The 54,330-nt window shown below is 61.7% G+C and carries 62 protein-coding genes and 1 pseudogene (1 of these 63 only partly in view); 47 read left to right on the plus strand and 16 right to left on the minus strand.

Features of this window, described 5'->3' with window-relative positions; translation table 11 throughout:
• From M2281_RS28220 to M2281_RS28390, 35 genes and pseudogenes are all read left to right on the plus strand, one after another.
• A pseudogene (locus tag M2281_RS28220) lies at nt 1–147 on the plus strand (EF-Tu/IF-2/RF-3 family GTPase); the annotation flags it as partial.
• A 66-nt stretch (nt 148–213) separates the two neighbouring features.
• Nucleotides 214–522 (plus strand): 30S ribosomal protein S10, encoded by a 309-nt coding sequence (gene rpsJ, locus M2281_RS28225; protein ID WP_006205468.1) that lies wholly within the window; start codon nt 214–216, stop codon nt 520–522.
• A 67-nt stretch (nt 523–589) separates the two neighbouring features.
• Nucleotides 590–1,303 carry a 50S ribosomal protein L3 gene (rplC, locus tag M2281_RS28230; protein ID WP_280824538.1) on the plus strand — a complete coding sequence of 238 codons (714 nt, stop codon included), beginning with the start codon at nt 590–592 and terminating at the stop codon, nt 1,301–1,303.
• On the plus strand, nt 1,303–1,923 hold the full coding sequence (gene rplD, locus M2281_RS28235) for a 50S ribosomal protein L4 (protein WP_280824539.1): 621 nt from the start codon (nt 1,303–1,305) through the stop codon (nt 1,921–1,923). The genes rplC and rplD overlap by 1 nt, the downstream gene beginning before the upstream one ends.
• Nucleotides 1,920–2,213: a 50S ribosomal protein L23 gene (locus M2281_RS28240; protein ID WP_280824540.1), complete on the plus strand. Its 294-nt coding sequence runs from the start codon at nt 1,920–1,922 to the stop codon at nt 2,211–2,213. Before rplD ends, M2281_RS28240 begins: the two co-directional genes overlap by 4 nt.
• A 22-nt stretch (nt 2,214–2,235) precedes the next feature.
• A complete protein-coding gene (gene rplB, locus M2281_RS28245; protein ID WP_280824541.1) occupies nt 2,236–3,069 on the plus strand; it encodes a 50S ribosomal protein L2 in 834 nt (277 codons plus the stop codon).
• Nucleotides 3,070–3,085: 16 nt separating this feature from the next.
• Entirely contained in the window at nt 3,086–3,364 is a 279-nt protein-coding gene (gene rpsS, locus M2281_RS28250) for a 30S ribosomal protein S19 (protein ID WP_106722478.1), read from the plus strand.
• A 2-nt stretch (nt 3,365–3,366) separates the two neighbouring features.
• On the plus strand, nt 3,367–3,756 hold the full coding sequence (rplV, locus tag M2281_RS28255; RefSeq protein ID WP_280824542.1) for a 50S ribosomal protein L22: 390 nt from the start codon (nt 3,367–3,369) through the stop codon (nt 3,754–3,756).
• Nucleotides 3,756–4,472: a 30S ribosomal protein S3 gene (gene rpsC / locus M2281_RS28260; RefSeq protein WP_280824543.1), complete on the plus strand. Its 717-nt coding sequence runs from the start codon at nt 3,756–3,758 to the stop codon at nt 4,470–4,472. The genes rplV and rpsC overlap by 1 nt, the downstream gene beginning before the upstream one ends.
• Before the next feature lie 27 nt (nt 4,473–4,499).
• Entirely contained in the window at nt 4,500–4,913 is a 414-nt protein-coding gene (gene rplP, locus M2281_RS28265; RefSeq protein WP_106722481.1) for a 50S ribosomal protein L16, read from the plus strand.
• A gap of 15 nt (nt 4,914–4,928) precedes the next feature.
• A complete protein-coding gene (gene rpmC / locus M2281_RS28270; protein WP_280824544.1) occupies nt 4,929–5,129 on the plus strand; it encodes a 50S ribosomal protein L29 in 201 nt (66 codons plus the stop codon).
• A gap of 11 nt (nt 5,130–5,140) precedes the next feature.
• A complete protein-coding gene (rpsQ, locus tag M2281_RS28275) occupies nt 5,141–5,386 on the plus strand; it encodes a 30S ribosomal protein S17 (protein WP_280824545.1) in 246 nt (81 codons plus the stop codon).
• 65 nt (nt 5,387–5,451) lie between these two features.
• Nucleotides 5,452–5,820, plus strand: coding sequence for a 50S ribosomal protein L14 (rplN, locus tag M2281_RS28280; protein ID WP_006205457.1), 369 nt, complete (start codon nt 5,452–5,454; stop codon nt 5,818–5,820).
• A gap of 12 nt (nt 5,821–5,832) precedes the next feature.
• A complete protein-coding gene (gene rplX, locus M2281_RS28285) occupies nt 5,833–6,147 on the plus strand; it encodes a 50S ribosomal protein L24 (protein WP_280824546.1) in 315 nt (104 codons plus the stop codon).
• Nucleotides 6,140–6,697, plus strand: coding sequence for a 50S ribosomal protein L5 (gene rplE, locus M2281_RS28290; RefSeq protein WP_280824547.1), 558 nt, complete (start codon nt 6,140–6,142; stop codon nt 6,695–6,697). Before rplX ends, rplE begins: the two co-directional genes overlap by 8 nt.
• A 27-nt stretch (nt 6,698–6,724) precedes the next feature.
• Complete coding sequence (gene rpsN, locus M2281_RS28295; protein WP_280824548.1) at nt 6,725–7,030, plus strand: 30S ribosomal protein S14; 306 nt, start codon at nt 6,725–6,727, stop codon at nt 7,028–7,030.
• Between the two features lie 12 nt (nt 7,031–7,042).
• Complete coding sequence (gene rpsH, locus M2281_RS28300) at nt 7,043–7,441, plus strand: 30S ribosomal protein S8 (protein WP_280824549.1); 399 nt, start codon at nt 7,043–7,045, stop codon at nt 7,439–7,441.
• Nucleotides 7,442–7,479: 38 nt separating this feature from the next.
• On the plus strand, nt 7,480–8,013 hold the full coding sequence (rplF, locus tag M2281_RS28305; protein ID WP_280824550.1) for a 50S ribosomal protein L6: 534 nt from the start codon (nt 7,480–7,482) through the stop codon (nt 8,011–8,013).
• Nucleotides 8,014–8,103: 90 nt separating this feature from the next.
• Complete coding sequence (rplR, locus tag M2281_RS28310) at nt 8,104–8,463, plus strand: 50S ribosomal protein L18 (protein WP_280824551.1); 360 nt, start codon at nt 8,104–8,106, stop codon at nt 8,461–8,463.
• A 130-nt stretch (nt 8,464–8,593) separates the two neighbouring features.
• Complete coding sequence (gene rpsE, locus M2281_RS28315) at nt 8,594–9,163, plus strand: 30S ribosomal protein S5 (RefSeq protein ID WP_106722490.1); 570 nt, start codon at nt 8,594–8,596, stop codon at nt 9,161–9,163.
• A 24-nt stretch (nt 9,164–9,187) separates the two neighbouring features.
• Complete coding sequence (gene rpmD, locus M2281_RS28320) at nt 9,188–9,385, plus strand: 50S ribosomal protein L30 (protein WP_280824552.1); 198 nt, start codon at nt 9,188–9,190, stop codon at nt 9,383–9,385.
• Nucleotides 9,386–9,406: 21 nt separating this feature from the next.
• Nucleotides 9,407–9,880, plus strand: a complete 474-nt coding sequence (gene rplO / locus M2281_RS28325; RefSeq protein ID WP_280824553.1) for a 50S ribosomal protein L15 — start codon at nt 9,407–9,409, stop codon at nt 9,878–9,880.
• A 131-nt stretch (nt 9,881–10,011) separates the two neighbouring features.
• Nucleotides 10,012–11,352, plus strand: a complete 1,341-nt coding sequence (gene secY / locus M2281_RS28330) for a preprotein translocase subunit SecY (RefSeq protein ID WP_280824554.1) — start codon at nt 10,012–10,014, stop codon at nt 11,350–11,352.
• Nucleotides 11,349–11,948 carry an adenylate kinase gene (locus tag M2281_RS28335; RefSeq protein ID WP_280824555.1) on the plus strand — a complete coding sequence of 200 codons (600 nt, stop codon included), beginning with the start codon at nt 11,349–11,351 and terminating at the stop codon, nt 11,946–11,948. The genes secY and M2281_RS28335 overlap by 4 nt, the downstream gene beginning before the upstream one ends.
• Nucleotides 11,949–12,132: 184 nt before the next feature.
• Nucleotides 12,133–12,501 carry a 30S ribosomal protein S13 gene (gene rpsM / locus M2281_RS28340; protein ID WP_280824556.1) on the plus strand — a complete coding sequence of 123 codons (369 nt, stop codon included), beginning with the start codon at nt 12,133–12,135 and terminating at the stop codon, nt 12,499–12,501.
• A 124-nt stretch (nt 12,502–12,625) separates the two neighbouring features.
• Nucleotides 12,626–13,015 (plus strand): 30S ribosomal protein S11, encoded by a 390-nt coding sequence (gene rpsK, locus M2281_RS28345; RefSeq protein ID WP_209712219.1) that lies wholly within the window; start codon nt 12,626–12,628, stop codon nt 13,013–13,015.
• A gap of 102 nt (nt 13,016–13,117) precedes the next feature.
• Nucleotides 13,118–14,128 carry a DNA-directed RNA polymerase subunit alpha gene (locus M2281_RS28350; protein ID WP_106722496.1) on the plus strand — a complete coding sequence of 337 codons (1,011 nt, stop codon included), beginning with the start codon at nt 13,118–13,120 and terminating at the stop codon, nt 14,126–14,128.
• 39 nt (nt 14,129–14,167) lie between these two features.
• Complete coding sequence (gene rplQ, locus M2281_RS28355) at nt 14,168–14,593, plus strand: 50S ribosomal protein L17 (protein WP_280824557.1); 426 nt, start codon at nt 14,168–14,170, stop codon at nt 14,591–14,593.
• 183 nt (nt 14,594–14,776) lie between these two features.
• Nucleotides 14,777–16,327 carry a Do family serine endopeptidase gene (locus M2281_RS28360; protein ID WP_280824558.1) on the plus strand — a complete coding sequence of 517 codons (1,551 nt, stop codon included), beginning with the start codon at nt 14,777–14,779 and terminating at the stop codon, nt 16,325–16,327.
• 13 nt (nt 16,328–16,340) lie between these two features.
• Nucleotides 16,341–17,654: a replication-associated recombination protein A gene (locus M2281_RS28365; RefSeq protein WP_280824559.1), complete on the plus strand. Its 1,314-nt coding sequence runs from the start codon at nt 16,341–16,343 to the stop codon at nt 17,652–17,654.
• Nucleotides 17,655–17,749: 95 nt separating this feature from the next.
• Complete coding sequence (locus tag M2281_RS28370) at nt 17,750–18,583, plus strand: aspartyl/asparaginyl beta-hydroxylase domain-containing protein (protein WP_280824560.1); 834 nt, start codon at nt 17,750–17,752, stop codon at nt 18,581–18,583.
• A gap of 301 nt (nt 18,584–18,884) precedes the next feature.
• The gene (locus tag M2281_RS28375; protein WP_280824561.1) at nt 18,885–19,871 is read left to right on the plus strand and encodes an RluA family pseudouridine synthase; all 987 of its coding nucleotides are present in this window, start codon (nt 18,885–18,887) and stop codon (nt 19,869–19,871) included.
• Nucleotides 19,868–20,782 (plus strand): DMT family transporter, encoded by a 915-nt coding sequence (locus M2281_RS28380; RefSeq protein ID WP_280824562.1) that lies wholly within the window; start codon nt 19,868–19,870, stop codon nt 20,780–20,782. Before M2281_RS28375 ends, M2281_RS28380 begins: the two co-directional genes overlap by 4 nt.
• A gap of 7 nt (nt 20,783–20,789) precedes the next feature.
• Nucleotides 20,790–21,584: an ATP12 family chaperone protein gene (locus tag M2281_RS28385; RefSeq protein ID WP_280824563.1), complete on the plus strand. Its 795-nt coding sequence runs from the start codon at nt 20,790–20,792 to the stop codon at nt 21,582–21,584.
• A 195-nt stretch (nt 21,585–21,779) separates the two neighbouring features.
• Complete coding sequence (locus M2281_RS28390) at nt 21,780–22,820, plus strand: glutamine synthetase beta-grasp domain-containing protein (RefSeq protein ID WP_280824564.1); 1,041 nt, start codon at nt 21,780–21,782, stop codon at nt 22,818–22,820.
• Between the two features lie 156 nt (nt 22,821–22,976).
• Here M2281_RS28390 and glnA read toward each other — a convergent pair whose 3' ends face one another.
• Nucleotides 22,977–24,386: a type I glutamate--ammonia ligase gene (gene glnA / locus M2281_RS28395; protein ID WP_280824565.1), complete on the minus strand. Its 1,410-nt coding sequence runs from the start codon at nt 24,384–24,386 to the stop codon at nt 22,977–22,979.
• Between the two features lie 67 nt (nt 24,387–24,453).
• Nucleotides 24,454–24,792: a P-II family nitrogen regulator gene (locus M2281_RS28400; protein ID WP_106722506.1), complete on the minus strand. Its 339-nt coding sequence runs from the start codon at nt 24,790–24,792 to the stop codon at nt 24,454–24,456.
• Between the two features lie 335 nt (nt 24,793–25,127).
• Between M2281_RS28400 and M2281_RS28405 the strand changes: the two genes are divergently transcribed.
• Nucleotides 25,128–26,645 (plus strand): NAD(P)H-hydrate dehydratase, encoded by a 1,518-nt coding sequence (locus M2281_RS28405; protein WP_280824566.1) that lies wholly within the window; start codon nt 25,128–25,130, stop codon nt 26,643–26,645.
• 789 nt (nt 26,646–27,434) lie between these two features.
• On the opposite strand, the gene M2281_RS28410 is transcribed toward M2281_RS28405, so the two are convergent.
• Entirely contained in the window at nt 27,435–28,115 is a 681-nt protein-coding gene (locus tag M2281_RS28410; RefSeq protein ID WP_280824567.1) for a DsbA family oxidoreductase, read from the minus strand.
• Between the two features lie 21 nt (nt 28,116–28,136).
• The gene (locus M2281_RS28415; protein ID WP_280824617.1) at nt 28,137–29,918 is read right to left on the minus strand and encodes an extracellular solute-binding protein; all 1,782 of its coding nucleotides are present in this window, start codon (nt 29,916–29,918) and stop codon (nt 28,137–28,139) included.
• A gap of 277 nt (nt 29,919–30,195) precedes the next feature.
• On the opposite strand from M2281_RS28415, the gene M2281_RS28420 reads away from it, so the two are divergent.
• Complete coding sequence (locus tag M2281_RS28420; RefSeq protein WP_280824568.1) at nt 30,196–30,822, plus strand: invasion associated locus B family protein; 627 nt, start codon at nt 30,196–30,198, stop codon at nt 30,820–30,822.
• A 73-nt stretch (nt 30,823–30,895) separates the two neighbouring features.
• On the opposite strand, the gene hspQ is transcribed toward M2281_RS28420, so the two are convergent.
• Entirely contained in the window at nt 30,896–31,228 is a 333-nt protein-coding gene (gene hspQ / locus M2281_RS28425) for a heat shock protein HspQ (RefSeq protein WP_280824569.1), read from the minus strand.
• A gap of 190 nt (nt 31,229–31,418) precedes the next feature.
• Nucleotides 31,419–32,645, minus strand: coding sequence for a UbiH/UbiF family hydroxylase (locus M2281_RS28430; RefSeq protein WP_280824570.1), 1,227 nt, complete (start codon nt 32,643–32,645; stop codon nt 31,419–31,421).
• Nucleotides 32,646–32,757: 112 nt separating this feature from the next.
• On the opposite strand from M2281_RS28430, the gene M2281_RS28435 reads away from it, so the two are divergent.
• The 8 genes from M2281_RS28435 to M2281_RS28470 all read left to right on the plus strand — a co-directional run bounded on the left by M2281_RS28435 (nt 32,758) and on the right by M2281_RS28470 (nt 40,781).
• Nucleotides 32,758–33,651 (plus strand): DUF2182 domain-containing protein, encoded by an 894-nt coding sequence (locus M2281_RS28435; RefSeq protein ID WP_280824618.1) that lies wholly within the window; start codon nt 32,758–32,760, stop codon nt 33,649–33,651.
• Between the two features lie 19 nt (nt 33,652–33,670).
• Complete coding sequence (locus M2281_RS28440; protein WP_280824571.1) at nt 33,671–34,285, plus strand: DUF1326 domain-containing protein; 615 nt, start codon at nt 33,671–33,673, stop codon at nt 34,283–34,285.
• Nucleotides 34,228–35,004: a phosphatidylcholine synthase gene (gene pcsA / locus M2281_RS28445; protein WP_425537824.1), complete on the plus strand. Its 777-nt coding sequence runs from the start codon at nt 34,228–34,230 to the stop codon at nt 35,002–35,004. The genes M2281_RS28440 and pcsA overlap by 58 nt, the downstream gene beginning before the upstream one ends.
• Nucleotides 35,005–35,006: 2 nt before the next feature.
• Nucleotides 35,007–35,984, plus strand: coding sequence for a quinone oxidoreductase family protein (locus M2281_RS28450; protein ID WP_280824573.1), 978 nt, complete (start codon nt 35,007–35,009; stop codon nt 35,982–35,984).
• Between the two features lie 99 nt (nt 35,985–36,083).
• Nucleotides 36,084–37,655 (plus strand): ABC transporter ATP-binding protein, encoded by a 1,572-nt coding sequence (locus M2281_RS28455; protein ID WP_280824574.1) that lies wholly within the window; start codon nt 36,084–36,086, stop codon nt 37,653–37,655.
• Nucleotides 37,655–38,755 (plus strand): ABC transporter permease, encoded by a 1,101-nt coding sequence (locus tag M2281_RS28460; protein WP_280824575.1) that lies wholly within the window; start codon nt 37,655–37,657, stop codon nt 38,753–38,755. Before M2281_RS28455 ends, M2281_RS28460 begins: the two co-directional genes overlap by 1 nt.
• Entirely contained in the window at nt 38,742–39,662 is a 921-nt protein-coding gene (locus M2281_RS28465) for an ABC transporter permease (RefSeq protein WP_280824576.1), read from the plus strand. The genes M2281_RS28460 and M2281_RS28465 overlap by 14 nt, the downstream gene beginning before the upstream one ends.
• Nucleotides 39,663–39,710: 48 nt before the next feature.
• On the plus strand, nt 39,711–40,781 hold the full coding sequence (locus M2281_RS28470) for a BMP family ABC transporter substrate-binding protein (RefSeq protein ID WP_280824577.1): 1,071 nt from the start codon (nt 39,711–39,713) through the stop codon (nt 40,779–40,781).
• Between the two features lie 98 nt (nt 40,782–40,879).
• Here the strand turns inward: M2281_RS28470 and rimO are convergent, their stop codons facing one another.
• Both rimO and M2281_RS28480 read right to left on the minus strand, forming a co-directional pair.
• Nucleotides 40,880–42,193, minus strand: coding sequence for a 30S ribosomal protein S12 methylthiotransferase RimO (gene rimO, locus M2281_RS28475; protein ID WP_280824578.1), 1,314 nt, complete (start codon nt 42,191–42,193; stop codon nt 40,880–40,882).
• 191 nt (nt 42,194–42,384) lie between these two features.
• Nucleotides 42,385–43,032 carry a TerC family protein gene (locus tag M2281_RS28480; RefSeq protein WP_280824579.1) on the minus strand — a complete coding sequence of 216 codons (648 nt, stop codon included), beginning with the start codon at nt 43,030–43,032 and terminating at the stop codon, nt 42,385–42,387.
• A 282-nt stretch (nt 43,033–43,314) separates the two neighbouring features.
• Here M2281_RS28480 and M2281_RS28485 point away from each other — a divergent pair, with 282 nt between their 5' ends.
• Nucleotides 43,315–43,761 (plus strand): hypothetical protein, encoded by a 447-nt coding sequence (locus M2281_RS28485; RefSeq protein ID WP_280824580.1) that lies wholly within the window; start codon nt 43,315–43,317, stop codon nt 43,759–43,761.
• Between the two features lie 83 nt (nt 43,762–43,844).
• Here M2281_RS28485 and M2281_RS28490 read toward each other — a convergent pair whose 3' ends face one another.
• Nucleotides 43,845–45,926, minus strand: coding sequence for a TonB-dependent receptor (locus M2281_RS28490; RefSeq protein ID WP_280824581.1), 2,082 nt, complete (start codon nt 45,924–45,926; stop codon nt 43,845–43,847).
• Between the two features lie 404 nt (nt 45,927–46,330).
• On the opposite strand from M2281_RS28490, the gene M2281_RS28495 reads away from it, so the two are divergent.
• On the plus strand, nt 46,331–46,837 hold the full coding sequence (locus tag M2281_RS28495) for an SAM-dependent methyltransferase (protein WP_280824582.1): 507 nt from the start codon (nt 46,331–46,333) through the stop codon (nt 46,835–46,837).
• Here M2281_RS28495 and M2281_RS28500 read toward each other — a convergent pair.
• The 7 genes from M2281_RS28500 to M2281_RS28530 all read right to left on the minus strand — a co-directional run.
• A complete protein-coding gene (locus M2281_RS28500) occupies nt 46,828–47,700 on the minus strand; it encodes an XdhC family protein (protein ID WP_425537825.1) in 873 nt (290 codons plus the stop codon). The two genes, M2281_RS28495 and M2281_RS28500, sit on opposite strands and share 10 nt — an antisense overlap.
• Complete coding sequence (locus tag M2281_RS28505) at nt 47,697–48,899, minus strand: vWA domain-containing protein (protein ID WP_280824584.1); 1,203 nt, start codon at nt 48,897–48,899, stop codon at nt 47,697–47,699. Before M2281_RS28505 ends, M2281_RS28500 begins: the two co-directional genes overlap by 4 nt.
• On the minus strand, nt 48,896–49,771 hold the full coding sequence (locus M2281_RS28510) for an AAA family ATPase (protein ID WP_280824585.1): 876 nt from the start codon (nt 49,769–49,771) through the stop codon (nt 48,896–48,898). Before M2281_RS28510 ends, M2281_RS28505 begins: the two co-directional genes overlap by 4 nt.
• A gap of 9 nt (nt 49,772–49,780) precedes the next feature.
• Nucleotides 49,781–52,201, minus strand: coding sequence for an aerobic carbon-monoxide dehydrogenase large subunit (locus M2281_RS28515; protein WP_280824586.1), 2,421 nt, complete (start codon nt 52,199–52,201; stop codon nt 49,781–49,783).
• Complete coding sequence (locus tag M2281_RS28520) at nt 52,198–52,698, minus strand: (2Fe-2S)-binding protein (protein ID WP_280824587.1); 501 nt, start codon at nt 52,696–52,698, stop codon at nt 52,198–52,200. The genes M2281_RS28515 and M2281_RS28520 overlap by 4 nt, the downstream gene beginning before the upstream one ends.
• Nucleotides 52,699–52,711: 13 nt before the next feature.
• Nucleotides 52,712–53,575 carry an FAD binding domain-containing protein gene (locus tag M2281_RS28525; protein WP_280824588.1) on the minus strand — a complete coding sequence of 288 codons (864 nt, stop codon included), beginning with the start codon at nt 53,573–53,575 and terminating at the stop codon, nt 52,712–52,714.
• A gap of 165 nt (nt 53,576–53,740) precedes the next feature.
• Nucleotides 53,741–54,330: the 3' end of an MHYT domain-containing protein gene (locus M2281_RS28530; RefSeq protein WP_280824589.1), read on the minus strand. The gene runs 628 nt beyond the window's last position; the window shows 590 of its 1,218 coding nt (coding positions 629–1,218); its start codon lies beyond the right edge, outside the window — the gene reads right to left on this strand; the stop codon is at nt 53,741–53,743.

A 54,330-nucleotide genomic window follows, 5' to 3' on the forward strand; every position in this document is an offset into this window, starting at 1 on the left:
GGCACCGAGATGGTGATGCCGGGCGACAACATCACCGTCGACGTGACGCTGATCGTGCCGATCGCCATGGAAGAGAAGCTGCGCTTCGCTATCCGCGAAGGCGGCCGCACCGTCGGCGCCGGCGTCGTCGTGAGCATCACCGAGTAATAAGAACAACCGATCTGTCGCGGGCGCGGATAGACGCCCGCGCCGCGCCAGAACAAGGAAATGACGATGAACGGACAGAATATCCGCATCCGCCTCAAAGCGTTCGACCACCGGGTTCTCGATGCCTCGACGCGCGAGATCGTTTCGACGGCCAAGCGCACCGGTGCCAACGTTCGCGGCCCCATTCCGCTGCCGACGCGGATTGAGAAATTCACTGTCAACCGCTCGCCGCACGTCGACAAGAAGAGCCGCGAGCAGTTCGAAATGCGCACGCACAAGCGACTGCTTGATATCGTGGATCCGACCCCGCAGACCGTTGATGCTCTGATGAAGCTCGACCTGGCTGCCGGCGTCGACGTCGAGATCAAGCTCTAAGGCGAGTGAAAAGAGGCGTGGAGGGGCGAAAGCCCCGACAGGGAACTCTGAAAAGGAAATTGAACCGATGCGTTCAGGTGTTATCGCACAGAAGTTGGGCATGACCCGCGTCTATAACGACGCTGGCGAGCATGTGCCCGTTACGGTTCTCCGCATGGAGAACTGCCAGGTCGTGGCGCAGCGCACGAAAGAAAAGAACGGCTACTCCGCCGTTCAGCTCGGCGTCGGCCTGTCCAAGGTCAAGAATACGTCGAAGGCCATGCGCGGTCACTTCGCCGCTGCCTCCGTCGAGCCGAAGGCCAAGCTTGCCGAGTTCCGCGTGTCGGACGAGAACATGCTTGACGTCGGTGCAGAGATCACGGTTGACCATTTCGTCGCCGGCCAGAAGGTCGACGTCACCGGTACCAGCACCGGTAAGGGTTTCCAGGGTGTCATGAAGCGCCACAACTTCGGTGGTGGTCGCGCCTCCCACGGTAACTCGGTGTCGCACCGTTCGCACGGTTCTACCGGTCAGCGCCAGGACCCCGGCAAGGTGTTCAAGGGCAAGAAGATGGCCGGCCACATGGGCGCCACCCGCGTCACCACTCAGAACGTCGAGGTCGTTTCCACCGACACCGATCGTGGCCTGATCCTGATCCGCGGCGCCGTTCCGGGCACCAAGGGCGCCTGGATCCTGGTCCGCGACGCGGTCAAGGAAGCGCTTCCCGAGAACGCTCCGAAGCCGGCCGGCATTCGTGCCGCGCAGAAGAATGAAGCTTCGGCCAAGGAAGGAGCCGAATAATGGATCTCAAGATTTCTACGCTTGGCGGCGAAGATGCCGGCAAGGTGAAACTCTCCGAGGAGATTTTCGGCCTTGACCCCCGCGAGGACATTCTGCAGCGCGTCGTGCGTTGGCAGCTGGCCAAGAAGCAGCAGGGCACCCACAAGATCAAGGGCCGCGCGGAAATCGCCCGCACCGGCGCCAAGATGTACAAGCAGAAGGGTACGGGCCGCGCCCGTCACTCGTCGGCTCGCGCTCCGCAGTTCCGCGGCGGTGGCAAGGCGCACGGCCCGGTCGTTCGCAGCCATGAGCACGACCTGCCCAAGAAGGTCCGTGCCCTCGGCCTGAAGCTCGCTCTCTCGGCCAAGGCCAAGGCGTCGAACCTGATCATCATCGATGATCTGGCGATCACCGAAGCCAAGACCAAGGCGCTGGTCGCCAGCTTCGCGAAGCTCGGCCTGACCAACGCTCTGGTGATCGGCGGTGCCGAGCTTGACGTGAACTTCAAGCGCGCTGCGTCGAACATCCCGAACATCGATGTCCTGCCGATCCAGGGCATCAACGTCTACGATATTCTGCGCCGCGGCACGCTGGTCCTTTCGAAGGCCGCCGTCGAGGCCCTCGAGGAGCGCTTCAAATGACGGATCTTCGCCACTATGACGTGATCGTCAGCCCGGTGATCACCGAAAAGTCGACCATGGCTTCGGAAGCCAACCAGGTCGTTTTCAATGTCGCTCGCAAGGCGACGAAGCCGGAAATCAAGGCCGCGATCGAAGCGCTGTTCAGCGTCAAGGTCACGGCGGTCAACACCCTGGTCCGCAAGGGCAAGGTGAAGCGCTTCCGTGGCACGATTGGCCAGCAGAGCGATGTCAAGAAGGCGGTTGTGACGCTGGCCGAAGGCCAGTCGATCGACGTCGCGACGGGTCTCTGAGCTAGGTCGCGAGGACAGAACAATGGCACTTAAGAAATTTAAGCCGGTAACGCCTGGCACCCGTCAGCTGGTCATCGTCGACCGCTCGGGCCTTTACAAGGGCAAGCCCGTCAAGGGCTTGACCGAAGGTCTGACCAAGTCGGGCGGCCGCAACAACTACGGTCGTATTACGGCCCGCTTCATCGGCGGCGGCCACAAGCGTTCGTACCGCATCATCGACTTCAAGCGTCGCAAGCTTGACGTCGCCGGCACGGTCGAGCGTCTTGAATACGATCCGAACCGCACCGCCTTCATCGCGCTGATCAAGTACGAGGACGGCGAGCTGAGCTACATCCTTGCTCCGCAGCGTCTCCATGCAGGTGACAAGGTCATCGCCAGCGAGAGCGCCGACGTCAAGCCGGGCAACGCGATGCCGCTGTCGGCGATGCCGGTTGGCACGATCGTGCACAACATCGAGCTGAAGCCGGGCAAGGGCGGTCAGATCGCCCGTTCGGCTGGCGCCTACGCCCAGCTGGTCGGTCGTGACCAGGGCATGGCCATCCTGCGCCTCAACTCGGGTGAGCAGCGCATCGTCCATGGTTCGTGCTTCGCCACCGTTGGCGCCGTGTCCAACCCGGACCACGCCAACATCAACGACGGCAAGGCCGGCCGCACGGTCTGGCGCGGCAAGCGCCCGCACAACCGCGGCGTGACCATGAACCCGGTCGACCACCCGCACGGCGGTGGTGAAGGCCGCACCTCGGGCGGTCGCCACCCGGTCACCCCGTGGGGCAAGCCGACCAAGGGCAAGAAGACGCGGTCCAACAAGGCGACCGACAAGTTCATCGTGCGCTCGCGCCATCAGCGCAAGAGCTAAAGAAAGGTAGTCTGACGTGACCCGTTCAGTTTGGAAAGGCCCGTTCGTCGACGGCTTTCTGCTCAAGAAGGCAGAGAAAGTGCGCGAGGGTGGCCGCAACGAAGTGATCAAGATGTGGAGCCGTCGCTCCACCGTCCTGCCGCAGTTTGTCGGCCTGACCTTCGGCGTCTACAACGGCCAGAAGCATATCCCGGTCTCCGTGTCCGAAGACATGGTCGGCCACAAGTTCGGTGAATTCGCTCCGACGCGGACCTACTACGGCCACGGCGCGGACAAGAAGGCGAAGAGGAAGTAACAATGGGCAAGGCCAAAGCTCCGCGCAGGCTTGCTGACAACGAGGCACGTGCCGTTCTGCGCACGATCCGCGTCAGCCCCCAGAAGCTGAACCTGGTTGCGGCACTGATCCGCGGCAAGAAGGTCGGCACCGCGCTGTCGGATCTGGAATTTTCTCGTAAGCGCATCGCCGACACTGTCAAGAAGACGCTCGAATCGGCTATTGCGAACGCCGAGAACAATCATGACCTCGATGTCGACTCCCTCGTCGTAGCCGAGGCTTATGTCGGCAAGTCGATCGTGATGAAGCGTTTCCATGCCCGTGGCCGCGGCCGCGCCAGCCGCATCGAAAAGCCGTTTTCGCATCTCACGATCGTGGTTCGTGAAGTTGAAGAGAAAGGGGAGGCCGCCTGATGGGTCAGAAAATCAATCCGATCGGTCTGCGCCTCGGCATCAACCGCACCTGGGATTCGCGTTGGTACGCGAACACCAACGAGTACGGCAAGCTGCTGCACGAAGACCTCAAGATCCGCAAGTATCTCGAGGAAGAGCTGAAGCAGGCTGCGATCTCCAAGGTTGTCATCGAGCGTCCGCACAAGAAGTGCCGCGTCACGATCCACGCCGCCCGTCCTGGCCTGATCATCGGCAAGAAGGGCGCGGACATCGAGAAGCTGCGCAAGAAGCTGACCGAGATGACGAAGGCGGAAACGCACCTCAACATCGTCGAGGTTCGCAAGCCGGAGACCGATGCCACGCTGGTCGCTCAGTCGATCGCTCAGCAGCTCGAGCGCCGCATCGCCTTCCGTCGCGCCATGAAGCGCGCCGTGCAGTCGGCCATGCGTCTCGGCGCCGAAGGCATCCGTATCAACTGCTCGGGGCGTCTGGGTGGTGCTGAAATCGCTCGTATGGAGTGGTACCGCGAAGGTCGCGTTCCGCTGCACACGCTGCGCGCGGATGTTGACTATGGCACCGCAGAAGCTAAGACCGCCTACGGTATTTGTGGCGTGAAGGTTTGGGTGTTCAAGGGCGAGATCCTGGAGCACGACCCGATGGCTTCGGAACGCCGCGCGACCGAGGGCGATCACCAGCCGGCCCCCGAACGTGCGCCGCGCCGTCGTGAGAACGCCTGAGAAGCATAGAATTTTGGAGTAAGAACGATGCTGCAGCCAAAGCGCACAAAGTTCCGGAAGCAGTTCAAGGGCCGCATCCACGGCACCGCCAAGGGCGGCACCAACCTCGATTTTGGTGGCTTTGGTCTGAAGGCGTTGGAGCCGAACCGGGTCACCGCCCGCGAGATCGAAGCGGCCCGCCGCGCGATCACGCGTGAAATGAAGCGTCAGGGTCGCGTGTGGATTCGCGTGTTCCCCGACGTTCCGGTCACCTCGAAGCCGACCGAAGTTCGTATGGGTAAGGGCAAGGGCGCTGTCGATTACTGGGCCTGCCGAATCAAGCCCGGCCGCGTGATGTTCGAGATCGACGGCGTGTCCGAGGAAGTTGCGCGTGAAGCGCTCCGCCTCGGCGCTGCCAAGCTCTCGGTCAAGACGCGCTTCGTACAGCGCATTGCCGAATAAGGAAGGTCACGAGTCATGAAAGCCGCAGAAATCCGGTCCAAGACCGCCGACCAGCTGAACGACGAACTTGGCAGCCTGAAGAAGGAGCAGTTCAACCTGCGCTTCCAGAAGGCCACCGGTCAGCTTGAGAAGACCGCCCGCGTGAAGCAGGTCCGCAAGGACATCGCGCGCATCAAGACCATCGCCGCCGAGAAATCGGCCGGCAAGAAGGCTTAAGGACGAAGAACATGCCAAAGCGCATTTTGCAGGGCACTGTCGTCAGCGACAAGAACGACAAGACCGTTGTCGTGAAGGTCGAGCGCCGTTTCACGCATCCGGTCATGAAGAAGACCGTGCGTATGTCGAAGAAGTACAAGGCGCACGACGAGAACAACGCCCACAAGGTCGGCGACCAGGTGTTCATCCAGGAATCGGCTCCGATCTCCAAGGACAAGCGCTGGGTCGTCATCACCGACGCCCAGGCGTCGCAGTAACGAAATATTTGGACAAGCCAGGTAGGGCCCTGCGCACTACCCATGAATAAAGAAGGCGGCCAGTCATGATTCAGATGCAAACAAACCTCGACGTCGCGGACAATTCCGGCGCCCGTCGTGTCATGTGCATCAAGGTGCTGGGCGGTTCGAAGCGGAAGTACGCCTCCGTCGGCGACATCATCGTGGTGTCGATCAAGGAAGCCATTCCGCGCGGCCGCGTTAAGAAGGGTGACGTGATGAAGGCGGTCGTGGTTCGCACGGCCAAGGACATCCGTCGTCCGGACGGCAGCGTGATCCGTTTCGACAAGAACGCAGCTGTTCTCGTCGATAATAAGAAAGAGCCGATCGGCACGCGTATCTTCGGACCGGTTCCGCGCGAACTCCGCGCCAAGAACCACATGAAGATCATCTCGCTCGCGCCGGAAGTGCTGTAAGGAGCCGGAAAAATGCAGAAGATTCGCAAAGGCGACAAGGTCGTCGTCCTCGCCGGCAAGGACAAGGGCCGCTCGGGCGAAGTGCTCCGCGTGATGCCTAAGGACGACAAGGCCGTCGTGCGCGGCGTCAACATGGTGAGCCGCCACCAGAAACAGACCCAGTCCCAAGAGGGCGGGATCATCAGCAAGGAAGCGCCGATCCATTTGTCGAACCTCGCGCTGGCCGACCCCAAGGATGGCAAGCCGACCCGCGTCGGTTTCCGTACCCAGGAAGACGGCACCAAGGTGCGCGTCGCAAAGCGCTCGGGAGAAGTGATCAATGGCTAAGGCAGAGAACCAGCCCCGCCTGCGCAAGGTTTACGAAGAGACCATCCGCAAGGCGCTGTTCGAACAGTTCAAGTACGACAACGAGATGCAGATCCCGCGTCTCGAGAAGATCGTCCTGAACATGGGCGTTGGCGAAGCTACCGCTGATTCGAAGAAGCCCTCGGTTGCCGCTGCTGACCTGGCGCTCATCGCCGGTCAGAAGCCGGTCATCACCCGCGCCCGCAAGTCGATCGCCGGCTTCAAGGTGCGTGAGCAGATGCCGCTCGGCGCCAAGGTTACGCTTCGCAACGAGCGTATGTACGAGTTTCTGGACCGTCTGGTCACGATTGCGCTGCCGCGCGTTCGCGACTTCCGCGGTCTGAACCCGAAAAGCTTTGACGGCCGTGGCAATTACGCTATGGGCATCAAGGAACACATCGTGTTCCCCGAGATCAACTACGACAAGGTAGACCAGATCTGGGGTATGGACATCATCGTTTGTACGACTGCTAAGACGGACGACGAGGCCCGGGCGCTGCTCAAGGCCTTCAACTTCCCCTTCCGGCAGTAACGGCAGCGAGAAAAGGAAAAATCTGAAATGGCAAAGACCAGCTCAGTCGAGAAGAATAACCGGCGCCGGAAGCTTGTGGACCTCAACGCTGCGAAGCGTAAGGCCCTCAAGGTCATCATCATGGACAAGAGTCTTCCGATCGAAGAGCGCTTCCGCGCTCAGCTGAAGCTCGCCGCGATGCCGCGCAATTCTTCCAAGACCCGCATCCGCAATCGTTGCGAGGTCACCGGCCGTCCGCGCGCCTATTATCGCAAACTGAAGATGTCGCGCATTGCATTGCGCGAACTCGGCTCGCTGGGCGCAGTGCCCGGTCTGGTCAAGTCGAGCTGGTAAGGAGCACACGCTATGTCTCTAAGTGATCCTCTCGGCGATATGCTGACCCGCATCCGCAACGCCTACGGCCGCAAGAAGACCAAGGTTTCGACCCCGGCTTCCCGTCTGCGCGCCCGCGTTCTGGAAGTCCTCAAGGCGGAAGGCTATATCCGCGACTACAGCCAGGTCGACTTCGGCAATGGCAAGTCGGAAATCGAGATCGAACTGAAGTACTACGATGGCGCACCGGTCATCCGCGAGATCGCTCGCGTTTCCAAGCCGGGCCGTCGCGTCTACGTTTCGGTCAAGTCGATCCCGCACGTGGCCAATGGCCTCGGCATCTCGATCCTGTCGACGCCGAAGGGCGTGATGGCGGACCATGAAGCGCGCGAACAGAACGTTGGCGGGGAAATCCTCTGCCAGGTGTTCTGATCCGGCGAGCATAAGACAGAAAGAACGAGGACAAAAACATGTCTCGTATTGGCAAGAAACCCGTTCAGGTGCCCGCCGGCGTGACTGCAACCGTCAGCGGTCAGACCGTCACCGCCAAGGGCCCGAAGGGCGAGCTGCAGTTCGTCGTCAACGATGAAGTGCTCGTCAAGTTCGAGGACGGCGAAATCGCCGTCCAGCCGCGTGACGACTCGAAGGAAGCACGCTCCAAGTGGGGCATGTCGCGTACCCAGATCGTCAACATCCTGACCGGTGTGAAGGACGGCTTCGAAAAGAAGCTCGAGATCAGCGGCGTCGGTTACCGTGCCGCGCTGCAGGGCAAGAACCTGCAGCTCGCGCTCGGCTTCTCCCACGACGTTGTCTACCAGACGCCGGAAGGCATCACCATCACCGTGCCGAAGCCGACCGAAATCATCGTGTCCGGCATCGACAAGCAGGCGGTTGGCCAGGTCGCGGCTGAAATCCGCGAGTACCGTGGCCCCGAACCCTACAAGGGCAAGGGCGTCAAGTACGCTGGCGAGACGATCGTCCGCAAAGAAGGCAAGAAGAAGTAATAGTAAGCCGCGGTGCTCGGTCGCGGGAGGCGATTTTATTCGCCTACCGCACATGGCCGTGCCCGTTTCAGAAGGCAAGGAACAACTACAATGGCTTCCAAGGAATCCACCCAGCGCCGCGCCGCGCGCATTCGTCGTCAGCTCAAGAAGGTCTCCGGCGATCGTCTGCGTCTGTCGGTTCATCGTTCGTCGAAGCACATCTACGCTCAGCTCATCGATGATTCGAAGGGCCACACCGTTGCCGCTGCATCGACCCTCGAGGCAGAACTCAAGGGCTCGCTGAAGACCGGCGCCGACACCGCTGCCGCTGCCGCCGTAGGCAAGCTGGTTGCCGAGCGCGCGCTCAAGGCCGGCGCCAAGGAAGTGGTCTTCGACCGCGGACCGTACATCTATCACGGCCGCGTCAAGGCTCTTGCCGACGCCGCTCGTGAGGCTGGCCTCAGCTTCTAAGGACTGGGATCTTGACGAGGCGCGCGGCGCCTCGTCGCACGATCAGCAGTTGCAATAAATCCGGCGACGTTATAGACGCCGGATTTCAATTTTTAACCCGTGCTTCCGGAAAAGAACAAGGATCAGGAAAATGGCACAAGAACGTAGGGACGGCGGTCGCGATCGCGGCCGTGATCGCGAAGAGCGCGAAAGCGAATTCGTCGATAAGCTCGTTCACATCAACCGCGTCGCCAAGGTGGTCAAGGGTGGCCGTCGTTTTGGCTTCGCTGCTCTCGTCGTCGTCGGCGACCAGAAGGGCCGCGTCGGCTTCGGCCACGGCAAGGCTCGCGAAGTGCCGGAGGCTATCCGCAAGGCCACCGAAGCTGCCAAGCGCGACATGATCTTCGTGCCGCTGCGCTCGGGCCGCACGCTGCATCACGACGTTGAAGGCCGCCACGGCGCTGGCCGCGTCCTGCTGCGCACTGCCAAGCCCGGTACCGGTATCATCGCCGGTGGTCCGATGCGCGCTGTCTTCGAGACGCTCGGCATGCACGACGTCGTTGCGAAGTCCATGGGTTCGTCGAACCCGTACAACATGGTTCGCGCAACCTTCGACGCCCTCAAGAGCCAGATGCATCCGAAGGATGTCGCTGCTCAGCGTGGCATCAAGTACTCGGCCCTCCAGGCCCGTCGCGGCGCAGCCGTTGCGGCCGACGAATAAGCCTGACGGGGAAGGATTACGACAATGGCAAAGAACGCTAACAAGACCATCACGGTCGAGCAGATCGGCAGCCCGATCCGCCGTCCGCAGGAACAGCGCGCAACGCTGATCGGCCTCGGCCTCAACAAGATGCATCGTCGCCGCACGCTCGAGGACACTCCGTCTGTGCGCGGCATGATCGCCACCGTGGCTCATCTCGTCCGCGTCGTCGACGAGAAGTAAGCCGGACGCAGGAGAAGAACGATGAAACTCAACGAACTGCGTGACAACGAAGGCGCCACTCACTCGAAGAAGCGCCTTGGTCGTGGTATCGGCTCGGGCTCGGGCAAGACCGGTGGCCGCGGCGTCAAGGGTCAGAAGTCCCGTTCGGGCGTCGCGATCAATGGCTTCGAGGGTGGCCAGATGCCGCTCTATCGTCGCCTGCCGAAGCGCGGCTTCACCAACATCTTCGCGAAGGAATTCGTGACGGTGTCGCTGGGCCGCATCCAGGCTGCGATCGACGCCAACAAGCTCGACGCCAAGGAGACCGTGACGGCTGAAGTCCTGGTCAACGCCGGCGTGATTCGCCGCGCCAAGGACGGCGTCCGCCTCCTGAGCGACGGCGAGCTGAAGGCAAAGGTCTCCTTCGATCTGGCCGGCGCCTCCAAGGCTGCCGTCGAGAAGGTCGAGAAGGCCGGCGGCTCGGTGAAGCTGCCTGAGGCGGCTTCCGCCGAATAACAATCCGTGATCAAGCGGCTGCCCAGTAGGGTGGCCGCTTGCATCTTTACCGCCCGAAGCCTATTTCGAGGCTTCGTCGACACGTGCCCGCCTCGTGCGGGCTTTCGAACGTGAGCTAGCGGAGAATTTGCATGGCATCGGCTGCTGAGCAACTTGCATCAAATCTGAATTTCGCAGCCTTCGCCAAGGCCGAAGACCTGAAGAAGCGCATCTGGTTTACCCTCGGCGCGCTGCTCGTTTATCGACTCGGCACCTATATTCCGCTTCCCGGCATCAATCCGGAAGCCTTTGCCCATGCCTTCACCCAGCAGTCGGGTGGCGTGCTGGGCATGTTCAACATGTTCGCCGGTGGCGCCGTTGGCCGTATGGCCATCTTTGCGCTCGGCATCATGCCCTACATCTCCGCCTCCATCATCATGCAGCTGATGACGTCGGTCATTCCGTCGCTCGAAGCGCTGAAGAAGGAAGGCGAGCAGGGCCGCAAGATCATCAATCAGTACACCCGCTACGGCACGGTGCTCCTCGCGCTCGTCCAGGCCTACGGTATTTCGGTCGGACTTGAGAGCGGCAACGGCATCGTCACCGATCCGGGCATGTTCTTCCGCGCCTCGACGGTCATCACGCTCGTCGGCGGCACCATGTTCCTGATGTGGCTCGGCGAGCAGATCACGGCGCGCGGCATCGGTAACGGCATTTCGCTGATCATCTTCTCCGGCATCGTGGCCGGCCTGCCGCACGCCATCGGCGGCACGCTGGAACTGGGCCGCACCGGCGCCCTGTCGACCGGCCTGATCATCGGCATCATCATCCTGGCCGTCGTCGTCATCGCCGCGATCGTGTTCTTCGAGCGCGCCCAGCGTCGCCTTCTGATCCAGTATCCGAAGCGCCAGGTCGGCAACCGCATGTTCCAGGGCGACACCTCGCACCTGCCGCTGAAGCTGAACACCTCGGGCGTCATCCCGCCGATCTTCGCGTCGTCGCTGCTGCTGCTGCCGGCCACCATTGCTGGCTTCTCCAACTCGCAGTCGATGCCGGGTTGGGCGAGCAGCATCCTGTCCGCGCTCGGCCACGGCCAGCCGCTCTACATGCTCTTCTACGCCTCGATGATCGTGTTCTTCGCGTTCTTCTACACGGCGATCGTCTTCAATCCGAAGGAGACCGCCGACCAGCTGAAGAAGCATTCCGGCTTTATCCCCGGTTATCGTCCCGGCGAGCGTACGGCCGAGTACATCGACTATGTGCTTACGCGCATCACCGTCATTGGCGCCATTTACCTCGTTCTCGTGTGTCTTCTGCCTGAATTTCTGATTTCGGCGACCGGCGTGCCGTTCTATCTCGGCGGTACTTCTCTGCTGATCGTCGTAAGTGTCACACTTGACACAGTTGCACAGATTCAGGGACATCTGATTGCCCATCAGTATGAAGGGTTGATCAAGAAGTCGAAGCTCCGCGGGGGCAAGAGGGGAAGATGAGGCTGATACTGCTCGGACCGCCCGGGGCGGGTAAGGGAACGCAAGCGCAGCGCTTGGTTGAGAAGCACGGCATACCGCAACTGTCGACCGGCGACATGCTGCGTGCGGCTGTGAAGGCGGGCACCGAAGTCGGCAAGCGCGCCAAGGCCGTGATGGATGCAGGACAGCTCGTCTCCGACGAGATCGTCAACCAGATCGTCTCCGAGCGCGTCGACGAGCCGGATTGCCGCAAAGGCTTCATCCTCGACGGCTATCCGCGCACCGTTCCGCAGGCCGAGGCTTTGACCGGGATCCTGGCAGGGAAGGGGCAGGGCCTCGACGCCGTGATCGAGCTCAAGGTCAACGAATCTGCGCTGCTGAAGCGCATTGAGAATCGCGTCGCCGAGACCATCGCCGCAGGCGGTCAGGTCCGGGCGGACGACAATCCCGAGTCGTTCAAGAAGCGCCTCGACGAGTATCGTGAGAAGACCGCTCCGCTGTCGGCCTATTATGCCGGCACGGGCGAGTTGAAGACGATCGACGGCATGGCGGACATGGATACCGTGACCGCCGAGATCGAGAATATCCTCGGAGAAGCCGCTGCACGCGCCCGATAAGGGTGTCGCAGTTGACTAATTCGGTCTTGTGGACTATAGCGGCGCGTCTCCCAATCTGGCGCGATCCGCCTGGTCCCTTGAGGACATGCCGATCGTATTGAAGAAGGAACACCCGCAAGGGCCGGCCTCCACCGGACGCGGGGCAACGCAATCGCCGGTATTACCGGCTTAGATGGAGAAGAAGATGGCCCGTATAGCTGGCGTCAATATCCCGACCAACAAGCGCGTGATCATTGCGCTTCAGTACATCCACGGCATCGGCGCGAAGTTCGCTTCCGAGATCGTTGAGAAGGTAGGCATCCCGGCCGATCGCCGCGTCAACCAGCTCACGGACGCTGAAGTTCTGGCAATCCGCGAAACCATCGACCGCGACTACCAGGTTGAAGGCGACCTGCGCCGCGAAGTTTCGATGAACATCAAGCGTCTGATGGACCTCGGCTGCTACCGCGGCCTGCGTCATCGCCGCTCGCTGCCGGTCCGCGGCCAGCGCACGCACACCAACGCGCGCACCCGCAAGGGCCCTGCAAAGGCCATCGCCGGCAAGAAGAAGTAAGATCTTTTGGTGCAATGCGGCCAGCGAATGGGATTTCCCGCTCGCTGGTCGTTGTTTCATCAATGGGATCTTAGGTGTAGCCGCTGGAGTTACGGCGGCGTAGAGATCACTTGAAAGGACAAAAATGGCCAAGGAAGCCGCACGTATTCGCCGTCGCGAACGTAAGAACATTTCGTCGGGTGTCGCCCACGTCAACTCGACCTTCAACAACACGATGATCACCATCACCGACGCGCAGGGCAATACCATTGCCTGGTCGTCGGCCGGCGCTCAGGGTTTCAAGGGTTCGCGTAAGTCGACCCCGTTCGCTGCCCAGATGGCTGCCGAAGATGTCGCCAAGAAGGCGCAGGAACATGGCATGCGCACGCTCGAGGTCGAGGTTTGCGGTCCGGGTTCGGGTCGTGAATCGGCTCTGCGCGCTCTGCAGGCTGGCGGTTTCACCATCACGTCGATCCGCGACGTGACGCCGATCCCGCACAATGGCTGCCGTCCGCGCAAGAAGCGCCGCGTCTAAGTTCATTGTTTTAATGCCGCATGGGCGCAATTCCGCGCTCATGCGGTTTTTCCAGATCGCCTGTCACGATTGGATAGTGCAGGGAACCGGAAGGATGACAAGATGATCCAGAAAAACTGGCAGGAACTGATCAAGCCCAACAAGATCGAGTTCTCGTCCAAGGGCAAGACACTGACGACGCTGGTCGCAGAGCCGCTCGAGCGTGGTTTCGGCCTCACTCTCGGCAACGCGCTTCGTCGCGTGCTGCTTTCGTCGCTGCGCGGCGCCGCTGTTACGGCCGTGCAGATCGATGGCGTGCTGCATGAGTTCTCCTCGATCGGCGGCGTGCGTGAAGACGTCACCGACATCGTGCTGAACATCAAGGAAATCGCTATCCGCATGGAAGGCGATGGCCCCAAGCGCATGGTCGTTCGCAAGCAGGGCCCTGGCCCGGTGCTGGCAGGCGACATCCAGACCGTGGGTGATGTCGAGATTCTCAATCCCGACCACATCATCTGCACCCTGGACGAGGGCGCTGAGATCCGCATGGAGTTCACCGTCGATACGGGCAAGGGCTACGTGCCGGCTGACCGCAATCGCGCCGAAGACGCTCCGATCGGGCTCATCCCGGTCGACAGCCTCTACTCGCCGGTCAAGAAGGTGTCCTACAAGGTCGAAAACACTCGCCACGGCGAGGAGCTCGACAAGGACAAGCTGACGATGACCATCGAGACCAACGGTTCGGTTTCGGGCGAGGACGCCGTCGCTTTCGCGGCTCGCATCCTGCAGGACCAGCTCGGCCTCTTCGTCAATTTCGAAGAGCCGCAGAAGGAAGCTGCCGCCGAGCAGGTAACCGAACTGGCGTTCAACCCGGCGCTGCTCAAGAAGGTCGACGAACTCGAGCTTTCGGTGCGTTCGGCCAACTGCCTGAAGAACGACAACATCGTCTATATCGGCGACCTGATCCAGAAGACCGAGGCGGAGATGCTGCGCACCCCGAACTTCGGTCGCAAGTCGCTGAACGAGATCAAGGAAGTTCTGGCCTCGATGGGTCTCCATCTGGGCATGGAAGTGGCCGACTGGCCGCCGGAGAACATCGAAGATCTCGCCAAGCGTTACGAAGACCAATACTGAGGCGTAGGCCTCTCGAACCAAGATTTGAAGGAGTAAGCCATGCGCCATGGATTCGCCGGCCGCCGGCTGGGCCGCAGTTCCAGCCACCGCAAGGCAATGTTTGCCAATCTGGCCGTCTCGTTGATCGAGCACGAACAGATCACCACCACCCTGCCGAAGGCGAAGGACCTGCGTCCGATCGTCGAGAAGCTCGTCACGCTCGGTAAGCGCGGCGACCTGCACGCCCGTCGTCAGGTCATCGCCCAGATCGGCAACGAGTCGGTCGTCAAGCGCCTGTTCGACACGATTGCCCCGCGCTACGCCACCCGCAACGGCGGCTACCTGCGCATCATGAAGGCGGGCTTCCGTCACGGCGACAACGCCCCGATGGCCGTGATCGAGTTCGTCGAACGCGACACCTCCGCCAAGGGCGCTGCCGACCAGGCCCGTACTGCTGCGGAAGCCTCGGAATCGGAAGCCGCTTAATCGGCCCCGGTTATCGGATTCGCGGAAGGGGCCTTCGTGGCCCCTTTTTGCTTTTCTGGGCGATCTCTACATGATCCGGAAATGCGCTCTTGCTAAGAAGGACGCGTTTGAATTTCCGGCAAGAAGCCTTTCATTTTGCACAATCGTCGTGACAATGGCGTCCGCTCGTTCAGGAGGATTCGCATGGTTGCGAAAAAGCTGTCCCTGGTTCTGACTGCCGCTTGGCTCGCCGCTGCGCCTTTGATGGCCGCGCCGGCTTGGGCTGAAGACGCGCCTCCGCCGCCGGCGCAGGCGCCGGAACAGAAAACAGACGCGCCGCCCGCGCCCAAGGAAGAACCCGGCCTCAAGGAAGTCCTGTCGGAGTTTCTGGGCAAGGCGGAGCAGAGCCTGCCGACGCAGGGCAAGCGCCTGCCGCTCGGCAATGCCGAACTGCAGCTTTCATTCGCGCCTCTGGTCAAGACGACTGGGCCGGCCGTGGTCAATGTCTACGCTTCGCAGCAGGTTCGGGTGCGCTCGCCTTTCGCGGGAGATCCGCTGTTCGAACAGTTCTTCGGCGGTCAGTTTGGCGGCGGCCAGGCGCCGCAGCGCCTGCAGTCGGCACTGGGCTCCGGCGTGCTGGTCGATCCGAGCGGCATCGTGGTCACCAACAACCACGTGATCAAGGACGCGGACGAAGTGAAGGTCGCAACCTCGGACGGGCGCGAATTCCCGTCCAAGGTGCTGCTGAAGGATGATTCACTCGACCTCGCGGTGCTCAAGATCGAAGACAGCAAGCCGTTCCCGGTCATTCCGGTCGGCGATTCCGACGCGCTCGAGGTCGGCGACCTCGTGCTGGCCATCGGCAACCCCTTCGGCGTCGGCCAGACCACGACCAGCGGCATCGTTTCGGCGCTTGCTCGCAGCCATATCGGCGTGTCCGATTTCGGCTTCTTCATCCAGACTGATGCTGCGATCAACCCGGGCAATTCGGGTGGTGCGCTCATCAACATGGGCGGCCAGCTCGTGGGCATCAACACGGCCATCTTCAGCCGCAGCGGCGGCTCGATCGGCATCGGCTTTGCCATCCCGTCCAACATGGTGCGCGCGGTGGTCGAGTCAGCCAAGCAAGGCAGGGACTATTTTGAGCGGCCCTTCATCGGCGCGACCTTCGAGCCTGTGACGGCGGCAATCGCCGAGTCGCTCGGCATGGCGCAGCCGGCCGGCGCGCTCGTTTCGGCCGTATCTGCCGATGGCCCGGCAGCCAAGGCCGGCCTCAAGCCGGGCGACGTGGTGCTTTCGCTCAACGACATCGCCATCGAGCATGTCGACGCGCTCGGATATCGCCTGGCGACGCTGTCGATCGACAATCCCGCAACGCTGAACATCCTGAGCCAGGGCGCGGAGAAAAAGGTCGAGATCACGCCCGTGCGCCCGCCTGAAGGCGCGTCGGCCGCCGAGATCACTATCGACGGCGAAAGCCCGTTCTCGGGCGCCAAGGTCACCGCGCTCTCGCCGCGGCTCGCACAGCGGCTCGGCATGCCGTCGGAAGCAAAGGGCGTGGCGATTATCGACATCCAGCGCGGCTCCAGTGCCGGCGAGTTTGGTTTCATGCCGCGTGACATCGTGCGCGAGGTCAATGGCGCGACCATCGACACGCCTGAAAAGCTGAAGCTGGCTGCTGCGGAGAAGACGCGCTGGTGGCGCTTCACCGTGGAGCGCAACGGCCAGCTGATGCGCCAGGTTCTGCGCTACTGAGGTTGAAACGAGCATGGCCGATCTGTTCCAGGCCGAACCGGAAAAGGCAGCGCCCGGGCGCCCGCTGGCTGATCGCCTGCGGCCGGCGAGCCTTGGCGAGGTTGTCGGACAGGAGCATCTGACCGGTGAGGACGGCGCGCTTACGCGCATGATCAACTCCGGCTCGCTCGGCTCGATGATCTTCTGGGGCCCGCCAGGCACCGGCAAGACCACCGTGGCGCGGCTTCTGGCCGGCGAGACGCATCTGGCATTCGAGCAGATTTCCGCGATCTTCTCAGGCGTCGCGGACCTCAAGAAGGTGTTCGACAGCGCGCGCCTTCGTCGTGCGAACGGTCGCCAGACCCTGTTGTTCGTCGATGAGATCCATCGCTTCAACCGAGCCCAGCAGGATTCCTTCCTCCCAGTCATGGAGGATGGAACCGTCATCCTGGTGGGGGCAACGACGGAAAATCCGTCCTTCGAGCTCAACGCCGCTCTTCTGTCGCGAGCGCGGGTGCTGGTCTTTCGCTCGCTCGACGAGGACAGCATAGCCAAGCTGCTCAAGCGCGCCGAAGAGACCGAAGGCAGGCCGCTGCCGCTCGATGACGAGGCGAGCGCGACGCTGACGCGCATGGCCGATGGTGACGGCCGCGCATCGCTGACGCTCGCCGAGGAAATCTGGCGCGCGGCAAAGCCCGGCGAGATCTTCGATTCGGAAGGTCTTTTGCGCATCGTGCAGCGGCGCGCGCCGATCTACGACAAGGGTCAGGACGGCCACTACAATTTGATCTCAGCCTTGCATAAATCGGTGCGCGGCTCCGACCCAGACGCGGCGCTCTATTACCTTTCGCGCATGTTCGATGCCGGCGAGGACCCGCTTTATATCGGCCGCCGGCTGGTGCGTATGGCGGTGGAGGACATCGGCCTTGCCGATCCGCAGGCACTGGTCATCGCCAATGCCGCCAAGGACGCCTACGACTATCTGGGTTCGCCCGAGGGCGAACTCGCTTTTGCGCAGGCCTGCGTCTATCTGGCTACTGCGCCAAAGTCGAATGCCGTCTACACCGCCTTCAAGGGCGCGATGCGCGCCGCCAAGGAGTATGGCTCGCTGCTACCGCCGCGCCACATCCTCAATGCGCCCACCAAGCTTATGAAGGAAGAGGACTACGGCAAGGGCTACCAGTACGACCACGACACGCCCGAAGCCTTTTCCGGACAGGACTATTTCCCGGAGAAGATGGGCCGTCACACCTTCTACGATCCGCCCGAACGCGGTTTTGAGCGCGAGATCAGAAAGCGCCTCGACTACTGGTCGAAGCTGCGCAGCGAAAAGAGCCGCGGCAAGTAGAGCGATGACACGGACCCGCCTTCGGTATGGTGCTGGTCTTTAGCCCGCGAATTTCGTACACACAGCAAACTGCACCCCCATTTCCCGGTAGAAAAATGAACAAGAAGTCTCTCAAGACCGTTCGAAAGATCGGCATTGCCGTAGTTGTTCTGGCGGTCTCCTTCTATTTCATTCCGATCATCACGGCCCTGTTCATCCTGTGCGGCCTGATCGATGTGATGCGCAATGACCGCCAGGACACCAGGCTCTTCAGCCTCTATTTTGCCGGCAACGGCCTGTTCACCTGGCTGTTGTCGCCCTTCAACCTGTTCGTGGATCTTCTGTCCTACAAGAACTGGGGCGTGTGGAAGCTGGAGCAGTTCCCCGACGACTATCGCCGCGAGGTCGAGGAGGTGCTTGATGTGTTCAAGGCCAGGCAGTCCGAGATCATTTCGGACATCGACGCGAATTTCGAGAGCGGCCGCCGCGGCATGTATGTCTACCAGTGGTACGGCAAGCAGCACATCGACAACGTTCCCGAGTTCACCCGCAAGTTCAAATATATCCGTACGATTGCGGTATCGGTGTTCAGCGGCCGGGAATCGACCTCTTTCCACTATGGCCCGCTGCGGCTGACGCTGCGTGTGCTCTACAATCTGCGCCCGGCGAAGACCGACCAGATCTTCATCGAGTGCGGCAACGTAAAACACTTCTGGTACGAGAATCCGCTGTTCATCTTCGACGACACGTTGATGCATCGCTCGGTCAACGAGCATGACGGCCGTCGCTACTGCGTGTTCATGGACGTCATCCGCCCGTCTCCGGTGCCGGCTTTCCTGTCCATGCTGCTGGCCGGCATTTCCATCAGCGTCGACCGCATGAAGGCCATGTTCTACAAGAACTGGAAGATGATCGGCTCGCGCGACCCCAAGTCGGCGCCGGCCAAATAGAGCATGATCCCGAAAAGTTGCAGACTTTTCGGACAAGGTCATGCTCCAAAAACAAGAGCCTGGAGCGAGATGGCGACAGAAGTCATTCCGCTCTAGGCGGATTGGCCTTCTGGCCCATTGAACATCGTTCCAAAAGGTGCGAACCGGTTCGGAACGATATGAAGACGAAAACAAGCGGCATCGCTGCCCATGGTTGAGGCTAGGCTTTTGGGCCTGCCCGTACCGTGGGCGGTATTCATTTCGGATGAGGCCGCATGAACTTGCCCGATGCTGATATCCCGGGCGATTTGGACTGGATGAAATGGCAGGCGTAGAGCAGATCAAGGTTGAAGCCGGTGAGGCGGGCATGCGGCTCGACCGCTGGTTCAAGACGCATTTTCCGGGGCTGGGCTTCGTGCAGTTGCAAAAGCTGTTGCGCTCGGGGCAGGTCCGCATCGATGGCGGTCGCGCCAAGGCCGATACGCGCATCGAGCCGGGGCAACTGATCCGCGTGCCGCCGCTCGGCGTCGACAAGAAGGGCGAGGGCCCGCTGACCGCGCGCACCATCCGCAACCAGGACGATGGCGACGTGCTGGCGCAGATGCTGCTCTATGAAGACCCGAAGGTATTCGTCTTCAACAAGCCGGCAGGCCTGGCCGTGCAAGGTGGCTCGGGGGTCTCGCGGCATGTCGACGACATGCTGGAAGCCTGGCGCAACCAGAAGGGCGAGAAGCCGCGTCTTGTCCATCGCCTGGACCGCGACACGTCCGGCGTTCTGGTTGTCGCGCGCACGCGCCTTGCCGCGATGAAGCTTGCCGAGGCGTTTCGCGGGCGCGACGCCAAGAAGACGTATTGGGCGCTGGTCAAGGGCGTTCCCAAGAAGCGCGAAGACAAGATTTCCACCTGGCTGATCAAGGAGGCGACGCCGGATGGCGACCGCGTGCGCGTTGCCCAGCATGGCGAGCGCGGCGCCGATCACGCCGTCTCCTATTACCGGGTCATCGAACAGGCGGCGCAAAGCCTGGCCTGGCTTGAGATGGAGCCGCACACCGGCCGCACGCATCAGCTGCGCGTTCACGCCGCCCATATCGGCTGCCCGATCATCGGCGATCCGAAATATTTCGAGGCCGACACCAATTGGGATTTTCCGGGCGGCATGCAGAACCGCCTGCATCTCCATGCACGCCGTATCCGCATTCCGCATCCCGACAAGGGGGTGATCGACGTCACCGCACCGCTGCCGCCGCATATGCGCCAGAGCTGGAACCTGCTCGGTTTCGATGAGGCGAGCGGCGAGAGCGAGGAATGAGCGTTACAGATACGCCGCAGCGGCGTGAGGCGATCGATGCCACCGCTGCGGCGATCATGATCTTCCTCACGGTCTCGTGGGGTCTGAACGGCGTTGCCGCCAAGTTCGCCAATATCGGCTTCAGCCCCGTGTTCCTGTCGATGGCGCGATCCGCCATCGGCGGCCTGATTGTCTATGCATGGTGCTGGTATCGGGGCGTGCGACTGTTCGAGCGCGACGGCACCTTGCCGGCCGGCATATTGGCCGGGCTCTTGTTCAGCGGCGAATTCCTGCTTGTGTTCATAGGGCTCCAGTACACGACGGTTGCGCGCAGCACGCTGCTTCTGAACGCCATGCCGTTCTGGGTGCTGGTCGGCGCGCATTTCCTGCTCGGCGAACGGATGACCCTGCAGAAATGGTTCGGCCTTGCGCTGGCCTTCGCAGGCGTGGTGGTGGTGTTTTCCGACAAGCTCAGCAGCCCCGGGCCGCAGGCGCTGACCGGCGATGTGATGGCCTTGCTTGCCGGCGGGTTCTGGGCGGCGACCACATTGGTGATCAGGTCTACCAAGCTTGCCAATGTGGGTTCGGAAAAGCTGCTGCTCTACCAACTCGTCGTGGCAACCGTGACGGCCATACCGCTCCTGCCGGTGGCCGGTCCCGTCTTCCGTGACATCACCTGGGTGCCGATCACGGCCGTTCTCTTTCAGGCTGTGTATGTGGTCGCCTTCACCTATATTGTATGGTTCTGGCTGTTGCGGCGCTATCCGGCCGCGGGGCTGTCCAGCTTCGCCTTCCTGACCCCCGCCTTCGGCGTTCTGTTCGGTGGCGCGCTGCTGGGAGAGCCGCTGGGACAGCGAATGTATCTGGCACTTGGGCTGATTGTCTGCGGCATCATTGTCGTCAACCGGCGCATCCGCCGCCCGCCAGTGTGAGGAAATTATGCGCGAAATTCTGAACGATCTCGAAACTTCCGATTTCCTGTCCGACCCCGATCCGGTGCGGCGGGCGCAAGGCCAGCTCAAGCGGCAATTGCCCAAGCGCTTCTACAAGGAAGTGACGGTCGCGCCGGTGGCCGAGGGCTTTGCCGTGCATCTGGACGGCAAGTCCGTGCGCACGCCTACCAGGGCGCTGCTCGTACTGCCGACCGCTGCTGCGGCACAGCTGGTGGCCGACGAGTTCGCGGCGCAGGAAGAGCACATCGACCCGATGACCATGCCGGTCACGCGGCTGGTCAACACCGCCATCGACGGTGTTGCTGCCGACCCGCAGGCGGTCCTGGAAGATATCCTGCGCTTCTCCTCGACCGATCTGCTGTGCTACCGGGCCGATAGTCCCGAAGGGCTGGTTGCGCGGCAGGCCGAGGCTTGGGATGGCGTTCTGGACTGGGCACGCGCCTCGCTTGGCGCGCGTTTCCAGCTTGCCGAGGGCGTCATGCATGTCGACCAGCCGCGCGAGGCGATCGGCGCCATCGGCATCCATCTCAGCCACCGGACCGAGCCGAACAGGCTCGCGGCGCTTCACCTGATGACGACGCTGACCGGGTCGGCGCTGCTGGCGATCGCAGTGGAGGCGGGCGAACTCGACGCCGAGACCGCCTGGGCGGCAGCTCACGTCGACGAGGACTGGCAGATCTCGCAGTGGGGCCAGGACTCCGAGGCGATCGCGCGGCGCAACAACCGCAAGCGCGACATGATGGCGGCGGTCAATCTGCTCGACGCGCTCTCGCAGCGCTGATTGGAGGCTCGGGGCGGCACGTCTGTTGTGCAGAATGTCCGCCCAAATGCCTGTATCTGCCTAATTTTTGTGCTTCGTCTTTAAGCCCGCGTCTCCGAAAGCCACGGAGACGCGGGCTTTTTCAATTGGCACGCAGCTTGCTTTTAGATCTGCGGACGGCCGCCAGGGGCCAATGCAGATGATGAGAGGTTCGCCATGACGAAGTACAAGCTCGAGTATATTTGGCTGGATGGATGTACGCCGACGCCCAATCTTCGCGGGAAGACGCAGGTCAAGGAATTTGCCGAGTTCCCGAAGCTGGAACAGCTTCCGCTCTGGGGTTTTGACGGCAGCTCCACCATGCAGGCCGAAGGCCGCAGCTCGGATTGCGTGCTGAAGCCTGTTGCGCTCTATCCCGATCCTGCCCGCACCAATGGCGTGCTGGTCATGTGCGAAGTGATGATGCCCGATGGCGTCACGCCGCATCCGTCCAACTCGCGCGCCACCGTCCTGGAAGACGACAACGCCTGGTTCGGTTTCGAGCAGGAATATTTCTTCTACAAGGACGGCCGTCCGCTCGGCTTCCCGGAGCAGGGCTATCCCGCCCCGCAGGGCCCGTATTACACCGGCGTCGGCTACAAGAATGTCGGCAACATCGCCCGCCAGCTCGTCGAGGAGCATCTCGACCTCTGCCTCGCCGCCGGCATCAACCATGAAGGCATCAACGCCGAAGTTGCCAAGGGCCAGTGGGAATTCCAGATTTTCGGCAAGGGCTCGAAGACGGCCGCCGACCAGATCTGGATCGCCCGCTACCTGCTGCTGCGCCTGACCGAGAAGCACTGCATCGACATCGAGTTCCACTGCAAGCCGCTGGGCGACACCGACTGGAACGGCTCGGGCATGCACTGCAACTTCTCGACCGCCCATATGCGCGAAGTGGGCGGCAAGGCGTATTTCGAGGCGCTGATGGCTGCCTTCGGGCGGAACATTGACGATCACATCGCCGTCTACGGCCCGGACAACCATCTGCGCCTGACCGGCAAGCACGAAACCGCGCCGTGGAACAAGTTCAGCTATGGCGTGGCCGATCGCGGCGCATCCATCCGCGTCCCGCACAGCTTCGTCAACAACGGCTATCGCGGCTACCTTGAGGATCGCCGCCCGAACTCCCAGGGCGACCCCTACCAGATCGCCTCGCAGGTGCTGAAGACGATCTCGGAAGTGCCGACCGTCGAGGAGAAGAAGGCGGCAGCCTAAGAATTAGGCAGGGGAACGCTGGAAAGGCCCGGAGGCAACTCCGGGCCTTTCTTTTTTGGGTCGCGATATCCAACGGAGCGTCGCCGCCGAACTGACCCTCCAATGAAAAAAGGCCCCGGATTGCTCCGGGGCCTTTTCTTTTGGGTTTCTCGGGGCTTAGACCGAGTAGTACATGTCGAACTCAACCGGATGCGGGGTCATTTCGAAGCGCATCACCTCGGCCATCTTCAGTTCGATGAAGCTGTCGATCTGGTCGTCGTCGAACACGCCGCCGGCCTTCAGGAAGCCGCGATCCTTGTCGAGGCTCTGCAGCGCTTCGCGCAAGCTGCCGCAGACGGTCGGGATCTTCTTCAGCTCCTTCGGCGGCAGGTCGTAGAGATCCTTGTCCATCGGCTGGCCGGGGTGGATCTTGTTCTTGATGCCGTCGAGGCCGGCCATCAGCAGGGCAGCGAAGGCCAGGTACGGGTTCGCGCCCGGATCGGGGAAGCGGATCTCGACGCGCTTGGCCTTCGGCGCGGAGCCGAACGGAATGCGGCAGGAGGCCGAGCGGTTGCGAGCCGAATAGGCGAGCAGCACCGGCGCCTCATAGCCCGGAACCAGACGCTTGTAGGAGTTGGTCAGCGGGTTGGTGAAGGCGTTGATGGCCTTGGCGTGCTTGATGACGCCGCCGATGAAGTAGAGGCAGTTTTCCGACAGGCCGGCATATTCATTGCCCGCGAAGGTCGGCTTGCCTTCCTTCCAGATCGACATGTGCACGTGCATGCCCGAGCCGTTGTCGCCGAAAACCGGCTTCGGCATGAAGGTCGCGGTCTTGCCATAGGCATTGGCAACCTGGTGCACGACATACTTGAAGAGCAGCATCTTGTCGGCGTTGCGAACCAGCGTGTCGAACTTGACGCCGAGCTCGTGCTGGGCTGCCGCCACTTCGTGGTGGTGCTTCTCGACGCGCACGCCCATTTCGGTCAGCACGGTGAGCATTTCCGAGCGCATATCCTGCGCGGCATCGATCGGCGGAACCGGGAAGTAGCCGCCCTTGACGCGCGGACGATGGCCGAGGTTGCCGGTCTCGTAGTCGGTGTCGTCGTTGGACGGCAGTTCGCTCGAGTCGAGCTTGAAGCCGGTGTTGTAGGGGTCGGCCTTGTACTTGACGTCGTCGAACACGAAGAACTCGGCTTCGGGGCCGACGAAGATCGTGTCGCCGATGCCCTCGGCCTTCATGTAGGCTTCGGCCTTCTTGGCGATGCCGCGCGGGTCGCGGTTGTAGGCTTCGCCCGAAACCGGATCGAGAATGTCGCACAGGATGACCATGGTCGACTGGGCAAAGAACGGATCCATGTGGACGGTGTCCGGATCCGGCATCAGCAGCATGTCGGACTCGTTGATCGCCTTCCAGCCGGCGATCGACGAGCCGTCGAACATGACGCCGTCGGCGAACATGTCTTCATCGACCTCGGCAATGTCCATGGTGACGTGCTGCAGCTTGCCCTTCGGGTCGGTGAAGCGCAGATCGACGAACTTTACGTCGTTGTCCTTGATCTGCCTGAGGATGTCTTTGGCTGTCGTCATATGTTTGATTTCCTGTGCAATGACGGTGAAACGGGAAAATCTCGTTTGGGGGGCTGACCCGTGGGCCTCAGATGGCGTCCAGGCCGGTTTCGCCGGTACGGATGCGCACCACTTCCTCGATGTTGGAGACAAAAATCTTGCCGTCGCCGATGCGCCCGGTCTGGGCCGCCTTGCGGATCGCCTCGATGGCCGCTTCGACGGCATCGTCGCCCAGCACCACCTCGATCTTCACCTTGGGGAGGAAGTCGACGACATATTCGGCGCCGCGATAGAGTTCGGTGTGGCCCTTTTGGCGGCCGAAACCCTTGGCTTCGGTAACGGTGATGCCCTGCAGACCGACTTCCTGAAGGGCTTCCTTCACTTCGTCGAGCTTGAACGGCTTGATGATCGCTTCGATCTTCTTCATTTGATTTTTCGGCCTCCGCTGGGAATGAACGGGTGCAGACCCCGGCTGTGCTTCTTTAAGCAGGAAGCGTGCCAGTCGCCAGTCTGCGCAAGGATTTTTCCTTCAGGCGGAAAAGAAAGCGAAATATTGCACTCCGGAGGCAATCTGTTCACTTTCGATGCAGGCCCCGCTGAAGGACGGCAGGCAAAATTCAATCGAAAGATGAAACTTTGTGCAAGTGGCCTAAAGATTAGGCAGATGTGCCAGAGCAGGCCGTCGGCCCTCAGTCGCCATTTTGGGCAAGGCCGCGATATGATAGTCATCATGCGTTCCGACCTCTTGGGATGACGTCTGGCATGTCGCATGAAATCCTGACCCCGAGCGAAATGGGCCGAGCCGACAAGCTCGCGATGCGGCGCGGGCCGTTCGACGGCTATGGGCTGATGTCGAATGCCGGCAGGCAGATCACCACGCTGATCCTGGCGCGCTATCCGGCGATGCTTTGCGCGCATGTGCTTTGCGGGCCTGGCAACAATGGCGGCGACGGCTATGTGGTCGCCCGCCTGCTGGTCAAGGCCGGTGTCGACGTGCATTTGTGGGAGGAGGGAGAACCTCGCGCAGGCAGCGATGCCGCGATTGCCGCTGCCGACTATCCGGTCGAGCCGCGCCCGCTTCAGGATTTCATGCCCGAGCCCGGCGATCTTGTCGTCGACGCGCTTTATGGCACCGGCCTTTCCAAGCCGCTGTCAGAAGCGGCCGCGCGCGCAGTGCGTGTTGCCAAGGAAACAGGCGTGCCCGTGGTGGCGGTCGATCTGCCGTCGGGCGTCTCAGGCGAGACCGGCCAGGTGCTCGGCAGCGCATTCGCCGCTGCCGTGACCGTCACATTCGCGCGCAAGAAACCCGGCCATCTCCTGGAACCCGGCCGGACGCTCTGCGGCGACATCGCTGTGGTCGACATCGGCATAAGCGATGCGGTCATCGCCGAGATTGGGCCGCGCTGCTTCGAAAACCTGCCCGACATCTGGCTGGAAAAGTTTCCGGTGCCGGCATCGGACACCTACAAATACCGTCGCGGCCATGTCGGCGTCTTTTCGGGCAGCCCAACGGCGACAGGAGCGGCAAGGCTTTCGGCGATGGCATCGGCGCGTGTCGGGGCAGGGGCGGTCACCGTGCTGTCGCCGACGCGCTCGCTGGCCGTCAACGGCGCGCATCTGACCTCCATCATGCTTCGCAAGGCCGATACGCTGGACGAGGTGCTGGGCTTTCTCGACGCGCGCAAGCCGCAGGCGCTGGTCTATGGGCCGGGGCTGGGGCCGGAGCAGGAGGTCGCCAATTTCCTGCTCGACCTGCTCGCCGAAGTCGATGGCGCGCCCGAAAGCCTTGTTCTGGACGCCGATGGACTGACTTCGGCTGCGTTCGAGCCCGAAGCGCTGTTTGCGGCTCTGCATGCGGAAGGGGCGCCGAAGGCGATCATGACGCCGCATGAAGGTGAATTCCGGCGTCTTTTCCGGGGTTTAGCCGACGATCCGAAACTATCGAAGGTGGAAAAGGCGCGTTCCGCTGCCGTCCGGGCGAGCGCCGTGATCGTCTACAAGGGGCCGGATACGGTGATTGCAGCACCCGACGGACGCGCCGCAATCAACAGCAACGGCACACCCTTGCTGGCGACCGCGGGCTCTGGAGACGTGCTGTCCGGTCTCTGCGCCGGGCTCCTGGCACAGAGCATGCCGCCCTTCGAAGCGGCCTGCGCGGGGGTGTGGATCCATAGTGAGGCCGCGCGACACTTCGGCCCGGGCCTCATCGCCGAAGACCTGCCGCCGGCGCTACGGCCGGTCCTCGGCGATCTTTTCGCGCGCAAGGGTTGGGCGGGATAGAGCCGGCGCGCCCAAAACTTCGTCATCCTCGGGCCGCTCCAACTTCGTCATCCTCGGGCTTGACCCGAGGATCCATGCCGGTCGGCCAAAACCGCTGCGGCGGCGCAACAGCCGCACCGATCGGAACCCGGTCTGTGGATTTGCCGAACCTCTGGCGCGAACCGCTTGATATCATTCGTTTCGAATGAAAATCGCCGCCTCTTTCATCCCCCACATCTCGGCTTCGCACATAATGCTCGCATCGGCCTCACCGGGAACACGAGTCATGAACCGGATGAGCGTGGAGGGCGACGATGTCCGGGCTGGTGGCGCTAACGGTGGCGCTGCTGGGTGATGAACCCCCAAGTCCGGGCCCAGGGTGTGGCTGGCCGCGCGAATGCGGAGGCGAACAAACCCAGGCAAGCGCATCGAACGGGCGGTCCAAGGGCCGCAAGATTTACCTAAACGAGCGCGTCCGACGACCGCCCGTCTTCCCAGGTTCTTTGACAATGGCCAGACGCAAGAGCGGGCGTGGCAACGAATAGGTGCGTCCTTCGAGGCTCGCTACGCTCGCACCTCGGGATGAGGGGTGAGGAATGGTGCGCGGAGCGCACGAAAAGCCAACGATTTGGCTTTTCGAATGACGAACGCCCGGAGCCATAGCGGAGGGCCGGCTCGGCGACCCCATCAACTCAGGAGAGAGGTGGGCGCAGACAGAAGCCCTCATGGTGAGGTGCGAGGTTCGAGCGAAGCGAGAGGCGAGCCTCGAACCACGAGGACGGGGGAGGTGAAGCGCCTCGCGCCGCCAGCCTACCCGGCGGCCAATTCGCCGCGAGCCTTGGCGGCGGCGATCTGGCGGATGGCGTCGGCCAGCGTGTCGCTGTCCTGCGCGCCCATCACCGCATACTTGCCTTCGAACAGAAAGCATGGAACGCCGGTGATGCCCATGCGCGAAGCGGTGGCGACCTCGCTGGCGACGGCCTCGCTGTCGGCATCGGTGGCAAGCATTGCCGCCACCACCGGCGCGTCCATGCCAGCTTCGCTGGCGGCTTCAATCAGCACCGCATGGTCGCCGATATTTTTGCCTTCCTCGAAATAGAGTTGGAAGAGCCGGCGCGCGAGCCTGCCCTGCACCTCGGAGCCATTGGCGCTGGCCCAGCGCAGCACGCGATGGGCGTCGAGCGTGTTGGGCGAGACGGTGATGGCGCCGAAGTCGAAAGCGATGCCTTCGGCCGCCCCCAGCTCCTTGATCCTGCTGTGGATCTCGCGCAGGCGATCGGCGCTGCCGAACTTGGCCAGCATGTATTGCTGCCGGTCCTTGCCTTCGGGCGGAATGGTCGGATCGAGCTGGTACGGCCGCCAATTAATCTCGACATTCACCTCCGGCACAGCCGCCACCGCCTTGTCGAGCCGCCTCTGGCCGATGAAGCACCAGGGGCACACGACATCCGAGACGACGTCGACGGTGAGGGACTGCTGGGACGCGCTCATGGCGAGGAACCTTCCTGCCGGTCAGTCCGGCTTGTGCCACCAGGTGGGAAGTTGATACCCGAATATAGGTGTCCGGTCCGGGTGCGCCATATAGTTCCAATAGGCGACGAATTTCCGGTTGTCGTACTGCATCGGGACCATGTAGGCGCTGGAGATCAGCAGCCGGTCGAGCGCTCGCACAGCCGCAACGTAGGAATCCTTGTCGCGCGCATTGAGCAATGCCTCGATCATGGCGTCGATCGCCGGATCGGACGCGCCGGCCAGGTTGAACGATCCCTCGGCATTGGCGGATTCCGAGCCCCAGCGTCCGAGCAGCTCGATGCCGGGCGACAGCGACCCGACGAAACCGCTCGTGCCGATCAGCATGTCGAAATCGAAGCGCTGCTTGCGCATCTGGATTTGGTCCCCTTCGAGCGCGCGGATGGTGACCGCAATGCCGATCTTGGCCAGCGTGCGCTGGTAAAGAGCGGCCAGCCGCTCATCGCTTTGCGAGGCGGTGAGGATCTCGAAGCTGAATGGCACGCCGTGCGGATCGAGCAGCCGGCCGTCTTCGATGTGGTAGCCGGCACTCTTCAGGAGATCGAGCGCGGCCTTGAGTTCGGTGCGGTCGCGGCCGGAACCGTCGGTCTCGGGGGGCTGGTAAGTGCCGTCCATCACCTCCGGCAACACCTTGCCGGGGAAGGGCGCCAAAAGCTTCCGCTCCTCCTCGCTGGCCGGGCGACCGAGCGCGGAGAGTTCCGAATTCTGCCAGTAGCTTGCCGTGCGCTTGAACTGTCCGTCGAACAGATTCTTGTTCGCCCATTCGAAATCGTAGAGCAGGGCGAGGGCGCGACGGACGCGGGGGTCGGCAAACTTCGGCAGCCGCGTGTTGAACAGGAAACCCTGGACGATGGGCGGAAGACCGTTCTCGAAGGTCTCGGTCACCACCTTGCCTTCGCGCATGGCCGGGAAGTCCAGATCGCGCTCGCGCTTGACCGGGTCCGGCTCCTCGTAGAGCGAACACAGCCCCTTCTTGAAGGCCTCGAAGAGGGAGTTCGCGTTGAGGAAATACTCGATGGTGATGCGGTCGAAATTGTCGTAGCCGCGCTTGGTGGGCAGGTCCTTCGCCCAGTAATCGGGATTGCGCTGGAAAACGATGCGCTGCCCTGGTTCGACCTTTTCGACGCGATAGGGTCCGCTGCCGACCAGCGGCTTGAGCGTCGTCTGGTCGAAGGTTTCTTTGTCGAACGCGTGCTTGGGGATGATCGGCGTCATTGCGATGATGAGCGGAAATTCGCGGTCGGCGTTCTCGTTGAAGGTGAAGCGCACGCTGCGGTCGCCGGTCTTCTCGAGCTTGGCGATTTTCTTCATGCGGTCGCTATAGGGTGGCCGCCCTTTGGCGGTGAAGACGTCGTAGGTGAAGAGCACGTCGTCGGCGGTCACCGGCTCGCCATCCGACCATTTGGCATTCGGATTGAGATGGAACTCCACGACCTTGCGATCGGGCGAGATGTCGAGCGAATCGGCGAGCAGGCCGTAGAGCGAGAAAGCCTCGTCGGCGCTTCGCTGCATCAGGGGCTCGAACACCAGGTTGCCGTAGATGGTGTCGATCATGCCGCGCGCGGTGGTGCGCAGGCTTTTCAGGATGAACGGGTTGAGATTGTCGAAGCTGCCGACAACGCAATAGGTGACGCTGCCGCCCTTGGGCGCATCGGGATTCACATAGGGAAAATTGCGGAAATCGTCCTTGAGCGCTGGTTCACCCTGCATGGCGATCGAATGCAACGGCTCGGACAGGCCAGCGCTAACGGTTCCAAACAGCATGGTCGCCCCGGTGCAGAGCGAAAGGAATGTACGGCTTATCACCAGCCTCCTCGACATAAGCAACTTCGATTTGATTCGTATTTGAATCTATCATGACGGCGGTATTATGAGCTTAGTTGAGGCTTCCCCCAATAATCACAGTGGACGGGGCTGGATTCGCGCCTCGGGGCGGTGTAACACGCCGGCAAAAGTCATGCTGTTGCCTCAATTGCCAAACAGGTAGCGTGGCAACGGCACCGCGAGCCGGTCCCGGAATCATTTGAGAGGATTGAGATAGATGACGAGCCTGAAAACCGACACTGCCCGTCTTTCGGTCATGGCCGCAGGCGTGGTCGGCGTGCTCGCCGCTGGTTTTGCGTCGGCGCCGGCTGCAGCTCAGCAAATTCCGCAGGGCTGGTTCAAGGCCTGCTCGAAGCAGGAAGACGTGGACATCTGCAACGTGCAGAACATCTCCACCGCCGCTTCCGGTCAGCTCGTCACCGGCATCAGCCTGATCGAGCTCAAGGGCAAGATCAACCGCAAGGTCTTCCAGGTCACCGTCCCGACCGGCCGCCTCGTTCCTCCGGGCATCGGTCTGCAGATTGATGGCGGCAAGGCGCAGAAGCTCGACTACGTGATCTGCTTCCCTGACCGTTGCGTTGCCGAAGCTCCGATGACCGACCAGCTCATCGCCACGTTCAAGAAGGGCTCGGAGCTGACGCTGACCTCCGTGAACTTCCAGAACCAGCAGAACCCGGTCAAGGTTTCGCTGCAGGGCTTCACCGGCGTGTTCGACGGCCCGGCCATGCAGCAGTCGGACCTCGAGGAGCGCCAGAAGAAGCTCCAGGAGTTCGTCTCCAAGAACAACGAGGACTTCGCCAAGAAGCTCAAGGAAGAGCAGGACAAGGCCAAGACGGCCAACTGATCTTCAAGCCAGATACATGAAAAAGCGGGGTTTTAGCCCCGCTTTTTTGTTGCCTCAAAGGCTGATGCCGATTTCAGTGGCGCGCCTGGCGCTTGGGTGCATAGCTGCCGTCGGCGGCCTTGTCGAAGAACTCGCGCAGCTGCGGATGCCGGATCGGATCTCCGGACTGGTCGGCGAGCAGGTTCTGCTCCGACACATAGGCGATGTATTCCGTCTCGTCGTTCTCGGCGAGCAGATGGTAGAAGGGCTGGTCCTTGCGTGGGCGAACCTCCGCTGGAATCGCCTCGTACCATTCGTCGGTATTGTTGAACTCGGGATCGACGTCGAAAATGACGCCCCTGAAGGGGAACAAGCGGTGTCGTACCACTTGGCCGATCGCAAACTTTGCCGTCTTTTGTTCAGTCACGTCTGCAAATTCCCGTAGCCCGGCGAGCGCCGGACGTTCCTGACCTCGAACCGTCGAGGCTTGCTGCTCGAAAGTTATTTGGCGCAGCGTTTGCAGCAATTCAATCCCGATCCGCTCGAGGCGTTCGGAAACAAGGGTTTAGCCCGTTGAATCATAGGCGAGGGATATTGTCTCGCGATGCAGGCCTCTTTCAGTGTGTGCCGAGGCGAGGCGGAAAGGCGTCGCGAAGCGTCGACCCGAGTGCCGCGAGGCCGCTGCCGGGTTTGAGCCCCTCGCGCATGAAGAGCGCCCGGAGCGGAGCAAATCCGCCGAGAACGCTGAGCCCCGCGCTACGCAGCAACTGGGCTGGTAGTAGGTTGGACAATAGCGACTGATTGAGCAGGCCGACCGCCCCGGTGCGAGCGAGAATATCCGGGCGGCGTCGACGGTCGTAGGTCGAAAGGGCCGACGAAGAACCCGGATCTGACCGATGATCGGACGCGATATCCACGAGCTGCTGAACGTCGCGGATGCCGAGGTTCAGTCCTTGCGCGCCGATCGGCGGGAAGACGTGCGCGGCTTCGCCGACAAGCGCGATGCGGTTTTGCGCGAAGCGCGCCGGCAGTCGAGCCGACAGCGGATACACCTGCCGACCGGGCTCGACGGTGACCCGACCGAGCATGGATTGCATGCGCTGCTCAACGCGCATCGACAGCGTTTCGTCATCGAGCGCAACGAGTTCATCAGCGGTCTCGGGCCTTACGACCCAAACCAGGCTCGACCTGTTGCCAGGCAACGGCACCTGAGTGAAGGGGCCTGTCTCGGTATGGAATTCCGTCGAAGCAAATCCATGCTCGCGGTTGTGCGCGAAATTGATGACGAGGGCGGCCTGCGGATAGGGATGCGTGGATGTTGAGATGCCGGCCGCCTCGCGTGCTGCCGACAGGCGTCCGTCCGCGGCTACTGCCAGCGCCGCGGTAAGTGCCGTTCCATCGGGCAGAATGGCGCGCACGCGGTCGGCTGACGGCTCCCAGCGTTCGACCATGGTTTCGTGCCACACGATGCCAGGCTGCGCCTTCACAGCCTGTTCGAGCGCATCATTGAGATGCTGGTTCGGGATGTTGAGGCCGAAATAGGGTTCGGCGATCTCAGTAGCATGGAATGTCACCACCGGGCTGCGGATCAGCCGGCGCGTCGCGTCGACAATTCGCATGGTGCGCAACGGCGCGCCATTGGGTTCGATTGCGCTCAAAACGCCGAGCGATTCCATGTATTCTAGGGCTGGAACCATGAGGGCGGTGGTGCGGCGGTCCTTGCCTGTGACGGCCGGGCCGACGAGCTGGACCGAAAAGCCTGCTCGCGCCATCGCCAGCGCGGCAATCAAACCTGCGGGACCTGTGCCCGCAACGATGACATTGGCAGTTTCGGCAGGTTCCATGGCGACGCCCCATCTGCATTCACGCAAGCCGGAAACAGAGTCCGACCAGTATTCTCATATAGGTTGCGGCGATCATGTTGATCAACGTGACGATTCAGCCCATCGATTGGTGATGAACAACAAGATTGACGGTTTCGACAATCTCGATCGTGCTGGGCGTGCAACAGGGACGATCGCGCGCCATCCGCGCGAGGCGGTGTACCTTCTCCTGGGACTGGGTATCGCTCTGTCGTGGACGTTGCTTGCCGTCATGGCGTTACGGGGGGCCGAGCTTCGCGTGCCGGGCAGCGGCGCTCCGGGCGACTTTCTGATGCGCATGCTGCCCGATCTGCCGTTACCGGCTTTTCTCGACCGGTTTTTCATGCTGTGCCTGACACCGGCACCGTTCGGCAGCTTCGCGCTGGAAACATTTTTCGCGTTGACGCTGATGTGGGTGCTGATGTCGGTCGCGATGATGTTGCCATCGGCGGCGCCAATGATCCGGATCTATTGCGAGATCGCCGATACCGCTCGCCTGAAAGGCGAGCCAGTGGTTCATCCCTTGGTGCTCGTCGGAGGGTATCTGTCCGCCTGGCTGGCCGCATCGATACTGTTTTCAGGCCTGTCGCTCGCAGTCCAGGTCGCATCAGCAGGGCAGCCGGGCGCTCCGCTCGCAGGCCTGGCCGGTGGCGTCGCGCTTGGCATTGCTGGGCTCTATCAGTTCAGTTCGCTCAAACAGGCCTGCCTGAAGAAGTGCCGCAACCCGTTCTCGATCCTCTTTGCCCGCTGGAGCGCCAAGCCATCGCGTATTTTCAAGCTCGGCCTGGAGCAAGGCATCTGGTGCCTGGGTTGCTGCTGGGCGCTGATGCTGGTGATGTTTGCCGTCGGCATCATGAATTTGTTTTGGATGGCGCTGATTGCGCTGTTTACGCTGGTCGAAAAACAAGGAACAAAGCGCCTTCCAACGCGGCTCGCGGGTGCGATACTGCTTGTGTGGGCGGTTGTGCTTCTAGTAAGTTCCGCCTGACCGGGAAGGGGGACATTCCATGGCCGACCAAAGCTGGGCGATGAAAGGGGAATTGGTACTCTCCTGTAACTGCACAGTTTTCTGTCCTTGCGTGCTGTCGCTCGGCAATCATCCTCCCACAGAGGGCTATTGCCAGACCTGGGCCGGATTCCGCGTCGATGCCGGCCATTACGGCGATGTCGATCTCTCGGGTCTCAACCTCGGGTTGGTAATGGAAATCCCCGGCTATATGAGCCGCGGTAACTGGACGGCCGGCCTGTTCATTGACAAGCGCGCTTCGATCTATGCCGTAAAGGCATTCACCAAGATCTTCACCGGCAAGGCCGGCGGCACCACGTCGCTGCTTTCGATCCTCGTCGGGAATTTTCTCGGTGTCGAACAGGTTCCGATCAGCTATGAGACGCAGGACAAGACGCGCATCTTCCAGATTCCGAAGATCATCGATGGTGCGGTGACGCCGATCCCCGGTAAGAGCAGGGAAGGCGACACGGTCATCTCCAACTCGGAGTATTGGATCGCGCCCGAGATCATCGTGGCCAAGTCCGACAAGAGCAGGATGCGCGCCTTCGGCCGAAATTGGAATTTTGCCGGCCGTTCGGCCGAAATCTGCAAACTGGACTGGCGAGGCCCGTGAAACCCAAAAAAGTTACCTGGCCGCAAGCAAAGGCCTTTTCCGTTCATCTGCTGACCGCTTCCGGTTCGTTCCTTGCCTTCCTGTCCCTGGTGGCGGCAAGCGAACAGCGCTGGACGGCGATGTTCTGGTGGCTGGGGCTTGCGCTCTTCGTTGACGGCATCGATGGCCCGATCGCACGCAAGCTCGAGGTCAAGGAGGTGTTGCCGACCTGGTCCGGCGAGCTGCTCGACAACATCATCGATTACGTCACCTACGTGCTCATCCCGGCCTTTGCGCTCTATCAGCGCGGCTTCATGGGGGATCGCCTGTCGTTCCTGTCCGCGGCGTTGATCGTGGTTACGAGCGCGATCTACTATGCCGACACTGGCATGAAGACGAAGGAGAACTTCTTCAAAGGGTTCCCCGTCGTCTGGAACATGCTCGTGTTCACGCTATTTGTCATTCAGCCGGGCGAATGGGTGTCCTTCGCCGTCGTCTTGGTTGCGGCTGTCATGACCTTCGTGCCGATGTATTTTCTTCACCCCGTCCGCGTTAAGCGGCTGCGCGAGATAAATCTCGCGGTATTCCTTGCCTGGTGCGCCTTCGGCGCCATCGCTCTGGCGCAGGCCATGGATGCAAGCGAGTTCGTCAAGGTCGGCATCGCGGTGACCGGCATTTATCTGTTCTTCATTGGGGGCGTCATGCAGTTTTTCCCCAAACTCGGTGCCAAGAGGACCTGACAATGTCCAAAGCCGTTCGCATTCATGCCAATGGCGGTCCGGAAGTACTCGTTTATGAAGATGTCGATCCGGGCCGTCCCGGCCCTGGAGAGGTTCTTGTCCGCCACACTGCAATCGGTCTGAACTTCGTCGACACTTATTTTCGCAGCGGCCTTTATCCGCCGCCGGCAGGCCTGCCTTTGATTCCCGGCAGCGAGGCGGCTGGCGTGGTTGAGCGGACCGGCGAGGGCGTCGACTGGCTCCACAAAGGAGACCGGGTTGCCTATTTCACGGCTCTTGGCGCGTATAGCGAAGAACGCGTGATAGCGGCCGACAGGCTGGTGAAAATTCCGGACGGCATTAGCGACGAGCAGGCAGCCGCGATGATGCTGAAGGGCATGACCGCCGAATATCTGCTGCTTCGCACCTTCAAGGTGAAGCCGGGCGACATCGTGCTTTACCATGCGGCCGCGGGCGGGGTTGGGTTGATCTTCGGGCAGTGGGCAAAGCATCTTGGCGCCACCGTCATCGGTACGGCGAGTTCGCCGGAAAAGATCGCGCTCGCCAAATCGCACGGCTTCGACCATGTCATCAACTACCGCGAAAAGGATTTCGTCGCCGAAGTGAAGGAGATCACCGGCGGCAAGCGCTGCGACGTCGTCTATGATTCGGTCGGCAAGGATACATTCCCGGGGTCGCTCGATTGCCTCAGGCCGATGGGCATGTTCGTCAGCTTTGGTCAGTCCTCCGGACCGATCCCGCCTTTCGACATGTCCATCCTGTCGCAGAAGGGCGCGCTCTATGCGACCAGGCCCACGCTCTTCGTCTACAACGCCAAGCGCGAGGATCTCGAGGCCTCCGCCAAGGGCCTGTTCGATGTGGTTTCCAGTGGCGCCGTCAAGATCATCATCAATCAGCGCTATCCGTTGAGCGAGGCTGCCAAGGCGCAGAGCGATCTCGAAGGCCGGAAAACCACGGGGACTACGATCCTTATACCCTGAAATTCTTGAAGGAGTTTCAAGATTCACCGCGCTTTGCGTTGTCCAAAGCGCGCGCATACGCTAAGGCCGGGAACATAAAAACATATCAATGGGGGCCTCGTGACGACGACCCTGGAGACGTCAAGCGCCAACCTCTTGGAGGTTCGCGGGCTGACGAAAGTCTTTGGCGCGCTGAAAGCTTGCGACAACATCGATCTCACCATAGCCAAGGGTGAAATCCATGCGCTGTTGGGCGAGAACGGCGCTGGCAAATCCACGCTCGTGAAAATGCTGTTCGGCACGCTCGAGCCGAACGCCGGCGAGATTCGCTGGGACGGCCAGCCGGTCCGGATCGCCAACCCGCATGCCGCGAGAAAGCTCGGCATCGGCATGGTCTTCCAGCATTTCTCGCTGTTCGACGCGCTGAGCGCGGCCGAGAACATCGCCCTGTCGCTCGACGACAAGACGCCGATTTCGACGATCGCCGCCAAGGCAAAGGCGCTGTCCTACAGCTATGGCCTGCCGCTCGATCCGTATTCTTTGGTTGGCGACCTTTCGGTTGGCGAACGTCAGCGCATCGAGATCATCCGTTGCCTCTTGCAGGCGCCGGAGCTGATCATTCTCGATGAGCCGACCGCGGTTCTTACGCCGCAGGAAGCCGACAAGCTGTTCGAGACGCTCGAGCGCCTGCGCTCCGAGGGCAAATCGATCCTCTACATTTCGCACCGGCTGGAAGAGGTCAAACGCATGTGCGACCGCGCCACCGTGCTGCGTCACGGCAAGGTCGTCGGCCACTGCGACCCGCGCAAGGAAACCGCGGCTTCGCTGGCGCGGATGATGGTCGGCAGCGAGGTGCAGGCCGTTGTTCGCACGCCCGTCGAGGGTGCCGACAAGGCGACGGTGCTTCTCAAGGTGAAGAACCTGTCGCGGACTCCCGCGACGCCGTTTTCGATCCCGCTCAGAAACATCAACATCGACGTCAAGGCCGGCGAAGTCATCGGCGTTGCTGGTGTTGCCGGCAATGGCCAAGGCGAGTTCTTCGAGGCGGTTTCGGGCGAAGTGCGGCAGGCGGAAGCCGGCACTGTTCGCATTCGCGGCAAGGATGCCGGCACTCTGTCGATTACCGGACGTCGCCTGCTGGGAGCGGCTTTCGTGCCGGAGGAGCGGCTCGGACATGGCGCCGCGCCGCGCATGAAGCTCTCCGAGAACCTGCTGCTTTCGCGCTATGCCACCGACAAAAGGGCCTTTCTGGGCGCGGCCGGCGTGATCCATGACGGCGCCGTGGCCGCTGCATCGCAGCGCATCGTAGAAGCCATGGATGTGCGCAAGAGCGGAACCGACCCGGAAGCCGCCTCGCTCTCCGGCGGCAATTTGCAGAAGTTCATCATCGGCCGCGAACTCGACCGCCAGCCGGCGGTGATGGTCGTCAATCAGCCGACATGGGGCGTCGACGCGGGCGCGGCCGCACGCATCCGGCAATCGCTGATCGAGCTTGCCCGCAGCGGCTCGGCGGTGCTGGTCATCAGCCAGGATCTGGATGAGCTGTTCGAAATCTCGGACGCGATTGCCGTCATGCACAACGGCGAAATGTCAAAGCCAATTCCGATAGCCGAGGCGACGCTGGAAAAGATCGGCCTGCTGATGGGCGGCGCCGAACCCGGTCACGTCGAACATGTGGCGGAGCCAGCCTGATGCGCATCGAACTCGTCAAACGTCCGCAACAATCCAAACTGTTCAGCGCCCTGTCGCCCTTCATCGCACTGGTACTTACCCTGGTGGCCGGCGCGATCATGTTCTCGATGCTCGGCAAGAGCCCGCTCGACGCGCTCTACTACTACTTTGTCGATCCGCTCCGCGAGGTCTGGTCGCTGCATGAGCTGGCAATCAAGGCCGCGCCGCTGATCCTTATCGCGGTCGGGTTGTCGGTCTGCTTCCTGTCGAACAACTGGAACATCGGCGCCGAGGGGCAGTTCATTGCCGGCGCGCTGGCGGGCTCGATCCTGCCGGTGATGTACCCGGATTTCCAGAGCTGGGTCGTCCTGCCGCTGATGCTGATCATGGGCATGATGGGCGGCGCGGCATATGCGGCTGTTCCGGCCCTCCTGAAGACGCGCTTCAATACCAATGAAATCCTGACCAGCCTTATGCTGGTCTATGTTGCGCAGCTGTTCCTCGACTGGGTGGTGCGCGGTCCCTGGCGCAACCCGGCTGGCATGAACTTCCCTGAAACCCGGGATTTCCACCAATACGCCATTTTGCCGGAAATCTGGTCGGCGTCGGGCAGGGCGCATTGGGGCTTTGTCTTTGCGCTGGTTGCTGCCGTGATCGTGTGGTTCATGCTGACGCGTACCCTGCGCGGCTTTGAGGTGAAGGTTCTGGGCCAGAGCCCGAGGGCGGGGCGTTTCGCCGGTTTCTCCTCGTCGCAGATGGTGTTCTTCGCCTTCATCGTTTCGGGGGCGTTGGCTGGCCTTGCCGGCATTTCCGAAGTGTCCGGCGCGATCGGACAGCTGCGGCCGACGATTTCGCCCGGCTATGGCTTTACGGCAATCATCGTGGCGTTCCTCGGCAGGCTCAACCCGCTTGGGATCATCGCGGCAGGCCTTATCCTTGCCCTGTCCTATCTCGGGGGTGAAGCGGCGCAGATCTCCATCGGCGTGTCCGACAAGGTCGTGCGCGCCTTCCAGGGATTGCTGCTGTTCTTTGTCCTGGGTGCCGACACGCTGATCCATTATCGCATCCGCTTCGTCGGTTCTCCGCCCCGCAACGCGGAGGTTTCCCATGGGAATGCTTGAAGCGATCCTGATTACGATCGCCACCGCGGCCACGCCGCTGTTGATCGCGGCGGTCGGTGAACTGGTTGTCGAGCGTTCCGGCGTTCTCAACCTCGGCGTTGAAGGCATGATGGTGATGGGCGCCGTTACCGGCTTCGGCGTGGCGCTGATGACCGGCTCGCCCTGGCTGGGCTTTCTCGCCGCGATAGCGGTCGGCGCGTTGTTCTCGCTGCTGTTTGCCTTCCTGACGCTGACGCTGGTCACCAACCAGGTGGCGACGGGCCTTGCACTGACCCTGCTTGGGCTCGGCCTTTCGGGCATGATCGGCGAAAGCTTCGTTGGCATGCCCGGCGTGAAGCTCGGCAGCATTTACATTCCGTTCCTGACCGATCTGCCGCTGGTCGGCAAGCTCCTGTTCGGCCAGGACCCGATATTCTACCTCTCGCTGCTGCTCACCGGCGGCGTGGCCTATTTCCTTTTCCGCACGCGGGCAGGGCTGACGCTGCGCTCTGTGGGCGACAACCATGCCTCGGCTCATGCGCTCGGCATCAACGTCATCCTTATCCGCTATCTGGCAGTGATGTTCGGCGGTGCGTGTGCGGGACTTGCCGGCGGCTATCTGTCGATCGTCTATACACCGCAATGGGTGGAGAACATGACTGCCGGGCGCGGCTGGATCGCGCTTGCGCTGGTGGTGTTCGCCTCTTGGCGCCCGTGGCGCGTCCTTGCCGGCGCCTATCTTTTCGGCGCTGTCACCATCGGTCAGCTCCACGCGCAGGCCTTGGGCATCGGCGTGCCGTCGCAGCTACTTTCTTCGCTTCCCTATCTGGCGACCGTCATCGTACTTGTTCTAATCTCGGGCAATCGGCGACTGACAATGATAAACACACCGGCTTCGTTGGGGCGGCCGTTTGTGCCAGATCGCTAAAAAAACGGGATAAAGTGCCCCTGGGCAACCACTGAGAGGATCAACTTCATGAAGAAAACCATTCTGTCGATTGCCGCGGCAGCCGCCGTGCTTTCGTTCGGCACGATGGCCGCTGAGGCCAAGGTCAAGGCCTGCTGGATGTATGTCGGCCCGATCGGCGATTTCGGTTATTCCTACCAGCACCATCAGGGGCTGTTGGCGGTCCAGAAGGAGTTCGGCGATCAGGTCGAGACGGCCTATCTCGAAAGCGTTCCGGAAGGCGCTGACGCCGAGCGCGCGCTCGAGCGCTTCGCACGCTCCGGCTGCAACATCATCTTCGCGACTTCCTTCGGTTTCATGGATGCGACCAATAAGGTTGCCGGGCGTTTCCCCGACGTGAAGTTCGAGCACGCGACCGGTTACAAGCGCGAGCATCCGAACGTCTCGACCTACAATTCCAAGTTCCATGAAGGCCGCTATGTGCAGGGCGTGATCGCCGCCAAGCTGTCGAAGACCGGCGTTGCAGGCTACATCGCCTCGTTCCCGATCCCGGAAGTGGTGCTCGGCATCAACGCCTTCATGCTCGGCGCGCAGTCGGTCAACCCTGACTTCAAGGTCAAGGTCGTGTGGGCCAACACCTGGTACGACGCCGGCAAGGAAGCCGACGCCGCCAAGGCGCTGATCGACCAGGGCGTCGACGTCATCACCCAGCACACGGACTCCACCGCTCCGATGCAGGTTGCCACCGAGCGCGGCGTGAAGGCCTTCGGCCAGGCCACCGACATGATCAAGTTCGGCCCTGACACCCAGTTGACGGCAATCGTCGACGATTGGGGCCCGTACTACATCAGCCGCGTCAAGGCGGTCATCGACGGCACCTGGCAGCAGCAGGACGTCTGGCACGGTATGAAGGAGGGCAACGTCGTGATGGCCCCCTTCACCAATATGCCTGACGACGTGAAGAAGCTGGCTGAGGAAACCGAAGCCAAGATCAAGTCGGGTGATTTCAATCCCTACACCGGCCCGATCACCAAGCAGGACGGCTCCGAGTGGCTGAAGGCTGGCGAAGTGGCCGACAACGGCACGCTTCTTGGCCTGAACTTCTACGTCAAGGGCGTGGACGACAAGCTGCCGCAGTAATCGGACTGCACAGTCGTAAAAAGAAAGGGCGCCAGACGGCGCCCTTTTTGTTTTCCAAGCTTCCGAAGCAGGCGGCGTGAGCCGCACGCCGGTGTTTCTCAGACAGCCGTGCCGTAGAGATCGTAGGCGTCGGCCCGGTCGATCTTGACCGTCACGATATCGCCGGTCCGCAGCGGGCGGCGCGACTGGATGTGGACCGAGCCATCGATTTCCGGCGCGTCGTATTTGGTGCGTCCCTTCGCCATCAGGCCGTTCGCCTCGTCGATGATGACGGGCAGGCGCTTGCCGACCTTCTTCTGCTGCTGCACGGCCGAAATCTTCTGCTGGCGCTGCATGAACCGATGCCAGCGCGCTTCCTTGACCTCTTCTGGGACCTGTTCGAGGCCCAGATCGTTCGACTTGGCGCCGCCGACTGGTTCGTATTTGAAGCAGCCCGCGCGGTCGATCTTGGCTTCATCCAGCCAGTCGAGCAGCATTTCGAAATCCTCTTCGGTCTCGCCGGGGAAGCCGACGATGAAGGTCGAGCGGATGGCGAGATCCGGGCATATTTCGCGCCAGCTACGGATGCGGTCGAGTGTCTTTTCGCCATGCGCGGGCCGGCGCATGTTCTTCAGTACTTGCGGCGAGGCGTGCTGGAACGGGATGTCGAGATAGGGAAGGATCTTGCCCTCGGCCATCAGCGGGATCACGTCGGCGACATGCGGGTAGGGGTAGACATAGTGCATGCGCACCCAGACACCCAGTTCGCCAAGTTCCTGCGACAGGTCGAGGAATTTGGCCCGCACTTCGCGGTCCTTCCAGGTGCTGGCGGCATATTTGACGTCGATGCCGTAGGCGCTGGTGTCCTGCGAGATGACCAGGATTTCCTTGACGCCGGCCTCTGCCAGCTTCTCGGCCTCGCGTAGCACGTCGGCTGCCGGGCGCGAGACGAGGTCGCCGCGCAGGTCAGGGATGATGCAGAAGGTGCAGCGATTGTTGCAGCCTTCCGAGATCTTGAGATAGGCGTAATGGCGCGGCGTGAGCTTGACGCCCTGCGGCGGCAGGAGGTCCACGAACGGGTCGTGCGCCGGCGGGGCTGCCTCGTGCACGGCCGCCATGACGCTCTCATAGGCCTGTGGGCCGGTGATGGCGAGCACGTTGGGGTGCTTCTCGCGGATCAGTTCCGGCGTTGCGCCCATGCAGCCGGTGACGATGACCTTGCCGTTTTCCTTGAGCGCGGTGCCGATGGCATTCAGCGACTCGTCGCGGGCGGAATCGAGGAAGCCGCAGGTGTTGACGACGACGAGATCGGCGCCGTCATGCTTGCGGGCGATCTCATAGCCTTCGGCACGAAGCCGCGTGATGATGCGCTCGGAATCGACGAGTGCTTTCGGGCATCCAAGGCTGACGAAACTGACGCGAGGCGCTGACATAGACAAAATCCGGGATTCTTGGGCTGGACCCCGTTTGTCGGGGCCTGCATTGAGCATCTTGCGAAGAGGGCGGGAGCGCGGACCGATCAGCGTCGGCAACGCGGCGGACCCGCAAGCTTGCGGCGCAATATCACAGATTTCTCTGCAATGAAATCATATCAACCGCGGCATTCCGCATGACTTGGCCGAACCTATAGCGGGTCCGGCAGCAAGGGCGAAATATCCATGTAGCCGCGATAGATCATGTCCAGCGCAACGTAGAGGATGATCAGAAGGCCAACATAGGCGATCCAGGGGTAGCGATTCAGCAGCTTGGCGATGAAGTTCGCCGCTAGCCCCATCAGCGCCACGGAAAGGATGAGGCCGAAGACCAGAACGGTGAAATGGTCACGTGCCGCGCCCGCAACCGCAAGGACGTTGTCTAGCGACATCGACACGTCGGCAATGACAATCTGCACGGCGGCCTGGGCCAGTGTCTTGCGCGGCTTGCCTGCTGCGGCAGCTGTGGCGGCATCGTTTTCTGCGTCCTCGACTGCGGCGCTTTGTTCGGCGCGGGAAATGCGCAGTTCGCGCCACATCTTCCAGCAAACCCACAAAAGCAGGATGCCGCCCATCAGGAGCAGGCCCAGGATCTGCAGCAGCTGTATGGTCAGGGCCGCGAAGACAATGCGCAGGACGGTGGCGGCAGCAACGCCGATTAGGATAGCCTTCTTGCGTTGATCGGCAGGGAGGCCGGCTGCGGCCAGGCCGATGACGATGGCGTTATCTCCGGCCAGGACCAGATCGATAGCCACGACCTGCAATAGAGCCGTGAAACCCGCGGCTGTGAAAATTTCCATCGACCGGCACCCTTAGCCTTTCAGCTCCCCGCAGCCATGCCCGTAGCGCGCCAAGTCGCTCCGCGTCAAGCAAGCGGGTCAAGACGTTGGGGTAGGGAAGTCCGGAAGTTGGTTCGAGACTGCCGAACGCTGGATCCGGAGCGAAAGATCGCTGTTGCGTGGCAGGATTTTTCTATGCGTTTCCACATGGCGAGCCATGGCAGGTTCTCTCGTTTTCCTATGCAGAAATCCTCATTTTTACTACGTGGTTGGTCCCACAAAGTTTTTTGGCGAGGTCACGTCATGTTGGATATGGATCGAACAGACCTTGCCCGGCTGTCGACAAGGATTGCGCATTCAGATCGCATTACGCCCGAGCTCATTCGTCACGTGATGGCGCGGATTGGTTCGCGGGGCCCGTGGTTCAACGCGTCGAATCCCGTTGAACAATTCGTCGAAGCAGGCGCTTGGACCGAGGCGGCCATGGCGTTGGCGGAACTGCCCGATTGGACGCTGTCGCGCCTCGATCATGAAGATGGCGAGTGGTACTGCACGCTCGTGAGCAGATGGCAGTTGCCTCGCTGGATGGCCGAGAGCGTGGAAGGCCGCCATCAAGTGCTTCCATTGGCTATCCTCAGCGCCATACTCGCAGCTCTCGATCAGCCGGGGCGCAAGCCGTCGAAGGCGGACGATGCTGCGTTGCTGACGCAGGGAAACGAGACGCCTGTCTGCTGCGAAAACTATGCCTGACGGCAAAGTGCCAATCGGCAGCCCAGAGAAATAGCGAAGCCCGCCACTCGTGAAGAGCGGCGGGCTTCTTCATTTCGGCGCGCTTAGAAGAGCACGCGCGTCGTCAGGAAAAACGTCCTGCCGGGCTCGGGGAAACCGTCCGCCAGTTCGTAATTCGTGTCGAACAGGTTCCGAACCCCGAAGTTTGCCGTGACCCGATCGCTGAAGTCGTATTGGAAGTCGAGGTTCGCGAGCGCAAAACCGCTTGTTTCGAAGAAGCTGTTCTCGAGGCGATCGGTCGACCAGCGGGAGCTCGACAGCTGCAGGCCCGGCGACACGGTGAAGTTCTCATAAGGCTGCCAATTGGCATAGAGATAGGCATTGTGCAGCGGGGTGCCGACCGGCTGGAGGTTTTCACGGACCGGATCGACCAGCTGCCGCTTCAGGTAGGTGTAGTTGGCGCCGATCGACAGCTCGGGCAGGACATCCCACTCGCCCACGATCTCGAAGCCATAATAGTGGCCGTCGCCTACATTCTGGTTCTGAACCTTGCTGTTGCCGACGCCGATCGACTGAATGACGTTCTGCACATTGCTGTAGAACACGGCGGCGCCGACGTGAGCGTCATTAAAGACTGTGTCCGACCAGCCCAGCTCGAAATTGGTCGCGCGTTCCGGCTTGAGGTCCGGATTTGGTAGCGCGTCGCCGAAACGCGTGCTGTAGCGCTCGAAGAGCGTGGGGAAGCGCGTGCGTGACGAGACGCTGGCGTGGAATTCTGCCGTGTCGGTAGGGCGATATATGGCTGCAGCCTGCCAGTTTACCGCATCGCTGCCACCAAGCGGATATTCGAAGATCTTCTTGGTGCCGCTGTCATATTTCTCAGCGCGCAATAGCTTGTTTTGGTCGTAGCTGACGCCGCCGACGAAATCGATCGTGTCGGTGGCGTGGAAGGTGTCTTCCAGCGCCAGCGACCAGGTGTCCTCAAGCTTGGTCTGCTTGGGGTCGACGAAGCTCGAAACGTCCGGCTGGTTGTGGTCCCAGTTGGTGTGATTGTCCCGGCGGTAGTGGACCGCAGTCTTCAGGCTGTTCATCGGGATGAGGTCAGTGCCGCCCTCGACGCTGAAGCCATAGGCGTTGTCGTCATAGTAGCTGTTGAAGGCCCGGCTCTGCGCCTGACTGTTGAAATTCGAATCGTCATAGGCAGAGAGAAGATTGTAGAAGGTGTTGTAATACGCCTTTGTTTTTATGTAGGAATCATCGCCGATCTGCGTGTGGGAATAGAAGGCGAGGCTGCTGAGATTCCATGCGGGCCAACGCCAGTCGCGCTGGTAGGTCAACCCGTTCGGAAGCTTCGGTGGGGTCGGTGAGCGCCGGATCGGATCGTTCACGCCATAGGGCGCATTCTTCTCGCCCGCCTGCCGCGTGTAGCTGATGACATATTCGTCGGTGGCGTTTGGCGTGTAGCCGGCCTTGAGATTGATGCGCCAATCCTTGAAGTCGCTGAAGTCGCGCCGTCCGCCATCCTCAACGGCAGTCGGTTCGAAATTGCGCGAAAGGAACCAGCCGTCGCTCTTGCGATAGGCGCCAGCAGCCTGAAGATAAAAGTTCTCCTGGCGCGTGCCCACCGAGCCGACGCCCGTATAGGCGGCCAGGTTGCCAGTGTTGCCGACGTCGATTCCGTTCTGGATTTCACCCTCGAACTCCTTGGTGGGCTTTCGGGTCACCAGATTGATCGCGCCGCCCATGCCGCCAGGTCCGTTGAGAACCGAGGCATAACCTTTCTGTACCTGGATTTCGGACAGGTCGGGCGTGAGGAAGCGCCCATAGTCCAGACGGTTGTCCGCGGGCAGATAGACGCGAATGCCGTCTATGTAGAGCGGCACTTGGAAACGATCGTAGCCTCTGACGTAAATCAGGCGCTCGTTGCGGCTGCCGCCAGTGTTCGCCGTGCTGACGCCGGGAACGACGCTCAGCGCGTCATCGAGTGTGTCGCGGTTCGTTTTGCGCACGTCATCGGCTGTAACAATGCTCTGGGAAATCGCCTGGCCGCTGATGCCGCCTTCGGCGCCGTCTCCGCCGTGCACCACGATCCGACCAAGCTCGAACACGTCGTCCTTGGCAGGCTTGAGGCGCGGCTTCTTTTCATTCTCGGCCTTGCTTTCATTGTCGCCTTGCGATTGCGTCACGGCCTGAGCAGCCTGTGCACTTGCCTGCTGCACCAGAAAAGTGCTGCCAAGCAACACAATCGATATGTTCAGTAAAATATAACGCACTGCGAAATGCCCCCTTGTTCTCTTTTTTCAAGCGCTCCCGCTGCCTGCCGTCCCCGGGCAGACAGGGGCAATCTGATCGCAATTCCATGGATTGGTTCTTCACGATATATTTCCTTGAATATAACAGAGTTGGCGGTTTGCAAGCGCTATCGCATGAATTCCACACGCTGGACTAATGGACTAAGGAGGCTTTTGGATTCTGGCGGCGATTGATCGTTATGTTCAATCGGATATATCTAAGTAAATATGGCGATCAGTTGCGTCGGTGTACGATGATGGTCGGCCGGTGTGGTGGCGAGAGGTTTTAAGCAGGCACAATGGTACGAGAAAATGAAGTTCGGGAGGGCGAGGTCGCCATCGATCCGCCTCCTGCCACCGATGCTGGGCTCGTCTTCATCGGGCGCATAGCTACCCCATGGACATCGCGGCTGACCACTCCGCGCCAGGGCTGGGCGGACGGGCCTATATGCAGGATTGAGATCTTCGAGCCCTGGCGACAGGCCATAGGCGGGATCGAAAAATATGAGCGGCTGGAGGTGCTGTACTGGCTGCATCTGTCGCGCCGTGATCTCGTCAGGCAAAGCCCGGCAAAGAACGGCACCACATACGGAACCTTCGCCCTGCGTTCTCCCGTTCGACCCAATCCAATCGGCACCTCGATCGCGACGTTAGTTGGCGTGGAGGGGGCAACCATTCTTGTCCGGGGATTGGATTGCCTCGATGGCACGCCGTTGATCGACCTCAAGCCGGACCGGACGCTCTTCAAGCCGATCGCGCCACCGCAGTCGGGCGATTTTGAGACCGAAATAAGCAATCAGGCGTGAGATGGGGCAGCGACTACGCCCTTGAGGCCGCTTTCACCCCTTTGACCAAGGCGGCGCCGGACAGTGATTTCGGCCAGGATCGACATTGCGATCTCTTCCGGGGTGATCGCCCCTATGTCGAGGCCTGCCGGTGCCTTGATGCGGTCGAGTGTGGCGGCATCAAAGCCTTCGGCGACGAGTTTTTGTCTTAGTGCCGACATCTTGCGACGGCTGCCGACGAAGCCGTGATATTCGGCATCGATGGAAAGGGCTGCTCTCAATGCGGCCTCGTCTCCCTTGCCTTGAGTGGAGACGACGACGAAACGGCGCGTATCGGTAAGCTCGCCGATTTCGAAGCCGTCAATCAGCACATCGGCTTCGGGAGTGGTCGGAAATTCCGTCAGTGGAGCGGCGAGGGTGACGTGATAGCCGAGCGGACGGGCCTCTTCGGCAAGCGCCTCGGCCACCGGGCTGGACCCAAGTATCAGCAGCGCCGGGCGAGGAAATATGGGCTCGATAAAAATGTCCATCGTGCCTTGGCTGGGGCACATGTTCTTGGCGAATTTTATTCCTTCGCGGTCCTCGCCGGGTTTCACGCCGAGTTCTGCAAGCAGGTCTTCCGGCTGGATGGACACAAGCCGAGACTTGCCGTCGGCGAGGGCCTCGCGCGCCGCCGTCAGGGTCGCGCCACGGGCGCAGCCGCCGCCGATCCAGCCGGCCACGATGGTGCCGTCGGGGCGGATCACGGCCTTTGCGCCTGCCTTTGCCGCTGTCACCGACACGGTGCGCACGACCGTTGCCAGCACGAAGGCCTCATCGGCCGCCTTAAGGCGCGAGATCAGTTCCAGCACATCCAGATGAACGGTCACCGGCGCCTCCCTCATAGCTTCGCCAGATAGGGTTCGAGATCGGCCAGGCTGCGCAGGGTGTTCGCCGGGCCCAAGAGGTCGACATGGGGCAGGGCCGCCTTGATGCCGCTTGCCTCAGGCATATAGCCTTCCCAGCCCATCATCGGATTCAGCCAGACGATGCTACGGCAACGTTTCGCCAACTGGGCCATCTCGCGGCCGAGAAGCGCTGCGTCGCCGGTCTCGTAGCCGTCCGAAACAATCATCACGCAACTGCGCGAATGCAGAACGCGCTGGGCGTGCCAGCGATTGAAGGTTTCGAGGCTTTCGCCGATCTTCGTTCCGCCTCCGGCGCCTTGCGCCATGATGGAAAGCCGGTCGAGCGCGCGGGCGGGATTCCTGTCCCGCATCGCATCGGAGATGTGGGCGAGGCGGGTGTGGAAGAGGAACGCTTCTGCTTCACGGAACGTATCCAGCACGCCGTGGATGAAACGCAGGAAAACCGCCGTATACATGCTCATCGAGCCCGACGCGTCGAGCAACACGACAAGCCGCAACGGCTTTTCCCTGCGCTGGCGCTTCACCAGGCTGATCGGCACGCCGCCATGGCTGATGTTGCGGTGGATGGTTCGGCGCAGGTGGAGCCTGTAGCCGTATCGTCGCGCCAGGTCGCGGCGCGTGAGCCTGATACGCATGGCGCGCGCAAGCTGCGCAGCAACGGCATGGGCTTCCTCCATTTGAGCGGGATCGGCGATCTTGCGAAAATCGGTCTCGACAAGGTTTTCTGCACCGGAGGCGCCTTCCATGCGGCCTTCGCCGGCGCCTTCGCGGTCGGCGTCGCCTTCAGCCGCCATTTCGTCCATCAAGGCGGCTCCGTTTGTCTGATCCTTGCCGCTGCCGCTCAACAGCCGTCTGACCGAAGGCGAGTTGGCGAGGCTGCCGGTTGCTACCGAGCGGGAACGAACGTGCTTGCGCAGCCAGAAGGCGTCGAAGAGCCTGTCGAACTTTTCCCAATTCGCCCTGTTGGCGGAGAACAAGTGTTTGAAGGCCGACCGCAGCAGGGCAGGTCTCGCGGCATAGCCGGATGTGATCAAGGTGAGGGCGTCCTGTCCCTCGCTGGGGCCGACCGCAAAGGCGTTCTCGCGCAAGACCTGGAGGAAGGTGGCGATCCGGGCCGAGACAAGCCGCGGGACGTCATCAGGTCCGACGACAGCGGAGGCGGCATTGTCGCTCATGCAACCCTCCCCAGCAGGCGCTCCGTAACCTCGCGGGTCATGCGCGTCTTGTCCTCATGTGTCTTCAAGAGGCACATCAGGGTCTCGTGCACCAGTTCCGGCCGGTCGTGCAAATCGGAAACGTCGAGCCCGACCAGTGCCGCCGCCCAGTCGAGCGTCTCGGCCACGCCAGGCACCTTGCGCAGGTCTTCCTTGCGGATCTTTTCGACCATCCGCGCGATCTGTAATGACAGCGTCGCGCTCGCGCCGGCAATGCGCGTCATGATGATGCGTGTCTCGCGCTCGACATCGGGATAGTCGACATAGTGGTAGAGGCAACGCCGGCGGAGGGCGTCCGACAGTTCGCGCGTTCCGTTCGACGTCAGCACGACGTGGGGGATCGAAACCGCCTGCACCGTGCCCAATTCCGGGATCGATACCTGAAAGTCCGACAGGATTTCGAGCAAGAAAGCCTCGAACTCCTCATCTGCGCGGTCGACTTCGTCGATCAGCAGGACGGTCGGATTGTCCTGGCGGATTGCCGCCAGCAGCGGGCGCTCCAGCAGGTATTTTTCGGAAAAGATGTGGTCTTCGATCTGGGTTGCATCCTTGCCCTGATGCGCCTGGATCGCCAGCAGCTGCCGCTGATAGTTCCACTCATAGAGGGCGGCGGATTGGTCTAGGCCCTCATAGCATTGCAGGCGAATGAGCCTGGTGGCGCAGGCCGAGGCGAGCGCTTTGGCCACTTCGGTCTTGCCCACGCCGGCTTCGCCCTCCAGCAGCAGCGGCCGCTTCAGCAGCTGCATGATGGCGATTGCGGTGGCGAGTTCGTCGTCGGCGATGTAGCCCGCCTCCGCAAGGCGCTCGGCAATTTCTTCGCGGGAGAGGGGCATGGCGTTTCCTTACCCCGTGACCCCCAGCCGCTTTGCCGCCTGCCAGTTGCGCCAGAAGTCGTGCGGCATCTGGATGTGCGTCGAGCCAAGGAACGAAAAGGCGTCGTTGACGGCATTGGAAAAGGCCGGCACGCCGCCGACATTCGGGCTTTCGCCGACGCCCTTCGCGCCGATCGGATGGTGCGGCGAGGGCGTGACCGTAAAATCCGTCTCCCAGTGCGGCGTCTCCACAGCCGTCGGCAGGAAGAAGTCCATGAACGAACCGGTCAGCACGTTGCCCGTGTCGTCGTAGCGGATTTCCTGGCCCATCGCGATGGCAAAGGCTTCAGTAAGCCCGCCATGGACCTGTCCCTCGATGATCATCGGGTTGATGCGAGTGCCGCAATCGTCGAGCGCGTAGAAACGGCGGACCTTGTAGACGCCGGTGTCGACGTCGATGTCCATGACGCAGACATAGGCACCGAATGGATAGGTCATGTTGGGCGGATCGTAGTAGCTGACCGCTTCCAATCCGGGCTCCATGCCGGGCGGAACTGAATTGTAAGCTGCCCAGCATATGTCCTTCATCGACATGAATTTTTCGGGCAAGCCTTTTACCCGGAATCCATCGACGTCCCATTCAAGGTCGTCTTCGTGGACCTCCAGCTTGTAGGCCGCGATCATCTGCGCCTTGGCCTTGATTTTCCGCGCGGCGGTGGCGATCGCAGCACCGGCTACGGGCGTGGAGCGCGAGCCATAGGTGCCAAGACCATAGGGCGCCGTGTCGGTATTGCCTTCCTCGACCGTGATGTCGTCGGCAGGTATCCCGATCTCGGATGCGATGATCTGTGCATAGGTCGTTTCGTGGCCTTGGCCCTGGCTCTTGGTGCCCATGCGGGCGATGCCGGCGCCTGTCGGGTGCAGCCTGATCTCGCAGCTGTCGAACATGGCGATGCCGAGGATATCACAGTTCTTGGATGGGCCGGCACCGACGATCTCGGTGAAGAAGGACACGCCTATGCCCATGATTTCGCGCGTCTCGCCGCGCTTGAAGGCCTCGCGCCTGGCGGCCTGCTCCTTGCGGAGGTCTTCATATTTGACCGTTTCCAATGCCTTCTTGAGCGCGGTCTGGTAGTTGCCAGAGTCGTATTCCCAGCCGAGCGCGGAGTGGTACGGAAACTGCTCGGGCTTGATAAAATTCTTCATGCGGAGTTCGGCAGGATCCATGCCGAGCTTCTGGGCGAGAATGTCCATCGCGCGCTCTATGCAGTAGGCGGCTTCCGTCACCCGGAAGGAGCACCGATAGGCAACGCCGCCGGGCGCCTTGTTGGTGTAGATGCCGTCCACCGAGACATAGGCAGTCGGGAAGTCATAAGACCCAGTGACGATGTTGAAGAAGCCTGCCGGCCATTTGGACGGGTCGGCGCAGGCGTCAAAGGCGCCATGATCGGCCAGCACGTGTACGCGGAGCGCAGTGACCATGCCTTCCTTCGTGGCCGCGATCTCGGCCGTCATGTGGTAGTCGCGGGCGAATGAGGTGGCCGTCAGGTTCTCGATGCGGTCCTCCACCCATTTCACCGGCTTACCGGTGACGATCGAGGCGACCGCAGAGCAGATGTAACCGGGGTAGGCACCGACCTTGTTGCCGAAGCCGCCGCCAATGTCGGGCGAGATCACGTGGATCTTCTGCTCCGGCAGCTTGGCGATTAACGCCACCACCGTGCGGATGACATGCGGGGCCTGGAAGGTGCCCCAGATGGTCAGCTCGCCCTTGATCTTGTCGAAGGAGCAGACGCACTGGCACGTCTCGAGCGGCGAGGGGTGGACGCGCTGATAGGAAATCAGCTCCTTGATCGTCACCTCCGCCTTGCCGAAGGCTGCGTCGGTGAGTTCCTGGTCGCCCACCGTCCATTCGAAGATGTGGTTGGGATGCCGGCGAGGGCCGTGCGCGCCGTCTTTCTTGTCCTTGATGTCTTCACGTAAAACTGGAGCATCCGGCTCCAATGCCTTGAAAGGATCGATAAGAACCGGCAATGCCTCATACTCGACGTCCACGGCCGCAACGCCGTCATCGGCGGCATAGCGATCGGTGGCGACCACAAAGGCGACTTCCTGACCCTGGAACAGAACCTTGCCGTCGGCCAGCACCATCTGAACGTCGCCAGCCAGCGTCGGCATCCAGGCCAGGTTGACGCCCTTCAGATCCTCGGCCGTCAGCACGGCGAGCACGCCGGGCACCTTCAATGCCGCATCCTTGTTGATGGATTTGACGCGCGCATGGGCGTGAGGCGAACGCACGAAATCGCCATGCAGCATGCCGGGCAGCTTCAGGTCGTCGACATAGTTGCCCTTGCCCTGAGTGAAGCGGATGTCCTCCACCCGCTTGCGTTTGCAACCAAGACCTTCAAGCTTGGCTTCGCGCTGCTCGCGCGTAAGGGTGATGTCGTTCATTCCGCGGCCTCCTTGAATTCGACGCCGTTCAGCTTGGCGGCAGCGTATTGGATTGCCTTGACGATGTTCTGGTAGCCGGTGCAGCGGCAGAGATTGCCCGAAATGCCGAACCGGATTTCCTCGTCGGTCGGGTTCGGGTGTTCCTTCAGCAGCCTGTGGGCGCGCATGATCATGCCGGGCGTGCAGAAGCCGCATTGCAGCCCGTGCATCATGCGAAAACCTTCCTGCAGCGCCGAAAGCGTGCCGTCGGCATTGGCCATGCCTTCGATGGTGGTGATGTTGGCGCCGTCGGCCTGCACGACAAACATGGTGCAGCTCTTGACCGACATGCCGTCGAGATCGACGGTGCAGGCGCCGCAATGCGAAGTCTCGCAGCCGATATGGGTGCCGGTGAGTTGCAGGTTTTCGCGGATGAAGTGCACCAGGAGCATGCGCGGCTCGACGAGCCCGTCGACCTGCGTGCCGTTCACCGTCATCGTGACATGGATTTTGGTCATCGTCCTGCCTCCCTCAAATGGCTACGCTCGCCGCGCGTTTCAGCGCGCGTGCGACCATGACGCCGCCGACATGCTTCCTGTATTCGACCGGGCCACGCCCATCGGCGGCCGGTGACATGATCGCCTCGGCCGCGGCAGCCGCCTTTTTCAACGTTTCGTCGTCGAGCGCGGTACCAATCACCAATTGCGCGGCGTCTTCGGCCAGGAGAGGTGTTTCGGATAGGTTGGTGAGGCCGATCGAGCAGGTTGCCACCTTGCCGTCCGACATGGTCAAGACGACTGCGGCCGCCGCCGTGGCATAGTCGCCAACCTTGCGCTTCAGCTTTTCATAGGCATAGCCGTGTCCGGCCGGCGGTACGGGAACCGTGATGGCGGTCAGGATTTCGCCCGGCTCCAGCGCCGTAAAATAGGCGCCCTGGTAAAAGTCGCGTGCGGCGACTTCGCGCGTCTCGTCAGGGCCGACGAGGCGATAGGTTGCGCCCAGTGTCATCATCAGCGCCGGCATGTCGTTGCCGGGATCGCCATTGGCGACATTGCCGCCGACGGTGCCGCGATAGCGAACCTGTGGATCGGAAATCACCAATGCCGCCTCATGGAGGATCGGCAAGGAATTTGAGATGATGTCTGAGCCCAGCAGTTCATGCTGTGTGGTCATCGGGCCGATCACGATGTTCTGGGCCTCGTGCCGGATGCCCTTGAGAGCTTCCAGGGCGTGCAAATCTATCAGGTGAGACGGCGTTGCCAGCCTGAGCTTCATCATGGGGATGAGGCTGTGGCCGCCGGCGAGCGGACGCGCCTCGTCGCCGAAATCGGACAGGAGCTTGACCGCATCGGCGATGGTCGTCGGCCGGTGATATTCGAAAGGGCCTGGAATCATCGTTTCCTCCACCCGTTCTTTGTTCCGGATGCCCGGAATCCGAACGTCTGACCGAACCGTGTTCCTCGGGCCGCAGGTGTGCAATCCGCCCAAACTGGGTGTGTCACGAGCGTCGGAAAATCGCACGAAATGGGGCGAGCCGAGCACCAACTGCGTCAGGTCAGCTTACCTATCGGACTGTGTGTTTCTCCGGGCCAAGCCGAGACGGGTGCGCAGTTCGGCAATCTTTGCGCGGCTCACCGGGACGATATGCGGGTGAGGGCCATCGAGCTCCACCATCGCTCCATCGCCCTCCCTACGCATGAAGACGACATGCGGAATGGCGATGATATGGCTCCTGTGCACGCGCAAAAACAGGTCCGGATCGAGCCGCGCCTCCACATCCGAGATCGACCACAGACACATACGTTCGCGCACACCGTCATGGATCTGCGTGTAATGGGCGTCGGCACGCACGCTGCGGATATCGCCGATGTCGATGAAATGCGTGCCTCCCACGCCCTCCACGGGCAGGCGCGATACGGAAGGGATGCGTGGCTGCCCTAGACCGCCCAGCGGGGACGCGGCAAGATGCGGCCCACTCGTTTCGCGCCCAGACCTTTCGAAGGCCGGGCCTTCGACAATGGTGTCGGGCGATGACGGAGTTTCATCGGGCAGCCCTGGTTCTAACGGCGCACGCGGTTCGGGGACGAGAAAGAGGAGAAAGCCGGCCGCGATCAGAAAGCACAGAGGCGCAACGACCAGCGACAGATCCT

It is taken from the genome of Pseudaminobacter soli (ex Li et al. 2025) (assembly GCF_029892515.1).
Classification (GTDB): Bacteria; Pseudomonadota; Alphaproteobacteria; order Rhizobiales; family Rhizobiaceae; genus Pseudaminobacter; species Pseudaminobacter soli_A.

Coding starts and splice junctions, on each gene's coding strand:
- rpsJ (WP_006205468.1), top strand. CDS start 214: ATGAACGGACAGAATATCCGCATCCGCCTCAAAGCGTTCGACCACCGG.
- rplC (WP_280824538.1), top strand. CDS start 590: ATGCGTTCAGGTGTTATCGCACAGAAGTTGGGCATGACCCGCGTCTAT.
- rplD (WP_280824539.1), top strand. CDS start 1,303: ATGGATCTCAAGATTTCTACGCTTGGCGGCGAAGATGCCGGCAAGGTG.
- M2281_RS28240 (WP_280824540.1), top strand. CDS start 1,920: ATGACGGATCTTCGCCACTATGACGTGATCGTCAGCCCGGTGATCACC.
- rplB (WP_280824541.1), top strand. CDS start 2,236: ATGGCACTTAAGAAATTTAAGCCGGTAACGCCTGGCACCCGTCAGCTG.
- rplV (WP_280824542.1), top strand. CDS start 3,367: ATGGGCAAGGCCAAAGCTCCGCGCAGGCTTGCTGACAACGAGGCACGT.
- rpsC (WP_280824543.1), top strand. CDS start 3,756: ATGGGTCAGAAAATCAATCCGATCGGTCTGCGCCTCGGCATCAACCGC.
- rplP (WP_106722481.1), top strand. CDS start 4,500: ATGCTGCAGCCAAAGCGCACAAAGTTCCGGAAGCAGTTCAAGGGCCGC.
- rpmC (WP_280824544.1), top strand. CDS start 4,929: ATGAAAGCCGCAGAAATCCGGTCCAAGACCGCCGACCAGCTGAACGAC.
- rpsQ (WP_280824545.1), top strand. CDS start 5,141: ATGCCAAAGCGCATTTTGCAGGGCACTGTCGTCAGCGACAAGAACGAC.
- rplN (WP_006205457.1), top strand. CDS start 5,452: ATGATTCAGATGCAAACAAACCTCGACGTCGCGGACAATTCCGGCGCC.
- rplX (WP_280824546.1), top strand. CDS start 5,833: ATGCAGAAGATTCGCAAAGGCGACAAGGTCGTCGTCCTCGCCGGCAAG.
- rplE (WP_280824547.1), top strand. CDS start 6,140: ATGGCTAAGGCAGAGAACCAGCCCCGCCTGCGCAAGGTTTACGAAGAG.
- rpsN (WP_280824548.1), top strand. CDS start 6,725: ATGGCAAAGACCAGCTCAGTCGAGAAGAATAACCGGCGCCGGAAGCTT.
- rpsH (WP_280824549.1), top strand. CDS start 7,043: ATGTCTCTAAGTGATCCTCTCGGCGATATGCTGACCCGCATCCGCAAC.
- rplF (WP_280824550.1), top strand. CDS start 7,480: ATGTCTCGTATTGGCAAGAAACCCGTTCAGGTGCCCGCCGGCGTGACT.
- rplR (WP_280824551.1), top strand. CDS start 8,104: ATGGCTTCCAAGGAATCCACCCAGCGCCGCGCCGCGCGCATTCGTCGT.
- rpsE (WP_106722490.1), top strand. CDS start 8,594: ATGGCACAAGAACGTAGGGACGGCGGTCGCGATCGCGGCCGTGATCGC.
- rpmD (WP_280824552.1), top strand. CDS start 9,188: ATGGCAAAGAACGCTAACAAGACCATCACGGTCGAGCAGATCGGCAGC.
- rplO (WP_280824553.1), top strand. CDS start 9,407: ATGAAACTCAACGAACTGCGTGACAACGAAGGCGCCACTCACTCGAAG.
- secY (WP_280824554.1), top strand. CDS start 10,012: ATGGCATCGGCTGCTGAGCAACTTGCATCAAATCTGAATTTCGCAGCC.
- M2281_RS28335 (WP_280824555.1), top strand. CDS start 11,349: ATGAGGCTGATACTGCTCGGACCGCCCGGGGCGGGTAAGGGAACGCAA.
- rpsM (WP_280824556.1), top strand. CDS start 12,133: ATGGCCCGTATAGCTGGCGTCAATATCCCGACCAACAAGCGCGTGATC.
- rpsK (WP_209712219.1), top strand. CDS start 12,626: ATGGCCAAGGAAGCCGCACGTATTCGCCGTCGCGAACGTAAGAACATT.
- M2281_RS28350 (WP_106722496.1), top strand. CDS start 13,118: ATGATCCAGAAAAACTGGCAGGAACTGATCAAGCCCAACAAGATCGAG.
- rplQ (WP_280824557.1), top strand. CDS start 14,168: ATGCGCCATGGATTCGCCGGCCGCCGGCTGGGCCGCAGTTCCAGCCAC.
- M2281_RS28360 (WP_280824558.1), top strand. CDS start 14,777: ATGGTTGCGAAAAAGCTGTCCCTGGTTCTGACTGCCGCTTGGCTCGCC.
- M2281_RS28365 (WP_280824559.1), top strand. CDS start 16,341: ATGGCCGATCTGTTCCAGGCCGAACCGGAAAAGGCAGCGCCCGGGCGC.
- M2281_RS28370 (WP_280824560.1), top strand. CDS start 17,750: ATGAACAAGAAGTCTCTCAAGACCGTTCGAAAGATCGGCATTGCCGTA.
- M2281_RS28375 (WP_280824561.1), top strand. CDS start 18,885: ATGGCAGGCGTAGAGCAGATCAAGGTTGAAGCCGGTGAGGCGGGCATG.
- M2281_RS28380 (WP_280824562.1), top strand. CDS start 19,868: ATGAGCGTTACAGATACGCCGCAGCGGCGTGAGGCGATCGATGCCACC.
- M2281_RS28385 (WP_280824563.1), top strand. CDS start 20,790: ATGCGCGAAATTCTGAACGATCTCGAAACTTCCGATTTCCTGTCCGAC.
- M2281_RS28390 (WP_280824564.1), top strand. CDS start 21,780: ATGACGAAGTACAAGCTCGAGTATATTTGGCTGGATGGATGTACGCCG.
- glnA (WP_280824565.1), bottom strand. CDS start 24,386: ATGACGACAGCCAAAGACATCCTCAGGCAGATCAAGGACAACGACGTA.
- M2281_RS28400 (WP_106722506.1), bottom strand. CDS start 24,792: ATGAAGAAGATCGAAGCGATCATCAAGCCGTTCAAGCTCGACGAAGTG.
- M2281_RS28405 (WP_280824566.1), top strand. CDS start 25,128: ATGTCGCATGAAATCCTGACCCCGAGCGAAATGGGCCGAGCCGACAAG.
- M2281_RS28410 (WP_280824567.1), bottom strand. CDS start 28,115: ATGAGCGCGTCCCAGCAGTCCCTCACCGTCGACGTCGTCTCGGATGTC.
- M2281_RS28415 (WP_280824617.1), bottom strand. CDS start 29,918: ATGCTGTTTGGAACCGTTAGCGCTGGCCTGTCCGAGCCGTTGCATTCG.
- M2281_RS28420 (WP_280824568.1), top strand. CDS start 30,196: ATGACGAGCCTGAAAACCGACACTGCCCGTCTTTCGGTCATGGCCGCA.
- M2281_RS28430 (WP_280824570.1), bottom strand. CDS start 32,645: ATGGAACCTGCCGAAACTGCCAATGTCATCGTTGCGGGCACAGGTCCC.
- M2281_RS28435 (WP_280824618.1), top strand. CDS start 32,758: ATGAACAACAAGATTGACGGTTTCGACAATCTCGATCGTGCTGGGCGT.
- M2281_RS28440 (WP_280824571.1), top strand. CDS start 33,671: ATGGCCGACCAAAGCTGGGCGATGAAAGGGGAATTGGTACTCTCCTGT.
- M2281_RS28450 (WP_280824573.1), top strand. CDS start 35,007: ATGTCCAAAGCCGTTCGCATTCATGCCAATGGCGGTCCGGAAGTACTC.
- M2281_RS28460 (WP_280824575.1), top strand. CDS start 37,655: ATGCGCATCGAACTCGTCAAACGTCCGCAACAATCCAAACTGTTCAGC.
- M2281_RS28465 (WP_280824576.1), top strand. CDS start 38,742: ATGGGAATGCTTGAAGCGATCCTGATTACGATCGCCACCGCGGCCACG.
- M2281_RS28470 (WP_280824577.1), top strand. CDS start 39,711: ATGAAGAAAACCATTCTGTCGATTGCCGCGGCAGCCGCCGTGCTTTCG.
- rimO (WP_280824578.1), bottom strand. CDS start 42,193: ATGTCAGCGCCTCGCGTCAGTTTCGTCAGCCTTGGATGCCCGAAAGCA.
- M2281_RS28480 (WP_280824579.1), bottom strand. CDS start 43,032: ATGGAAATTTTCACAGCCGCGGGTTTCACGGCTCTATTGCAGGTCGTG.
- M2281_RS28485 (WP_280824580.1), top strand. CDS start 43,315: ATGTTGGATATGGATCGAACAGACCTTGCCCGGCTGTCGACAAGGATT.
- M2281_RS28495 (WP_280824582.1), top strand. CDS start 46,331: ATGGTACGAGAAAATGAAGTTCGGGAGGGCGAGGTCGCCATCGATCCG.
- M2281_RS28500 (WP_425537825.1), bottom strand. CDS start 47,700: ATGAGGGAGGCGCCGGTGACCGTTCATCTGGATGTGCTGGAACTGATC.
- M2281_RS28505 (WP_280824584.1), bottom strand. CDS start 48,899: ATGAGCGACAATGCCGCCTCCGCTGTCGTCGGACCTGATGACGTCCCG.
- M2281_RS28510 (WP_280824585.1), bottom strand. CDS start 49,771: ATGCCCCTCTCCCGCGAAGAAATTGCCGAGCGCCTTGCGGAGGCGGGC.
- M2281_RS28515 (WP_280824586.1), bottom strand. CDS start 52,201: ATGAACGACATCACCCTTACGCGCGAGCAGCGCGAAGCCAAGCTTGAA.
- M2281_RS28520 (WP_280824587.1), bottom strand. CDS start 52,698: ATGACCAAAATCCATGTCACGATGACGGTGAACGGCACGCAGGTCGAC.
- M2281_RS28525 (WP_280824588.1), bottom strand. CDS start 53,575: ATGATTCCAGGCCCTTTCGAATATCACCGGCCGACGACCATCGCCGAT.